Below are 57671 nucleotides of genomic sequence, written 5' to 3'. Positions count from 1 at the left end.
TCTGCATGTCGAAGCGTTGACGAATAGCATCCAGAACTTTAATGGCCTGCGCCATTACTTCCGGGCCAATACCGTCCCCTGGCAATACCGCGATATGAGAAGTCTTAGACATAGTTACACCGTTTCCTTCTGATCTTTAAATTTGCGCTGCAATTCTTTTTCAACTTGTTTGGCACGCCAGATGTTATTTAACGCGTTCACCATTGCTTTAGCAGAGGATTCAACGATATCCGTGGCCAGACCGACGCCATGGAATTTACGATCGTTGTAACTCACCACGATATCGACCTGGCCCAGCGCGTTTTCGCCGTGGCCTTTTGCCGTCAGTTTGTAATTCACCAGTTCAGCATCAAACTGGGTGATGCGGTTGATCGCCTGATAAACCGCGTCAACCGGGCCGTTACCGGTTGCTGCTTCAGATTTGGCTTCTTCGCCACAGCCCAGATTAACCGACGCGGTGGCGGTGATGCTGGAACCTGACTGCACGTTGAATTCTTTTAACTGGAAATATTCAGGCTCTTCGTTCTGCTTGTTGATAAAGGCCAGTGCTTCCAGATCGTAATCAAATACCTGACCTTTCTTATCAGCCAGTTTCAGGAAGGCGTCATACAGTGTATCCAGGTTGTAGTCGCTCTCTTTGTAGCCCATCTCTTCCATGCGATGTTTCACTGCCGCACGGCCAGAGCGTGAGGTCAAATTCAACTGGATTTTGTGCAGGCCAATCGATTCAGGCGTCAGGATTTCGTAGTTTTCGCGATTTTTCAGCACGCCATCCTGATGAATGCCGGATGAGTGAGCAAAGGCATTAGAACCCACCACCGCTTTGTTTGCGGAGATTGGCATGTTGCAAATCTGGCTAACCGTCTGGCTGGTGCGATAAATTTCCTGATGGTGGATATTGGTATGCACATTCATGATCTGCTGGCGTGTTTTAATCGCCATAATCACTTCTTCCAGCGCACAGTTACCGGCGCGTTCGCCCAGACCATTCAGCGTACCTTCAACCTGACGAGCACCGGCTTGTACCGCCGCGATTGCGTTGCCCGTTGCCATGCCTAAATCGTCGTGGGTATGTACCGACAAAATTGCTTTATCGATGTTTGGTACGCGATTAATCAGCTGGCTAATGATGTTGGCGTATTCGTTTGGCAAGGTGTAGCCAACGGTGTCAGGAATGTTGATGGTTGTGGCACCCGCGTTAATCGCGGCTTCAACCATGCGGCACAGATCGTCAATCGGTGTACGGCCACCATCTTCACATGAAAACTCAACATCATTAGTGTAATTGCGGGCGCGTTTAATCATATGCACGGCGCGCTCAATGACTTCTGGCAGGGTACTGCGCAATTTCGTTGCGATGTGCATCGGCGAGGTTGCAATGAAGGTGTGAATACGGAACGCTTCAGCTACGCGCAGAGATTCATAGGCCGCATCAATATCTTTCTCAACGCAGCGAGCCAGGCCACACACGCGGCTGTTTTTGATGGTGCGCGCAATGGTCTGCACTGACTCAAAATCACCTGGGGAGGAAACAGGGAAACCTACTTCCATTACGTCAACGCCCATGCGTTCCAACGCTAAAGCAATTTGCAGTTTTTCTTTCACACTCAGGCTGGCCTGTAATGCCTGCTCACCGTCGCGCAGAGTGGTATCGAAAATAATGACTTGCTGGCTCATCGTATTCATCCTTATGCATTTCTGGCCTTGCAACGAGCATAAAAAAACCCGCGCATCGGCGCGGGTTTTTAACTTTCAGCAGGTTTGAATCAGTGTTTGATTCCGCCCACAAGTCTACCGCGCAAATAAGCTGCGTTTAGTAGTAGACCTAATAGGAGAGAAGAACGAAACATGGATTCAAACCTCGTAATTTTTTTTGCTGCACATATTGGTACTGGAATCCCAGAGTGATGTCAACCATAAGAGAAAGGTTATTTCGTCAGGTCAATAAGGAAAATATTCTGCCATTTAGCAGAGCGACAGAGTTATGCGTAAAAGCTAAAAGTGAAAAAGAATGAGAACAGCGTCACACTCGTGTCAAAAGTGAGCTTTATTTGTTTATTCGATTGATTTTAAAGGTATTAATTTTGTTAAGGCAAAATGCCAAAGCGCACAAAAAAGCGTAGTAAGTAGCACAATCTCGGGTGAATTAGCCTTTTCCAGGATAATAACGCCAGAAATGAATTGCCTCAGCAAATTGTGGGCTAAGTTGATCGGCGATAACTTTTTTCTATTTCTTAGATCACGCTGAAAATAAATTCATGGCCAGCATTTTCGTCTGCTGATAGCCCACGTAATTAGTTTAATCCGCGTAGCGGAATCTTATCGCGCAGAGCCTTTAAAAGCCCAACCCTTTAACCAATGCATGTTTGACGTTTGCCTGCCACGTTTTCTGCGGTTATGGTAATCGACCTACTCTCAAAAGAATTAACTCAGCAGATTTCTCTGTACCTGGACAGCGGAAATGAATTCCGCTGTCTGTGCATAAACATAAGGTTTTGATCTTAATTGGCGAAGACGGGGCAGGATGCGAGTGGCGTGCGAGAAAAGCAGTCGCCAGTAGATTCAGTTCCTAAAGCCTGGAGGCAGAAAATGGAGATGTTGTCAGGAGCCGAAATGGTCGTCCGTTCGTTAATCGATCAGGGCGTAAAGCAGGTATTCGGTTATCCGGGCGGAGCGGTGCTGGATATTTACGACGCTCTGCAAACGGTAGGCGGTATTGACCACGTATTAGTGCGCCATGAGCAAGGCGCGGTACATATGGCTGATGGTCTGGCGCGTGCAACCGGTGAAGTTGGCGTGGTGTTAGTGACGTCAGGCCCTGGCGCAACCAATGCCATTACCGGTATTGCCACCGCGTATATGGATTCAATTCCGATGGTAATACTGTCGGGGCAAGTGCCTTCTTCACTGATTGGCTACGATGCTTTTCAGGAATGCGATATGGTGGGCATCTCCCGCCCGATTGTGAAACACAGCTTTTTGGTAAAAAACACCGAAGAGATCCCTGTGGTGTTGAAAAAAGCGTTCTGGCTGGCAGCGAGCGGCCGTCCTGGCCCCGTGGTGATTGATCTGCCGAAAGATATCCTGAATCCGGCGAATAAATTACCGTATATGTGGCCGGAATCGGTGAGCATGCGCTCCTATAATCCAACGGTTCAGGGACATAAAGGCCAGATTAAACGTGCTTTACAAACGCTGCTGGCGGCACATAAGCCGGTGATGTATGTCGGCGGCGGCGCGATTACCTCTGGCTGTGAAGCGGAGCTGCGTCAGTTAGCTGAAACCCTGAATATTCCCGTCACCTCCTCATTGATGGGCTTAGGGGCTTTCCCAGGATCGCATCGTCAATGTATCGGTATGTTAGGCATGCACGGAACGTATGAAGCAAACATGACGATGCACAATGCCGACCTGATTTTCGGTATTGGTGTGCGTTTCGACGATCGTACCACCAACAACCTGGCGAAATATTGCCCGAATGCCACGGTAATGCATATTGATATCGATCCAACCTCCATTTCCAAAACGGTGGCCGCAGATATCCCTATCGTGGGCGATGCGAAGCAGGTTTTGCAGCAGATGCTGGAACTGCTGGCGCAAAATGAGGCGAAACAGCAGCTCGACAGCCTGCGTGACTGGTGGCAATCAATTGAAGGCTGGCGCAGCCGCAAATGCCTGGAATTTGATCGCAGCAGCGACAAAATCAAACCGCAGGCTGTCATTGAAACGATTTGCCGCCTGACGAAAGGCGAGGCTTACGTGACCTCCGATGTCGGCCAACATCAAATGTTTGCTGCGCTCTATTACACGTTCGACAAGCCGCGCCGCTGGATTAATTCCGGCGGGCTGGGAACCATGGGCTTTGGTTTGCCTGCGGCGCTGGGTGTGAAAATGGCACTGCCGGAAGAGACGGTTATTTGCGTAACCGGTGACGGCAGTATCCAGATGAATATTCAGGAGCTGTCGACGGCACTGCAATACGACTTGCCGGTTCTGGTGCTTAACCTGAACAACCGTTTCCTCGGCATGGTGAAACAGTGGCAGGACATGATCTACTCGGGCCGCCATTCGCAATCCTACATGGAGTCGCTGCCTGATTTCGTCCGTCTGGCAGAAGCGTATGGACATGTAGGCATTGCGATTCAGCATCCGGCTGAGCTGGAAGAGAAACTCACGCTGGCGCTAGAAACCCTGGCAAAAGGTCGCCTGGTTTTTGTTGATGTCACGGTTGATGGCAGCGAGCACGTTTACCCGATGCAAATTCGTGGTGGCAGTATGGACGAGATGTGGTTAAGCAAAACGGAGAGGACTTAATTATGCGTCGTATTTTATCAGTTTTGCTGGAAAACGAATCCGGCGCATTGTCTCGCGTGGTCGGTTTATTCTCTCAACGTGGTTACAACATAGAAAGTCTGACCGTTGCGCCTACCGATGATCCCACCTTATCGCGTATGACCATCCAGACCGTGGGTGACGAAAAGGTGTTAGAACAAATTGAGAAGCAGCTGCACAAGCTTGTTGATGTGTTGCGTGTCACCGAGTTGGGGCAGGGCGCGTATGTTGAGCGTGAAATTATGCTGGTCAAGCTGCAGGCTACCGGCTATGGACGTGAAGAGGTAAAACGTAGCGCGGAGATTTTCCGTGGTCAGATTATTGACGTCACGCCAACGCTTTATACGGTTCAGCTTGCCGGCACCAGCGACAAACTTGATGCGTTTCTCAACAGCGTTCGCGATGTGGCGGAAATCGTTGAAGTTGCACGTTCAGGCATCGTTGGCGTTTCTCGCGGCGATCGCATCATGCGTTAATGACGCAGCGAAATCATTCCTCGACTCTCTAACCCGGCGAAATGCCGGGTTTTTTTCATTTTTATGCGCCATGCCGCCTACAGTTACAAAAGCGGTTGCTCCGCACACTTTTCTGCTGTTAGATGTTGCAAATGAGTTGTCCTTAGCGTAACTGCGGATATTGAGATGGCAGAAGCGCGCTTGATTGTGGGGTTATCGTGAAACTGGATGAAATTGCGCGCCTGGCGGGCGTGTCGCGCACCACGGCCAGTTACGTCATTAATGGTAAAGCGCGGCAGTATCGTGTCAGCGACAAAACTGTCGAGAAAGTGATGGCGGTGGTGCGTGAACATAATTATCACCCTAATGCAGTAGCCGCCGGGCTGCGCGCAGGGCGTACACGCTCGATTGGTTTGGTCATTCCTGATTTAGAAAATACCAGCTACACGCGCATCGCTAACTACCTTGAGCGACAGGCGCGCCAGCGTGGTTATCAGTTGCTAATCGCCTGTTCCGAAGATCAGCCTGACAACGAAATGCGCTGCATTGAGCATCTGCTGCAACGTCAGGTCGATGCCATTATTGTGTCAACCTCTTTGCCACCTGAGCATCCATTTTATCAACGCTGGATCCACGATTCGCTGCCTATCATTGCGCTGGACAGGGCGCTCGATCGCGAACATTTCACCAGCGTAGTCGGCGCCGATCAGGATGATGCCTTTACCCTGGCTTCTGAACTGCGCCAGCTTGAGGTTAAAAACGTATTGTTTCTTGGCGCTTTACCTGAGCTTTCTGTGAGTTTTCTGCGTGAAACGGGGTTTCGTGACGCCTGGAAAGAGGATGAGCGACCGATTGATTATATCTACTGCAACAGTTTTGAGCGCACCGCTGCTGCTGCGCTGTTTGAAAAATATCTCGACGATCATCCGATGCCAGAGGCGCTTTTCACGACCTCATTTGGCCTGTTGCAAGGCGTAATGGATGTGACGCTGAAACGTGACGGCCGGTTGCCCACCGAGCTGGCCATTGCCACCTTTGGCGACCACGAATTACTGGACTTTTTAGAGTGTCCGGTGCTGGCGGTGGGGCAACGTCATCGCGATGTCGCTGAGCGCGTGCTGGAGTTGGTTCTTGCCTCACTGGATGAGCCAAGAAAGCCTAAACCGGGATTAACCCGTATCCGTCGTAATTTATTCCGCCGCGGGAAATTAAGCCGCAAAGCAAAATAAAAAACGGGCAGCAATAATGCTGCCTCAAATTATTTCAAGCGAAATGAGTTGAACGGGCTGGCGAGGAGGGCGTAAAAAAGCGTAAATAATGCACACTTTAATTAACAAATTAAGAAGGCTAATTTTTTGTTAATTGTTTACATCTTCTCCAACTAGCGAACCCACAAGCTACCTGATGAGTTTTAGCCTGTTTTAAGAAATCCCCTAAAATGCCGCCGCTGTCTCAGAATCCACGATAAATATTGAATCATTTAAATTGTATTATTTTTAGCCATTATTTTTAGTGAAATTAATTTTATTCAGTTATTCATCAAGTTAATTTTTAAATTCTCTCTTAACTCAGAGTTGATTCCTGACAGTTGATTTTTTGTCAGCATGAAATAGTGATATTCAGCAACCGCTCCGGCTTGACAAGGATTTCATCGGGTCCTTAAACTCGTTTCGTGGTAAAAAGTGGGATAAAGTGGCGGAAATGGGTAACTGAGGGGAAAGACTGGCATGTTCCGTGGAGCAACGTTAGTCAGCCTCGACAGCAAAGGACGACTGGCCGTACCAACGCGCTATCGTGATTTGCTGAAAGGGGAGTCTCAAGGTCAAATGGTATGCACCATCGATCTTCATCAGCCCTGCCTGTTGCTTTATACCTTACCCGAATGGGAAATCATTGAAAAAAGCTGGCTCGCTTATCCAGTATGAACCCACTTGAGCGCCGCGTGCAGCGTTTGCTATTAGGTCATGCCAGTGAGTGCCAGATGGATAATGCAGGCCGCTTGCTGTTGGCGAATACCCTTCGTCAGCACGCCAAATTAACAAAAGAAGTGATGCTGGTTGGACAGTTCAACAAATTTGAGCTGTGGGATGAACAGACCTGGTATCAACAAGTTAAGGACGATATTGACGCAGAACAGTCGGCTCAGGAACCTTTATCTGATCGGTTGCAGGACTTGTCGCTATAGCTATGCAGGAAAATTTTAAACATACCACCGTGCTGTTGGATGAGGCGGTTAACGGCCTCAATATCAAGGAAGACGGGATCTACATCGACGGCACCTTTGGTCGCGGCGGGCATTCACGCTTGATTCTTTCGCAGCTTGGCGCGAAAGGACAGCTCATCGCCATCGATCGTGACCCGCAAGCTATTGCCGCGGCCGCTGAGATAAAAGATCCGCGTTTTACAATTATTCATGGCCCTTTTTCTGCGCTGGCCGAATACGCCTCAGCGCGAGAACTGACCGGCAAGATCGATGGCATTTTACTGGACCTCGGTGTTTCATCGCCCCAGTTGGATGATGCTGAACGCGGTTTCTCTTTTATGCGTGATGGACCGCTGGATATGCGTATGGATCCGACGCGTGGGCATTCAGCAGCAGAATGGCTGCTTCATGCTGAAGAGGCTGATATCGCGTTTGTGCTGAAAACCTATGGCGAAGAGCGTTTTGCTAAGCGTATTGCACGCGCCATCGTCGAACGCAATCGTGAACAGCCGATGACACGTACTAAAGAACTGGCAGAGGTTATCGCGGCGGCAACGCCGGTGAAAGATAAGTTCAAGCACCCGGCGACACGCAGTTTTCAGGCGATTCGTATCTGGATCAACAGTGAGCTTGAAGAGATCGATACCGCGTTAAAATGCGCTGTAGAGGTGCTGGCTACCGCAGGCAGATTATCGGTTATCAGCTTTCACTCGCTTGAAGACCGTCTGGTTAAGCGTTTTATGCGCGATCAGAGTCGCGGGCCGCAGGTTCCAGCCGGATTACCGATGACCGAGCAGCAACTACAGGCTTTAGGGGGCCGTCAGTTGAAATTACTCGGCAAACGGGTGCCGGGTGAGGCTGAAGTGGCAGAGAACCCGCGTGCACGCAGCTCAGTATTACGTATTGCGGAGAGAACGGACGCATGATCGGCAATGAACGCCACAGCCTGCCCGGCGTCATTGGCGGCGATCTGCTGCGTAAAAGCAAGATTCCATTGCTATTGCTGGCTGCGGTTTTGATTTCAGCGGTGCTGGTGGTGACAACCACCCATAAAACCCGTTTGTTAACCGCACAGCGTGAACAGTTAGTACTTGAACGGGATGCGCTGGACATTGAATGGCGCAACCTGATTTTAGAAGAGAACGCCTTGGGCGATCACAGCCGGGTAGAGCGGATCGCAACCGAGAAGCTGCAAATGCAGCATGTTGATCCTTCACAGGAAAACATTGTGGTGCAGAAATAAGGATCTTAAATAGCGAATGAGCGGCGCAGGCAGAACGCTGAAGTTAAAAAAACCGGAAGATAAGGCCAGCTTTGTAAGCTGGCGTTTTGCGTTGCTGTGCGGCTGTATTTTGCTGGCATTAGGCGGGCTACTGTCGCGTGTTGCCTGGCTACAAGTCATCAACCCCGACAAACTGGTTAAAGAGGGCGATTTGCGTTCTCTGCGCGTTCAGGCTGTGCCGACCGCGCGTGGCATGATCAGCGATCGCGCAGGGCGACCTCTGGCGGTCAGCGTGCCGGTTAATGCGATCTGGGCCGATCCTAAAGAGCTGCATGACGGTGGCGGTATCACGCTCGACAGTCGCTGGAAAGCCTTGTCTGATGCTCTTTCGATCCCACTCGACCAGCTGGCTACACGCGTTAACGCCAACCCAAAAGGACGCTTTGTCTACCTTGCCCGCCAGGTCAATCCGGCTATTGGCGACTACATCAAAAAACTCAAACTTCCCGGGATCCACTTACGCGAAGAGTCGCGTCGTTACTATCCGGCAGGGCAGGTGACGTCGCATCTGATCGGCTTTACCAACATTGACGGTCAGGGCATTGAAGGTATCGAAAAAAGCTTCGATAAATGGCTGACCGGCTCGCCAGGCGAGCGTACCGTGCGTAAAGATCGTTATGGTCGGGTAATTGAAGATATCTCCTCAGTAGACAGTCGCGCAGCCCACAACCTGACACTCAGTATTGATGAGCGTTTGCAGGCGTTAGTTTACCGCGAACTGAATAACGCAGTGGCGTTTAACAAAGCTGAATCAGGCACTGCGGTGCTGGTAGACGTTAATACCGGTGAAGTGCTGGCGATGGCTAACAGTCCCGCTTACAACCCGAATAATCTCAGCAACACGCCAAAAGAGATGATGCGTAACCGCGCCATCACCGACATTTTCGAACCTGGCTCAACAGTGAAGCCAATGGTGGTCATGACGGCGCTGCAACGTGGCGTGGTGAAAGAGAACAGCGTACTGAATACTGTGCCGTACCGCGTTAATGGTCATGAGATCAAAGACGTGGCGCGTTATAACGAATTGACCCTGACAGGGGTTCTGCAGAAGTCGAGTAACGTCGGTGTTTCACGTTTGGCGTTAGCGATGCCCTCCTCAGCGTTAGTAGAAACTTACGCGCGCTTTGGACTGGGAAAACCGACCAATTTGGGGCTGGTCGGGGAAAGTAGTGGCTTATACCCTCAAAAACAACGGTGGTCTGACATAGAGAGGGCCACCTTCTCTTTCGGCTATGGGCTAATGGTAACGCCGTTACAGTTAGCGCGAGTCTACGCAACCATCGGCAGCTATGGCATTAACCGCCCGCTGTCGATTACCAAGGTGGATCCGCCCGTTGCGGGCGAACGCGTTTTCGATGAATCACTGGTCAGAACTGTGATGCATATGATGGAGAGCGTCGCCTTACCGGGTGGCGGTGGCGTCAAGGCTGCAATTAAGGGCTATCGCATTGCGATTAAAACCGGTACGGCTAAAAAAGTCGGCCCGGACGGACGCTACGTCAACAAATACATCGCTTATACCGCAGGCGTTGCGCCTGCCAGCCATCCTCGATTTGCGCTGGTGGTCGTGATCAACGATCCCCAGGCGGGTAAATATTATGGCGGTGCGGTTTCTGCACCGGTCTTTGGTGCCATCATGGGCGGTGTTCTGCGCACGATGAACATTGAGCCGGATGCGTTACCGACAAATGACAAGAATGAGTTGGTGACTAACAGAAGTGGGGAATCAAGTGACAGATCGTAACCTGCGCGCCTTACTTGGCCCATGGGTGCCAGACGCGCCGGCGCGTCAGCTTCGCGACATGACACTGGACAGCCGCAATGCGGCTGCTGGCGATCTGTTTGTCGCCGTTGCAGGCCATCACGCCGATGGGCGACGTTTTATTCCACAAGCGATAGCGCAAGGCGTTACAGCTGTGATTGCTGAAGCGGAAGGTGAAGCAACGGATGGTGAAATCCGTGAAATGCACGGCGTGCCGGTCATTTACCTGGCGCAATTACATCAACGCCTGTCAGCCCTGGCGGGGCGTTTTTATCAGCAGCCGGGTGAAAAACAGAAGCTGATTGGTGTTACCGGCACCAATGGCAAAACCACTGTGACGCAACTGCTGGCGCAGTGGGCAAATCTGCTGGGCGAGACCAGTGCGGTAATGGGGACAGTGGGTAACGGATTAGTTGGGCAGCTTTCGCCCACGGAAAATACCACGGGTTCAGCGGTCGATGTGCAGCACATTTTGCACGATTTGACCGAAAAGGGGGCGACCCTGACCGCAATGGAGATCTCTTCGCACGGTCTGGTACAGCATCGTGTTGCGGCGCTGCCTTTTGCCGCTGCGGTTTTCACCAATCTCAGCCGTGATCACCTCGATTATCATGGCGATATGCAGAATTACGAATCGGCTAAATGGCTGTTGTTCTCTGAGCATCAGGTCGGACAGGCGATTCTCAATGTTGATGATGAAGTGGGACGCCGCTGGCTGGCAAACTCGCCTGATGCCGTTGCGGTAACCATGGAAAATAATTTGCAACCGGGCTGTCATGGCCGCTGGTTAAAAGCGACAAATGTCACCTATCACGACAACGGCGCGCGTATCTGCTTCAGTTCAGGCTGGGGTGAGGGCGAAATCAACAGCCGTTTGATGGGGGCGTTTAACGTCAGTAACGTTCTGCTGGCGCTGGCAACATTGCTGGCGCTTGGCTATTCACTGGATGCGTTGCTCCGCGTTGCTTCGCAGCTGCAACCGGTCAATGGCCGCATGGAAGTGTTTCACGCAGCCAGCAAGCCAACAGTGGTTGTCGATTATGCTCACACGCCAGATGCGCTGGAAAAAGCGTTAGAAGCGGCTCGCCTGCACTGCAAAGGCAAGCTTTGGTGCCTGTTTGGCTGTGGCGGCGATCGCGACAAAGGCAAACGTCCGCTGATGGGCGCCATTGCTGAGCAATTCGCTGATGTCGTGGTTATCACTGATGACAATCCACGCAGTGAGGATCCGCAAGCTATCGTGAATGACATTCTTACCGGTCTGTTGGATCCGAACCGTGCTCGCGTGGTAGCAGGACGGGCGCAAGCCGTGACCAATACCATTATGCAGGCCCAGCCGGATGACATCGTGTTGGTGGCAGGCAAAGGCCATGAAGATTATCAAATCATTGGCAATCGTCGTTTAGATTACTCAGATCGCGCCACTGTCGCGGCGCTGTTAGGCGGTGCGGCATGATTCCTGTTTCGTTAACTGCCTTAGCGGATATGACGGGTGGCACGCTGTACGGCAGTGATTTGACGCTGACCGATGTCACTACCGACACACGTAAAGTCACCGCAGGCAGCCTGTTTGTTGCCATCATTGGTGAGCGTTTCGATGCGCATAATTTTGTGGGTGATGCGATTGCTAATGGCGCACAGGCTCTGCTGGTAAGTAAGCATTTACCTGTTGCTGTGCCACAGGTGGTTGTAGAGGATACACGCCTGGCATTCGGTAAGCTCGCCGCGTGGGTGCGCCAGCAGGCCAGGGCGCGCGTCGTGGCGTTGACCGGCTCCTCGGGTAAAACGTCGGTAAAAGAGATGACGGCCGCGATTTTGCGCCAGTGCGGCGAAACCCTTTATACCGCCGGTAACCTGAATAACGATTTTGGCGTGCCGATGACGCTGCTCCGTCTGACAGCAGAACATCAATATGCCGTTATCGAACTGGGCGCTAACCATCAGGGCGAAATTGCTTACACTACCGCGTTAGTTCAGCCCGAAAGTGCGCTGGTCAATAATCTCGCGGCTGCGCATCTCGAAGGTTTCGGCTCGCTGGCCGGTGTGGCTAAAGCGAAGGGGGAGATTTTTTACGGCTTGCCTGAGCACGGCACCGCTATTCTCAACGCCGACAGCAACGACTGGCCACACTGGCAAACACATCTGCATGGCAAACGCGTCTGGCGCTTTTCACCACAGGACACGGGATGTGATTACTTTGCCAGCGACGTCAAGGTGACGCAGAACGGCACGCATTTCAATCTGCATACCCCGCAGGGCAGCGTCGCGATTTCGCTGCCACTGCCAGGCCGTCACAATGTCGCCAATGCGCTGGCTGCCGCTGCGCTGGCTTTGTCCGTCGATGCACCGCTCAGCGCAATCCAGTCAGGGCTGAAAAACTTACATTCTGTTCCGGGTCGTCTGTTCCCGATTCGCCTGTCTGAACATCAGTTATTACTTGATGACAGCTACAACGCCAATGTGGGCTCAATGACGGCTGCCGCACAGGTGCTGGCTGAAATGCCGGGTTACCGCGTGATGGTGGTAGGCGATATGGCAGAACTGGGTGATGAAGCAGAGCAGTGTCATCGTGAAGTCGGGCTGGCGGCTAAGGCGGCTGGCCTCGATCGTGTCTTAAGCACCGGCAAAATGAGCCATTTCATCAGTGAAAGCAGCGAAGTTGGTGAACATTTCAGCGATAAAACCACACTCACTGAACGTTTACGTTCGCTGTTGTCCGAACACCCAGAAATGACCGTGTTGATTAAAGGTTCGCGTAGTGCCGCCATGGAGCAGGTAGTACAGAGCTTACAGGAGAAAGGAACATGTTAGTTTGGCTGGCCGAACATTTGGTCGCATTTTATTCGGGCTTTAACGTCTTTTCGTATTTGACGTTTCGCGCCATTGTCAGCCTGCTGACCGCTCTGTTTATTTCACTGTACATGGGGCCGCGCCTGATTGCCTGGCTGCAAAAATTACAGATTGGTCAGGTTGTTCGTAACGATGGTCCGGAGTCGCATTTTAGCAAGCGCGGCACGCCAACCATGGGCGGCATTATGATCCTCACCTCAATCACCATTTCGGTGCTGATGTGGGCGTATCCCTCCAATCCCTACGTCTGGTGCGTGCTGGTGGTGCTGGTGGGCTTCGGCGTGATTGGCTTTGTTGATGACTATCGCAAAGTGGTACGTAAGGACACTAAAGGACTGATTGCACGGTGGAAATACTTTTGGATGTCAGTGATTTCACTCGGCGTTGCCTTTGCGCTCTACCTTGCCGGTAAAGATACGCCAGCTACACAGCTGGTCGTGCCGTTCTTTAAAGACATCATGCCACAGCTCGGACTGTTTTATGTGTTGCTGGCTTATTTTGTGATTGTTGGCACCGGTAATGCGGTTAATCTGACTGATGGCCTGGATGGCCTGGCGATCATGCCAACGGTATTTGTTGCGGCAGGTTTCGCGCTGGTTGCCTGGGCCACCGGCAACGTGAAGTTTGCTGAGTACCTGCATATTCCTTATTTGCGTCACGCAGGCGAGCTGGTGATTGTCTGTACCGCCATTGTGGGTGCGGGATTAGGCTTTCTGTGGTTCAACACTTATCCGGCGCAGGTGTTCATGGGCGATGTTGGTTCGCTGGCACTGGGTGGCGCGTTAGGCACTATCGCTGTGCTGCTGCGCCAGGAATTTTTGCTGGTCATCATGGGCGGTGTTTTCGTGGTGGAAACGCTGTCGGTCATTCTGCAGGTGGGATCGTTTAAGCTGCGCGGTCAGCGTATTTTCCGCATGGCACCGATCCATCACCACTATGAATTGAAAGGTTGGCCGGAGCCGCGCGTCATTGTGCGTTTCTGGATTATTTCGCTGATGCTGGTGCTGATTGGCCTGGCCACGCTGAAGGTACGTTAATCATGGCTGACTATCGGGGCAGGAAAGTTGTCATTATCGGGTTGGGCCTGACCGGTCTTTCCTGTGTTGATTTCTTTTTAGCGCAAGGCGTAACGCCACGCGTGATGGACACCCGTATGTCGCCGCCTGGCCTCGACCAGCTTCCTCAACAGGTTGAACGCTATGTAGGCGGCATTCAGACCGACTGGCTGTTAGCGGCTGATTTAATCGTTGCCAGCCCCGGTGTCGCGCTGGCCCATCCGACATTGAGCGAGGCCGCTGACGCCGGTATTGAAATCGTTGGTGATATCGAACTCTTCTGCCGGGAAGCGCAGGCTCCGATTGTAGCAATTACAGGATCGAACGGTAAAAGCACGGTGACTACGCTGGTCGGTGAGATGGCAAAAGCGGCAGGCTGGCAGGTTGGGGTAGGGGAAATATCGGTTTGCCTGCGCTGAGCCTGCTGAAATCGCCTGCGCAGCTCTATGTCCTTGAGCTGTCGAGTTTTCAGCTGGAAACCACCCACAGCCTGAAAGCGGCAGCGGCAACCATTCTCAACGTGACAGAAGATCATATGGATCGCTATCCGTTAGGGATGCAGCAGTATCGCGCGGCAAAATTACGCATTTATGAAAATGCCAAAGTTTGTGTCGTCAATGCTGATGACGCTCTGACCATGCCGGTGCGTGGCGCAGATGTGCGTTGCGTCAGCTTTGGTATCGACTTTGGCGATTATCACCTGAACAAACAGCAGGGCGCAGTCTGGCTAAAGGTAAAAGGCGAAAAAGTGCTGAATACCGATGAGATGAAGCTGGTGGGACAGCACAACTATACCAATGCGCTGGCTGCGCTGGCGCTGGCGGATGCTGTGGGTTTACCGCGCGCGACCAGCCTTGCCGCCCTGACCACCTATAGCGGGTTGGCCCATCGCTTCCAGCTGGTGCACGAGCACAACGGTGTGCGCTGGATTAATGATTCCAAAGCCACCAATGTTGGCAGCACCGAGGCTGCTTTGAACGGTTTGCAACTTAATGGCACGCTGTGGCTGCTGTTGGGCGGTGACGGTAAATCTGCCGATTTTTCACCGCTGACGCGCTATCTCCAGGGCGACAATTTGCGTTTGTTCTGCTTTGGTCGTGACGGTGATGCGCTCGCAGCATTACGTCCTGAAATTTCAGTGCGGACTGAGACGCTGCAGCAGGCGATGGCGCAGATTGCTGCCCTGGTTAAGCCTGGCGATATGGTGCTGTTATCACCCGCTTGTGCCAGCCTCGATCAGTTCCGTAGCTTTGAGCAGCGCGGTGACACCTTTGCACAACTGGCGAAGGAGTTGAGCTAATGCGGATACCTGGTGCTGGCATTGCGGCTTACCTGTCGGAGCGTTTGAAAGACTGGGTGATGGGCTCGCGTGAGAGTGATGACACCTCACTGGTGCTGTATGACCGAACCTTGCTGTGGCTGACGTTTGGCCTGGCAGTGATCGGTTTCGTCATGGTGACTTCCGCTTCAATGCCGGTTGGACAGCGTTTATCGGAGGATCCGTTCTACTTTGCCAAACGCGATGCATTTTATATCGCGTTAGCATTAGGCATTGCGCTGGTAACGTTGCGTATCCCCATGGATTTTTGGCAACGCTACAGCAATGTCATGCTGATGGCGTCTGTGGTGATGCTGTTGATCGTTCTGGTGGTAGGTAGCTCCGTAAACGGTGCATCGCGCTGGATTGCTTTGGGGCCGTTGCGTATTCAGCCTGCAGAGCTCTCCAAGCTGACGCTGTTCTGCTATCTCGCCAGCTATCTGGTGCGCAAAGTGGAAGAGGTCCGGAACAACTTCTGGGGCTTTTGCAAACCAATGGGCGTGATGGTGGTGCTGGCTGTTTTACTGTTGGCACAGCCAGACCTCGGTACGGTGGTTGTATTGTTCGTGACAACGCTGGCGATGCTGTTTTTGGCGGGCGCGAAATTATGGCAGTTCCTGGCCATCATCGGCTCCGGCATTTTTGCGGTGGTGCTGCTTATCATTGCGGAACCTTATCGTATGCGCCGCGTTACCTCATTCTGGGACCCATGGGAAGATCCCTTTGGCAGCGGCTACCAGTTAACCCAGTCGCTGATGGCCTTTGGACGCGGGGAGTTTTGGGGGCAAGGGCTCGGCAACTCGGTGCAAAAACTGGAGTATCTGCCTGAAGCGCATACCGACTTTATTTTCTCCATTATTGGAGAAGAACTCGGCTACATCGGTGTGGTTTTGGCGCTGTTAATGGTATTCTTCGTCGCTTTTCGCGCAATGTCGATTGGCCGACGCGCGCTGGAGCTCGATCAACGCTTTTCTGGCTTTTTAGCCTGTTCAATTGGCGTGTGGTTTAGCTTTCAGGCACTGGTTAACGTTGGGGCGGCAGCGGGGATGTTACCGACCAAAGGTCTGACATTGCCCTTAATCAGTTACGGTGGTTCCAGTTTGATCATTATGTCGACGGCCATCGTCTTCCTGTTGCGCATAGATTATGAAACGCGTCTGGCGAAAGCGCAGGCGTTTACCCGAGGTGGTCGATGAGTGGTAAGCGATTGATGGTGATGGCGGGTGGAACCGGTGGGCATGTATTCCCTGGTCTGGCTGTCGCCCATCATCTGATAGAGCAGGGCTGGCAGGTTCGCTGGCTGGGCACGGCCGATCGCATGGAAGCCGATTTAGTGCCGAAGCACGGCATCGAAATTGATTTTATTCGCATCAGCGGGTTACGGGGTAAAGGCATTAAAGCGCAGCTTCTGGCTCCGGTGCGTATTTTCAAGGCCTGGCGCCAGGCGCGCGCAATCATGAAAGCCTGGCAACCCAACGTCGTACTCGGCATGGGCGGTTACGTATCAGGGCCGGGCGGTTTAGCAGCCTGGAGCTGTGGTATTCCGGTGGTGTTACATGAGCAGAACGGTATCGCCGGGTTAACCAATAAATGGTTAGCAAAAATTGCCACAAAAGTGATGCAGGCTTTTCCAGGCGCCTTTCCGCAGGCTGATGTGGTCGGGAATCCGGTACGTAATGATGTGCTGGATCTGCCTTTACCGGATGCACGCTTAACCGGTCGCAGCGGCCCGATTCGCGTGTTGGTGATTGGCGGCAGTCAGGGGGCCCGCGTGCTGAATCAGACGGTGCCAGAAGTCGCGGCTGAACTGGGTGAGCAGATTACTCTCTGGCACCAGACAGGGAAGGGCGGGTTGCCGGCCGTTGAGCGAGCCTATCAAAAAGCAGGTCAGACGCAGCATAAAGTGACCGAATTTATTGATGATATGGCTGCCGCGTATGGCTGGGCTGATGTGGTGATATGTCGCTCTGGGGCGTTAACAGTGAGCGAAATCGCTGCGGCGGGATTACCGGCGATTTTTGTGCCGTTCCAGCACAAAGATCGTCAGCAATACTGGAATGCGCTGCCGCTGGAAAAAGCGGGCGCGGCAAAAATTTTTGAGCAACCGCAATTTACTGCGGATGCTGTAGCGGACACGCTGCGCCACTGGGATCGCCTAACCCTGTTATCCATGGCTGAAAAAGCCCGTCAGGTGGCGATCCCCGATGCGACTGACCGGGTCGCGCTGGAAGTGGCTCGCGCCGCAAAGTAATGAATAGGGTCAGTACGTCTGGCCTGTGCTCACGCTGAGCACAAACTGAAACAGCAGGTAACTGAGAGCGATGAATACACAACAATTGGCAAAACTGCGTTCCATAGTGCCCGAGATGCGTCGCGTCCGGCACATCCATTTTGTCGGCATCGGTGGTGCTGGCATGGGCGGTATTGCCGAAGTGTTAGCAAATGAAGGCTACCATATCAGCGGTTCTGATTTGGCTCCTAATCCGGTCACGCAGAATCTGGCTGCGCTGGGCGCAACAATCTATTTTAACCATCGCCCTGAAAACGTAACCGATGCCAGCGTTGTGGTGGTTTCCAGCGCCGTATCGCAGGACAACCCGGAGCTGGTGGCGGCACGTGAACAGCGTATCCCGGTTATCCGTCGCGCCGAAATGCTGGCTGAACTGATGCGTTTCCGTCACGGTATTGCTGTAGCGGGTACGCATGGCAAGACAACTACCACAGCCATGGTGTCAAGCATCTATGCCGAAGGCGGCCTCGATCCGACTTTCGTCAACGGAGGACTGGTAAAGGCAGCGGGTACACATGCCCGTCTCGGCAGTAGCCGCTATCTGATTGCAGAAGCTGATGAAAGCGACGCATCATTTCTGCATTTGCAACCGATGGTTGCCATCGTGACTAACATCGAAGCCGACCATATGGATACCTATCAGGGCGACTTCGAAAATCTGAAACAGACTTTTATCAACTTCCTGCACAACCTGCCTTTTTACGGTCGCGCAGTGATGTGTGTTGATGATGTCGTGATCCGTGACCTGATCCCTCGGGTAGGACGCCAGATTACGACTTACGGCTTCAGTGAAGATGCTGACTTACGCATTGAAAATTATGAGCAGCGAGGCGCGCAAGGCCACTTTACTCTGGTACGCCAGGATAAGCCGCGCTTGCAGATCACGCTGAATGCGCCAGGCCGCCACAATGCGCTTAACGCTGCTGCTGCGGTTGCCGTTGCCAGCGAAGAGGGCATTGGCGATAACGCGATTCTGGCAGCATTAGAAAGTTTCCAGGGCACAGGCCGCCGTTTTGATCTGTTGGGTGAATATTCCACAGAGCCGGTAAACGGTCATGCAGGCAGCGCCATGCTGGTAGACGATTACGGTCACCATCCAACTGAAGTTGACGCGACAATTAAAGCGGCGCGTGCAGGCTGGCCGGATAAAAAACTGGTAATGGTTTTCCAGCCGCACCGCTATACACGCACGCGCGATCTGTTTGATGATTTTGCCAATGTGCTGTCACAGGTTGATGTGCTGCTGATGCTCGACGTTTATGCCGCAGGTGAAACACCGATTCCGGGCGCCGATAGCCGTTCGCTGTGTCGCTCTATTCGCGGTCGCGGCAAAGTCGATCCTGTGCTGGTGCCAGAGCACGACGCCTTACCTGAAATGCTGGCTCCGCTGTTAACGGGCAACGATCTTATTCTTGTTCAGGGGCGGGCAATGTCGGTAAAGTGGCGCGTAAATTAGCGGATTGCAAACTGCAACCGGCACGTAAAGTGGAGGAGCGTCATGGCTGAGAAAGTGGCCGTTTTGATGGGCGGAACCTCTGCAGAGCGGGACGTGTCGTTGATGTCGGGTAATGCCGTCCTGGCGGGCTTACGTGAGGCGGGTATTGATGCGCATGCAGTCGATATCCGTGATGTATCCGTGCTGAGCCTGAAAGAGCAGGGCTTTACGAAAACCTTTATCGCCCTGCACGGACGTGGCGGTGAAGATGGCACCTTACAGGCGATGCTTGAATTCCTCGAATTGCCCTATACCGGCAGCGGCGTGATGGCATCGGCTATCACGATGGATAAGCTGCGCACCAAGCTGTTATGGCAGGGACGTGGTTTGCCAGCTGGCCGCTTTGTCTGGTTAACACGCCAGCAACTGGACGCCGGGTTGAACGCTGAAACCGATGCTGAGATTGCCGCGCTAGGCTTACCGCTGTTTGTTAAGCCAAGCTGCGAAGGCTCCAGCGTGGGCATTAGTCGGGTGAACAGTCTGGATGCGCTGCCTGCTGCCCTGGAAGAAGCGTTTCGTCATGATGATGATGTGCTGATTGAAGCTTTCCTGAGCGGTGAAGAGTACACGGTGGGTATTGTGGGCGATCACATTTTGCCTGCAATACGCATTAAGACCGCCAGTGAGTTCTATGACTATGAAGCAAAATATATTTCTGACGATACCCAGTACTTCTGTCCAGCTGGCTTAAATGCTGAGCGCGAAGCGGAATTGCAGCAGTTAGTCTGGGCTTCATGGCGGGCGTTAGGCTGCAGCGGGTGGGGCCGGGTGGATGTAATGACCGATGGAAACGGTGACTTTCAGCTCCTGGAAGTGAATACCTCACCGGGCATGACCAGCCACAGTTTAGTGCCTATGGCGGCCAGGCAAGCGGGCATGACTTTCTCGCAGCTGGTCGCCCGTATTCTGGAGCTGGCCGACTGATATGTCACAGGCGGCGATGAACGTACGTAACCGTGAAGCGCAGGAGCAGCGTGTACGCTCCGGGCGTAGTAACGGTGCCCGACTCTTCGGCATCGTATTTTTGCTGATGGTCGTTGGCATTATGGTTTTTGGTGGCTTAGTGGTGCTGAAGTGGATGAATGATGCGTCGCGGCTACCGCTGTCAAAACTGGTGGTAACGGGACAAACGCACTATACCACCCACGATGACATTCGGCAGGCAATTTTGTCGCTTGGCGCACCGGGCACGTTCATGTCGCAGGATGTGGATATCATTCAGCAGCAAATTGAACGCCTGCCGTGGATAAAGCAGGTTAGCGTGCGTAAGCAGTGGCCGGATGAACTGAAAATTAACCTGGTTGAGTATACGCCAGTGGCGCGCTGGAACGATTTGCACATGGTGGATGCAGAAGGTGTCTCTTTCAGCGTGCCGGCTAATCATATTGGCAAAGAGACGATGCCAATGTTGTATGGGCCAGAAGGCAGCGAGAAAGAGGTATTGGCGGGCTATCACCGCATGGATGATGTGCTGAAAGCCAGCAAGTTTACCCTGAAGGTAGCGTCGATGACGGCGCGGCGTTCATGGCAGTTAGTGACCAGCGATGATGTGCGTATTGAGCTGGGACGCAGCGATACCATGAAGCGCCTGAATCGCTTTATTGAGCTCTACCCGGTGCTTCTGCAGCAAGGTCAAAACGAGAGCAAGCGTATCAGCTATGTGGATTTGCGATATGACTCGGGCGCTTCTGTTGGTTGGACACCGGTTGTGATGGAGCCACAGGACAGTAATCAGCAACAGAACCAGGCACAGGCTAAACAACAATGATCAAGGCGACGGACAGAAAACTGGTAGTTGGACTCGAAATTGGCACCGCGAAGGTTGCCGCCCTGGTTGGGGAAATTCTGCCCGATGGTATGGTTAACATTATTGGGGTCGGCAGTTGTCCGTCCCGCGGTATGGACAAAGGTGGCGTAAACGATCTTGAGTCGGTGGTGAAATGCGTACAGCGCGCCATCGATCAGGCCGAGTTAATGGCAGATTGCCAGATCTCCTCCGTCTACCTTGCTTTATCGGGCAAACATATTAGCTGCCAGAACGAAATCGGGATGGTTCCGATTTCAGAAGAGGAAGTGACTCAGGATGATGTGGAAAACGTAGTGCATACCGCTAAATCGGTTCGCGTACGTGACGAGCACCGCATCCTGCACGTTATTCCTCAGGAATATGCCATCGATTATCAGGAAGGCATCAAAAACCCGGTGGGTCTTTCGGGTGTGCGCATGCAGGCGAAAGTACATTTAATTACCTGCCACAACGATATGGCAAAAAATATTGTCAAAGCCGTTGAACGTTGTGGTTTGAAAGTTGACCAATTGATTTTTGCCGGGCTTGCGTCGAGTTTTGCTGTATTAACCGAAGACGAACGTGAGTTAGGGGTCTGTGTTGTCGACATTGGTGGCGGTACAATGGATATCGCGGTGTATACCGGCGGTGCGTTACGTCATACCAAAGTGATCCCTTATGCAGGGAACGTGGTCACCAGCGATATCGCTTACGCCTTTGGTACACCGCCAACCGACGCCGAAGCGATCAAAGTTCGTCACGGCTGCGCGTTAGGTTCGATTGTTGGCAAAGATGAAAATGTGGAAGTGCCCAGTGTGGGCGGCCGTCCACCTCGTAGCTTACAGCGCCAGACGCTGGCTGAGGTGATTGAACCGCGCTACACCGAGCTTTTAAATCTGGTCAATGACGAGATTTTACAGTTACAGGAACAACTGCGTCAGCAGGGCGTAAAACACCATCTGGCAGCCGGTATCGTGTTGACCGGTGGTGCAGCGCAAATAGAAGGACTGGCAGCCTGTGCGCAACGCGTATTCCATACGCAGGTGCGCATCGGTCAGCCATTAAATATTACTGGATTAACTGACTACGCGCAGGAATCATACTACTCAACCGCGGTGGGACTGCTGCATTATGGCAAAGAGTCACACATGAACGGCGATGCAGAGACAGAAAAACGTGCATCAGTAGGGAACTGGTTCAAGCGCATCAACAGTTGGTTGAAAAAAGAGTTTTAATTTTCGATAAAGGAGATCATGCTGTTTTTTTAGTGATCTCCAGGCGACAGGCACATAACGGAGAGAAATCATGTTTGAACCTATGGAATTAACCAATGACGCGGTGATTAAAGTCATCGGCGTCGGCGGTGGCGGTGGCAACGCCGTAGAGCACATGGTACGCGAGCGTATCGAAGGTGTGGAATTCTTTGCTGTGAACACTGACGCGCAAGCGTTGCGTAAAACAGCGGTTGGCCAGACAATCCAGATTGGTAACAACATTACCAAAGGTCTGGGTGCGGGTGCGAACCCGGAAGTCGGCCGTAACTCAGCAGAGGAAGATCGCGAAGCACTGCGTTCTGCGCTGGAAGGGGCAGACATGGTGTTTATCGCCGCAGGTATGGGTGGCGGTACCGGAACTGGCGCAGCGCCAGTCGTGGCTGAAGTGGCAAAAGATTTAGGTATTCTGACTGTTGCGGTAGTTACCAAGCCGTTCAACTTTGAAGGCAAAAAGCGCATGGCGTTTGCCGAGCAGGGTATCGCTGAACTCTCTAAGCATGTCGACTCATTAATTACTATTCCGAACGACAAGCTCCTGAAAGTATTAGGCCGTGGTATTTCGCTGCTGGACGCATTCGGTGCAGCTAACGACGTGCTGAAAGGTGCGGTACAGGGTATCGCAGAATTGATCACGCGTCCGGGTCTGATGAACGTCGACTTCGCTGACGTGCGCACAGTGATGTCAGAAATGGGTTACGCCATGATGGGTTCAGGCGTAGCTTGCGGTGAAGACCGCGCTGAAGAAGCCGCAGAGATGGCGATTTCAAGCCCACTGCTGGAAGATATCGATCTTTCTGGTGCTCGTGGCGTGCTGGTTAACATCACGGCAGGCTTCGATCTGCGTCTGGATGAGTTTGAAACTGTGGGTAACACCATCCGCGCTTTCGCCTCTGACAACGCAACCGTGGTGATTGGTACCTCACTGGATCCGGAAATGAATGATGAGCTGCGCGTCACTGTGGTGGCAACCGGTATTGGCATGGATAAGCGTCCAGAAATCACGCTGGTAACCAACAAGCCAGCCAGCCAACCGGTTATGGACCATCGCTATCAGCAGCACGGTATGTCACCGCTGCCGCAGGAGCAAAAACCGGCTGCGAAAGTGGTTAACGATCAGACCGCCCAGTCAAATAAAGAGCCAGATTACCTTGATATTCCGGCATTTTTGCGTAAGCAAGCCGACTAAGAATATCCCGATAATTGGGATTCTCCGCTCTTTGTGCTAAAGTGTCCGCCCGCTGGTAAAGTATACTGGCGGTTGGAAAGGTAATATTGCGAGATAATACGATGATCAAACAAAGGACATTAAAACGTATTGTTCAGGCGACTGGTGTCGGTTTGCATACCGGCAAGAAAGTCACGCTGACTTTACGCCCTGCGTCGGCTAATACCGGGGTCATCTATCGTCGCACTGACTTGAATCCACCGGTTGATTTCCCGGCTGATGCAAAATACGTGCGCGACACCATGTTAAGTACTTGCCTGGTGAATGATGAAGGCGTGCGTATTTCTACGGTCGAACACCTGAATGCCGCGCTGGCGGGATTAGGCATCGATAACATTATTGTTGAAGTTGATGCACCTGAAATCCCGATCATGGACGGAAGCGCAGCACCTTTCATCTATTTGCTGATGGATGCCGGTATCGAACAGTTAAACAGCGCGAAGAAATTCGTGCGTGTTAAAGAGACGGTACGGGTTGAAGATGGTGATAAATGGGCTGAGATTAAGCCATACAACGGTTTCTCGCTCGATTTCACTATCGATTTCAATCACCCGGCTATCGATTCCAGCTCGCAGCGTTATCAGATGAAATTTTCTGCGGAAGCGTTTGTTCGCCAAATCAGTCGTGCGCGTACTTTCGGCTTTATGCGTGAAATTGAATATCTTCAGTCTAAAGGCCTGTGCCTGGGCGGTAGCTTAGATTGTGCGATAGGTCTGGATGATTTCCGCGTACTGAATGAAGAAGGCCTGCGTTTTGAAGACGAATTTGTTCGTCACAAAATGCTGGACGCAATTGGCGATCTGTTTATGTGTGGCCACAACATTATTGGCGCGTTTACCGCGTTCAAATCGGGTCATGCGTTGAACAACAAGCTACTGCAAGCAGTTTTGGCTAAGCAAGAAGCCTGGGAATGGGCGACTTTCGAAGACGAAGCTGAACTGCCGCTGGCATTCAAAGCACCGAATCTGGTTCTGGCTTAATTACCCCAGAACGTGAAGCGGCTGGTTATGCTGACACTCTCTCCGGTCAGCGGCGCCAGCCGTTTTTCTTTTCCCTTCGTTACTTCTGCTAATGCGATGCCGCTCGCAAACCGATGTAGGTTTTGCTGAATTGCTGAACAAACACGCGCAATTTGTTCCAGAGCTACTTTAATCCCAGGTGTCGATGCCCCACATTAGTGGTACTATCTCAGGCGTTTTTACAGGCTTAACGTAACTGCATCATGCGGTGAGTCACCCACAACGGATGCGCAAATCTATTTAAGCGCGATGGAAAGATTGTGATCGGGATTTTTTTACGCTGGCGACAATTAGGCAGACGCTATTTCTGGCCTCATCTCCTGTTGGGGATGGTGGCGGCCAGTCTTGGCTTGCCGGCCTGTGCACAAAGTTCTGAACCGAATGCCTCTTCCGAATCGCCTGTCAGCAGCCTTTTTATCGGTAATGCTGTTCGCTTTGATCATCTTATCCGTTTGCAGGAAACGGCAAGGCGACCCAGTTTCACGGTAGATTACTGGCACCAACATGCTATCCGCACCGTTATTCGTCATCTCTCTTTTACCTTAACGCCGCAGGCGCAGGCGACAGATAATGACGAACATCCGCTGGCGGCGCACAAGCTGGCGTTAATAGATTCTCTGCATGCGTTACTGACGTCTCATACTGCGCTCGCTGCACCGCTGGCGACCACCTTAAACACGCCTGTTGTTTTCCTGGTACGTACTTCTGTTGCGTGGCATGCCAGACTGCATGGTATCCGCGCCGGGCCAAACGTATTGTTCTGCTAACCTTTTTGATTCTTTCACTTTTTTAGATTTTGCAGCCCGTGGTATCACGGCTGAATTGAGAATAAATTTATTATGTTAATCAAAATGTTGACCAAAGTTTTTGGTAGCAGCAATGATCGTACTTTACGTCGTATGCGCAAAGCCGTTGATGTCATCAACAAAATGGAGCCTGATTTTGAGAAGCTCTCTGATGAAGAACTGAAGGGAAAAACAGGCGTTTTTCGCGAACGTCTGAAGAAAGGCGAAACGCTGGAAAGCTTGATCCCGGAAGCCTTCGCAACGGTACGTGAAGCCAGTAAGCGCGTATTTGGTATGCGTCACTTTGACGTACAGTTAATTGGCGGCATGGTTCTGAACGATCGCTGTATTGCCGAGATGCGTACCGGTGAAGGTAAAACCTTAACGGCTACCTTACCAGCTTACCTGAATGCGTTAACCGGTAAAGGCGTACACGTTGTTACCGTCAATGACTATCTGGCGCAGCGTGATGCGGAAAATAACCGTCCGCTGTTTGAATTCCTTGGCTTGTCAGTGGGTATCAACTTACCGGGTATGCCTGCACCCGCCAAACGCGCCGCCTATGCTGCTGACATTACTTACGGCACCAACAACGAATACGGCTTCGACTATCTGCGCGACAACATGGCCTTCAGCCCGGAAGAGCGTGTACAGCGTAAACTGAACTACGCTCTGGTGGACGAAGTTGACTCCATCCTGATCGATGAAGCACGTACGCCGTTAATTATTTCTGGCCCCGCTGAAGACAGTTCTGACCTGTATATCAAGGTTAATAAAATCATTCCGCATCTGGTTCGTCAGGATAAAGAAGATTCTGAAACCTATCAGGGCGAGGGTGATTTCTGGGTGGATGAAAAGGCACGCCAGGCACACATGTCTGAACGCGGTCTGGTCAAAGTAGAAGAACTGCTGGTCAGCCAGGGCATTATGGAAGCGGGGGAGTCTCTTTACTCGCCGACCAATATCATGCTGATGCACCATGTGACCGCTGCCTTGCGCGCGCACGCCCTTTTACTCGCGATGTTGATTACATTGTAAAAGATGGCGAAGTGGTTATCGTTGATGAACACACCGGTCGTACCATGCAGGGCCGTCGCTGGTCCGATGGTTTGCATCAGGCGATCGAAGCGAAAGAAGGTGTGGATATTCAGAACGAGAACCAGACGCTGGCCTCGATCACCTTCCAGAACTATTTCCGCATTTACGAAAAACTGGCGGGTATGACCGGTACTGCTGATACCGAAGCGTTCGAATTCAGCTCAATCTATAAGCTGGATACCATCGTTGTTCCTACCAACCGTCCAATGGTGCGTAAGGATCTGCCTGACCTGGTCTATATGACCGAGAAAGAGAAAATTGACGCCATCATCGAAGATATTCGTGAGCGTACTGCTAACGGACAGCCGGTGCTGGTGGGAACCATTTCGATTGAAAAATCAGAAGTCGTATCTAACGAACTGACGCGCGCAGGCATTAAGCATAACGTGCTGAATGCCAAGTTCCATGCCCGTGAAGCAGACATTGTTGCTCAGGCCGGACAGCCAGGCGCGGTAACCATCGCAACGAACATGGCCGGACGTGGTACGGATATTATGCTGGGCGGCAGCTGGCACGCAGAAGTGGCTGAGTTACAGGAACCAACAGAAGCACAGATTGAAGAGATTAAAGCGGCATGGCAGATTCGTCACGATGCCGTTCTGGCTTCTGGTGGTTTGCACATCGTTGGTACAGAGCGCCATGAGTCACGCCGTATCGACAATCAGTTACGGGGTCGTGCAGGTCGTCAGGGCGATGCCGGTTCATCTCGTTTCTACCTGTCGATGGAAGATGCGCTGATGCGTATTTTCGCCTCGGATCGCGTATCGAATATGATGCGTAAATTGGGTATGAAACCAGGCGAAGCGATTGAGCATCCATGGGTAACCAAAGCGATTGCCAACGCCCAGCGTAAAGTTGAAAGCCGCAACTTTGATATTCGTAAGCAGCTGCTTGAATATGATGATGTGGCAAACGATCAGCGCCGTGCGATTTACAGCCAGCGTAACGAATTGCTCGATGTTTCTGATGTAAGTGAAACCATTAACAGCATTCGCCAGGATGTTTATAAAGCGACAATCGACAGCTACATTCCACCGCAGTCACTGGAAGAGATGTGGGACGTGCCAGGACTGGAAGAGCGTTTGCGTAACGATTTTGATCTGGATCTGCCTGTCGCTGAATGGCTGGATAAAGAGCCGGATCTGCATGAAGAAACGCTGCGCGAGCGCATCATGACGCACGCGATGGAAAGCTACGCCCGGAAAGAAGAAGTGGTCGGCGCTGAAACGATGCGCAGCTTCGAAAAAGGTGTGATGTTGCAAACGCTGGATTCCTTGTGGAAAGAGCACCTTGCGGCAATGGACTATCTGCGTCAGGGCATCCATCTGCGTGGCTACGCTCAGAAAGATCCAAAGCAGGAATACAAGCGTGAATCTTTCGCTATGTTTGCCGCCATGCTGGAATCATTGAAGTATGAAGTGATCAGCACCTTGAGTAAGGTGCAGGTGCGCATGCCAGAAGAGATTGAAGCAATGGAACAGCAGCGTCGTGAAGAAGCGGAGCGTCTGGCACAGCAACAGCAACTCAGCCATGTAGATGACGAAACCTTAGCGGCAGCTTCACTGGCGCAGCAGGGCGGCGAACGCAAAGTAGGACGCAACGATCCTTGTCCTTGCGGCTCCGGTAAGAAATACAAACAGTGTCATGGCCGCCTCGCCTGATACTGTTTAAAGCCAGAAAGCGAGCGCCACTAAGCGCCTGAAAAAAGGTTTTGGCAGTTGCGCCCGTTAGCTGCGGAATAAGCCCGGTTTATCGCCGGGCTTATTTTTTGGCCAAAAAAGTCTCTTTTAGGTTACGGGCACCGTCAGATATAAAGCCGCTGTTTTAAAATATTTTTCTCTGACACCAAAGCGATTAACTTCCATTAACAGCTGTTTTAGAATCAGTACACATTCAGCAAAACATTCCGGGAAATCATTCATGAAGCACCTGCAGGTCGCGGTAGGCATTATCCGCAACGCCGAAAAACAAATTTTTCTTGCCCAGCGTGCGGCGTCCTCTTATATGGCGAATAAGTGGGAATTTCCTGGCGGAAAAATTGAGGCGGGTGAGAGTGCTGAACAAGGTTTACTGCGTGAATTACTGGAAGAGACCGGGATTGAAGTCACGCAAGCGCGCCCGATTGGCGAAGCCGATCATTCCTATGAAGATTTGCGCGTGACGCTGCATTTTTTCCTGGTCGAAGGCTGGAAAGGTGAACCCTGGGGGCGTGAAGGACAGCCACAACGCTGGGTTGCGCAGCAGGATTTAGTTGCAGACGAATTTCCGCCAGCAAATCATCAGCTGATTGCGCGTCTCATTGCCGGTGAATGGTAACAGTGGGGCAATCGCCCCACTTAAACCTTAACGTTCCTCTTCACTCCAGTCATCACTGTCGTTCAGATCGCCGCTGCTGGGAATACGCTTTTCTTCAGCAGCCCATTCACCCAAATCGATAAGCTGACAGCGTTTGCTGCAAAAAGGTCGCCACGGGCTGAGCTCATCCCAGATAACGTCTTTGCCACACTGAGGGCATGTAACAGTAAGAATTTCGTCCTGCATTTTCACCTCTAACAACAGGCTAATTGAAAATTAAGTCGTGCCGGTACTTCGCCTCGTTCGCTATCGAATGGCATAAAGCGAATGGCGTAGCGGCTTTTATGACCAGAGACCTGAGGATAAAGCGAATCTTCCAGTTGAAGCTGCAAACGCAGCAGATCGGCTCCTTCAGCATTATCCTGATAAAATCCATTCAGGCTGGTTTGATGACGAAATGCGCCAGACTGGCGAATTAAATCAAGAACCGTTGCCAGACTGCTATGCAGAGGCACCAGCGTTTCAAGCCATGCGTTTACCTGTACATCACGCGATTCCTGCGGCAAATGTAGCCAAATATGTAAACCCGGCAAGTCAAAGCTACAGCAGCCGCCCGGAATGCTCAGACGCTGCCGCACCAGGCCAATCAGGCGATCCTCGCGCAGTTGCTGTCCCATACGTGGCGCGCTCATCAACTGAGCTGACTGGCGTTTTAACTTTTCACGCAGCGCCTCAACCACAGTCATATCAACGCCAGGCACATCAGCCCAGGCGCGTAATTTTTGCTGTTGCCGCTCAAGTTCTTTCAATAATTCGGTACGCATATCACCGCGTTCAAAAATATCGAGCAACTCGCCAATCAGGCGAAAAAAGGTTAGTGCACTTACGGTGTTGGTTAGCGGAACGCTGGCATGAAGCTGATCAATCAAAAATTCAACACGCAGCCAGGTGCGCATTTTCTCATTCAGTGGATGTTCAAACAGAACGACTGTACTCATGATATTAATCCTGTTTAGTTGCCGCCAACGCAAGGTAGCGTTGATGCAGTTCGGCAACCTGCGGTAGCGCATCTTCTGGCGCACCGCTGTTATTGATAATGTCGTCGGCACTTTCAAGCCGTTGCTGACGTGTTGCCTGGGCCGCAAGAATACGCTGTGCCTGCTCTGGCGAAATATTGTCGCGAAGCTGGGTGCGTTTTATCTGGGTGGCTTCGTCGACGTCGACCACTAAAACGCGGTCGGCCTGATGCTGTAGCTGATTTTCGATCAGCAGCGGCACGACCCATAGCACGTAAGGTGAGCAGGCTTGCGCTTTGAGTTGTTGCGTCCTGGCATTAATCAATGGATGCAGCAGGGCGTTCAGCCAGCCCTTCTCTTCAGGTGACTGAAAAATGATCTCGCGTAAATGGGCACGAAAAAGCGTGCCTTGTTCAGTGAGCAACGACTGCCCATAACGGGCAACAATCTCCGCTAAAGCGGGTGTGCCCGGCTCAACCACTTCGCGGGCGATAACGTCGGCATCAATAATGTCTACACCCAATGCCGCAAAGCCATTCGCGATTGTGCTTTTTCCGCTGCCGATGCCACCGGTCAACGCTACGGTATAGGGCATAACTCTCTCTCAATGGCGTTCTGAAACGCAAAAACAGGGTTGAGTTCTGTGATGAGCGCGCAAAAATTTGCGCCAGATCACTTTACTCGTTTTTAGCTAAATTTATGGGATTGTAGCTTAAATAAAGTGAATTTCGCAGTCTTGTCGCGGGATGATTAGCGCGTATCATAACGTCACTGGAGCTGTGATTGCTTCGCGAACTGCGGTTCGTTGCCACTAACCAGGATATTTCTATGCGTATCGAAGAAGATGTGAAACTGGGCTTCAAAGATGTATTGATTCGCCCTAAACGATCCACCTTAAAAAGTCGTTCTCAGGTTGAGTTAGAACGCAGCTTCACTTTCAAACATTCCGGGCTGAGCTGGAATGGCGTGCCGGTTATCGCCGCCAATATGGATACGGTCGGCACCTTCAAAATGGCTGAAGTACTGGCTGGGTTTAACATTCTGACCGCAGTTCATAAACATTACAGTGTGGATGAATGGCAAGCGTTTATTCAGCGCGTCCCGGCTTCTCTGCTGAGCCACATAATGGTTTCAACCGGCACTTCTGACAGCGATCTCAGCAAACTGATCGCTGTCATGGCACTCTCTGACAACTTGCAGTTTATCTGCATTGATGTTGCTAACGGTTACTCTGAGCATTTTGTTGAATTCCTGCAACGCGCGCGTGAAGCCTTTCCGGGTAAAACGATTTGCGCAGGCAATGTCGTGACAGGTGAAATGGTTGAAGAGCTGATCCTGTCAGGCGCTGATATTGTCAAAGTCGGCATTGGTCCGGGTTCAGTCTGTACTACCCGCGTCAAAACCGGTGTAGGCTATCCACAGCTGTCAGCCGTGATCGAATGTGCAGATGCAGCGCATGGACTGGGTGGGCAAATCGTCAGTGATGGTGGCTGTGCAGTGCCGGGAGACATAGCGAAAGCTTTTGGCGGTGGTGCAGATTTCGTCATGCTTGGCGGTATGCTTGCTGCTCACGACGAGTGTGAAGGGCGCGTCGTTGAAGAAAACGGCGAAAAATTCATGCTGTTTTATGGCATGAGTTCTGAATCAGCGATGAAGCGTCATGTGGGTGGTGTGGCAGAATATCGTGCCGCCGAAGGTAAAACGGTCAAGCTGCCGTTGCGTGGACCGGTTGAAGAGACGGTACGCGATATTCTTGGCGGCTTGCGTTCGGCTTGTACCTATGTCGGTGCTGAACGTTTAAAAGAGCTGACCAAGCGCACAACGTTTATCCGCGTGGCGGAGCAGGAAAATCGCGTCTTCAATCGCTAATACAACCGGGCGCGATATAACAAGCGCGCCCTTAATGCATCGCTTCTCCTAAGCCAAATACTGGCAAATACATGGCAATAACCAGCGTGCCGACAATGCCGCCAATCACCACCATCATCATGGGTTCCAGTGAGGCGGCAAGGCTGTCGGCACGTGTTAATGTTTGTTCTTCGTGCCATTCAGCAAGGCGTGCCAGCATCGTGTCTAAGGTTCCTGCCTCCTCTCCGACCCGAATCAGTTGATAGCAAAGCGGACTAAAAAGCGGATGGTCCGTTAAAGCCTGATGTAACGGCTTCCCTTCAGCAATATGCTGTTGTAGCGCCACAATGGCGTCGCGCCAGACTAATGAGGAAAGCGTAACCTGAACTGCCTGTAATCCCTGCAGCAATGTCAGGCCTGCCTGCTGGGTTAGCTGGAGAAGGGTATAGATTTGGGCAAGCTGGCTACCGCGCCATAACCCGGCAACAACGGGAAGATGAAGTAACAGGCGTTGCTCATGGCGCTGCCAGTGTGTGGAATGACGTCGTAACTGCTGCCAGCCATAAAGCATAAGTATCATGATAAGAGCAAGTGTTACTCCCCAGGCTTGCAATCCCTGCGAGAGTTGAATGACGGCGGCGGTAAATGCAGGCAGCGGCGCATCAAATGCAGCATATACCGAAACGAATTCTGGCAATACAAATAGCAACATGCCACACGACACGATAATCGCGATCAACAGAATAAACAGAGGGTAACGCAGCGCCTTGATCACTTTGTTCCAAAGGAATTGCTGTCGCGCTTGCTGTTGCGCCAGTTGTCCACAGCAAACGTCCAGCTGGCCAGTCAATTCACCTACCTCCATCAATGCGGAATAGAGCGGAGGAAATATGTCGGGCCAGTGGCGCATCGCCTGTGAAAAGGGTTCACCGGCTAATACGCGCTGCTGTAAGGTCAAAAGTAACGTTCGCCAGCCTGAATGAGGATGGCCTTCAGCCAACAGCGTCAGCCCTTCTGAGAGCGGTAAGCCCGCTTTTAATAAAGTTGCCAGCTGACGAATCAGATCAATTTTCTGCTGCCATTTCCAGTCCCGGGGGCGATAAACTTTCTCCCGTTTCCAGCTTACTGGCAGCAGGTCGCGCTCAGTTAACTGTGACAACAAGCAATCCGCGTCTGGCGCGAGGCCGTTGCCATTTTGCAGTTCACCTTTGTTGTCCACAGCTTGCCAGTTATACAGATTCAAATTAGCCATCATTTAAACCAACCACCCGCTGCATCTCTTCCAGTGAAGTATCGCCACGGTTGACGGCCTCAAGTCCGGCAGCCAGTAAGGTCCGCATTCCTTGCTGCTTTGCTAAGGTAAGCAAATTAGTGAGCGGCATTTCTGCGGCTATTGCGTTCTGCAATTTGGCCGTAACCGGCAGCAGCTCGAAAAGCGCCAGCCTGCCAAAATAGCCAGAAAAACAGTGATCGCAGCCGGGAGCTCGCCAGGTTTGTAAGGTTCCCGGCCAGAGTTCTGCCGGAAAGTGCGCAACTGCCTGCGCGGGCTGACGGCAGTGCGGACACAAACGTCGCACTAAACGCTGGGCGACAATCAGACGTAAAGCGGGTCCTAACAGATAGCCAGGAATACCCATCTGACGAAGCCGGGTTAGTGTTTCTGAGGTCGAATTCGTATGCAGCGTTGAGAGTACTAAATGACCGGTCTGCGCTGCTTTTACAGCAATCTCTGCTGTTTCCGCATCACGAATTTCACCCACCATAATCACATCAGGATCCTGACGTAACATTGCACGCAGAACACGATTGAAATCGAGACCATATTTAACATTAACTTGCGTCTGGTTGATGCCCGGCAGTGGAATTTCAATTGGATCTTCAACGCTGCACAAATTTTTTTCGGGTTTGTTAAGGGCGCTCAGCCCGCTGTACAACGTAAAAGTTTTGCCGCTTCCGGTTGGGCCGGTCACTAAAATTAAGCCCTGTGGCTGCGCCAGTGCTTTGACAAGCATGCGCAACTGAGAAGCGGGTAAGCCTAACTTCTCCAGTGACAGCGCAGCACTTTCACTTTGCAACAGGCGAATCACTGCTTTTTCACCCTGGCTGACCGGTAAGGTCGAGAGGCGAAACGACACTGGCTTGCCTTCTGTCTCCAGATTAAACTGACCATCCTGCGGCAAGCGACGCTCAGCGATATCCATTCCAGCCAGAATTTTCAGTCTTGCCAGCAGAGCGGCAGGAGAGGTGTCGGGTAGCGACGAGAGCGGCTGCAACACACCATCAATGCGTAACCTGACACGCAACCTTTGCTGGATTAATTCAATGTGTATATCCGATGCACGGCGTTGTAGCGCCTGTCGTAAAATGTGCTGCACCGCTTCTATAGCGGACTCTGTCGGTGCAGATTCTCTTGCCACTAATGACGGCTCGCCGTGTTGTAACTGATCGATGCGTGCTTGTGGCCAGCACTCAATTTCAATCTGACACTGGCTGGCAAAATGCAACGCTTCAGCCAGTCCCGAAGGAACCGATTCAGCTACTGCCACGCGTAACTGCGTGGCATCGCGATGCAAAACGACGGCCTGATAACGCTGGCACAGCGAGGTGACAGCATCCTCATGCTTCTTCATTATCCGCTCCTTTATCAGCAAAGCGGAACTGTTCCAGACAGCTATCGCGCAGGCTGGAATTGCTGCTGGTACAGTCGCGCTGCCAGCTGATTACGCCTTCGCTACTGTCCCAGACCGGCAGCATTTCCACGCTCAGACCATTCAGACTCTCTTGCCCCGCCAGGGTAATGACGCCATTGGTGACGCTTAAAGAGGAAACATAGCGGGACCCTTTTGCTGTGGGGATGCCACGCTCTCCGGCCTGACATTGCGTTGGACCACCGCGCTCAATGGCACAGAGTTCTACAGCCGTTTTATAAGGCAGCATGGTTTGCAACATGTCGGTAAGTGCCGCACGTTGCAGATAATTTTGATAAGCAGGTAAACCAATGGCGCTCAGAATGGCGACGATACCTACCACGATCATCAATTCGACCAGCGTAAAACCACGTTGAGAATTCATTACACATCTCCTGATTAAGAAGAGGGCAGCCTAAAAATTTTACGCTTTTAGCGACAGGGCCTGATTGGTGAAATGAAGCATGCTACGCAGCAAATTCAGGTGATTACACTGGAGAGAGCAGAGTGATGGAAGCGGGTGCACAAAACGTGTCGGGCAGTAAGCCCGACAAGAAGGGTTATTGCTGCTGGAAACGCATCGACAAATCGAGTGCGCGCACATGCTTGGTCAGCGCCCCGACCGAGACATAATCAACGCCGGTTTGCGCAATTTGCGGCAATGTGGTTTCGGTGACATTACCTGACACTTCAAGCAGTGCGCGGCCTTGGGTGAGCCTGACAGCTTCACGCATCTCGTCGAGGCTGAAATTATCCAGCATGACAATATCCGCAGCAGCCTCCAGCGCCTGGCTCAGTTCATCCAGCGACTCAACTTCGACTTCAACAGGCACATCAGGATGAAGCCAAAACGCTTTTTCAACCGCCTGACGAATTGAACCGCTGGCAATGATATGATTTTCTTTAATTAAAAGGCGTCTGACAAGCCGAGCCGATGATTATTACCCCCACCGCACAGCACAGCATATTTCAGCGCAGTACGCAGTCCCGGTAATGTTTTACGGGTATCCAGCAGTTGGGTTTGGCTTCCTTCCAGCAACGTCACGTAGCGGCTGACTTCAGTCGCAACCCCCGAAAGCGTCTGGACAAAATTTAAGGCGGTGCGTTCGGCGGTAAGCAGCAGGCGCGCGGGTCCCTCTATTTCAAACAGAAGCTGGTCAGCGACAACGGCTTGTCCATCTTCAATATGCCACGTCAGGTTAGCGTGAGAGCCTAACTGGATAAACACCTCTTCCACCCAGCGTTTACCACAGAAAACACCCGCTTCACGGGTAATCACTTGCGCGTGAGCCTGGCTGCCCGCAGGAAGCAATTGAGCAGTAATATCACGGTCGCTATCGACTTCACCGCCCAGGTCTTCTTGCAAAGCACGGGCGACGGCTTCGGGAATATCACTTTCGATGCGTTGAATCAACGCCTGACGGCGGCTGTCTGGATCATAACGACGCGTGGGCATAAGCATTTAGCTCCAAAAAGAACAGATAAATGTGGCGTCCACAATAGCCTGAAAGGCAGTAACGCGCCAGTCACGGCCCTCTTTTTGTTTAGTATCCTTAACAAGCTCCTTTCACACTTTGCGGTGATGACGCATTAAGACGCAAGAACCCCTTAAATTTCATGCTATTCTCAGCCTGACCGGGATAAGGGGATCACATGAAAATTGAACAAGGCTGGCTGAGTGAGGTGCGCCATGTGCCCTCATCGCACTGTAATGAACGACCTGATGAAGAAGCACCCTCATTACTGGTCATTCATAACATTAGCTTACCGCCGGGCGAATTTGGTGGCCCCTGGATTGATCGGTTGTTTACCGGAACATTGCCGGCAGATGCACATCCTTATTTCGCTGATATTGCGCACTTGCGCGTGGCGGCGCACTGCCTGATCCGCCGTGACGGCGAAATTGTTCAGTATGTGCCCTTCAATAAGCGTGCCTGGCATGCCGGCGTATCGCAATTTGAAGGGCGTGATAACTGCAATGACTATTCAATTGGTATTGAGCTTGAAGGGACGGACATTGCCCCTTACACCGAAGCGCAATATCAGGCGCTGCAACAGATTACTCAACTGCTACTACAGCACTATCCATTGACGCCTTCACGTATTACGGGTCATAGCGATATTGCGCCAGAACGTAAAACCGATCCTGGTCCGGCTTTTGACTGGCACTACTATAAGCAGTTATTAACGAAGTAAAATTCTGATCATTTCGGAGTATGTATGACGTTGTTTACCTTGTTATTAGTTCTGGGCTGGGAGCGTCTGTTTAAACTGGGCGAGCACTGGCAGATCGATCACCGACTTGAGCCTGTTTTTCATCGTCGCCACTCTTTCTCAATGATGCGTACCTTGTTCATGATGGGGCTGGCGATGGCCGTTACGGCGCTGGTGATCTGGAGCCTGAAAGGCATTCTGTTTGGTGTGCCGCAACTGCTGTTCTGGATCGTGGTCGGTTTGCTGTGTATCGGCGCTGGCTCAGTGCGGCTCCACTATCACAACTATTTGAAAGCAGCCAGCCACAATGATGTTGCTGCGCATCAGGCAATGGCGGCGGAACTCACGATTATTCATGGCGTGCCGGTTGATTGCAGTGAACGTGAATTTTTACGCGAGCTGCAAAACGCCCTTATCTGGATTAACTTCCGTTTTTACCTGGCTCCCCTTTTTTGGTTAGTGGTGGGCGGTTCCTGGGGGCCGGTTCTGCTGGTGGGTTATGCCTTTTTGCGCGCCTGGCAAAGCTGGCTGGCGAAACATCAAACGCCGATGGCGCGTGCGCAGTCAGGGGTTGATGGGCTTTTGCATATTCTGGACTGGATCCCGGTGAGACTGGCAGGCGTTGCTTATGCCTTGCTGGGTCATGGTGAAAAAGCCCTGCCAGCCTGGTTCGCTTCACTCACCGACCGCCACCGTACGCAATATCAGGTGCTGACCAGCCTGGCGCAGTTCTCCCTTGAACGCGATCCGCATACTGACAAGGTCGAAACGCCACGTGTTGCTGTGGCGTTAGCGAAGCGCACGTCACTGGTGTTGGTGGTCGTGGTGGCGCTTTTAACCATTTACGGCGCACTGGTATAATCGGCAGGCGGTACGCCAAAATCGGGTGTACCGTCTTTGCGCCATTCAAAGTATTTCAGTCGGGTATGGCGATTAGGATCCCATAACGGGTCGCCCTCAATTTCAGTGTAATTGCGCGCATGGTAAACCAGAATATCTCGTCCTTCTTCATCCTGGATGAAACTATTATGGCCCGGGCCATACTGGTGGTTATCCCAGTTTGATCCAAACACCGGACGTGCCGATTTTTGCCACGCTTCAGCCTGTAACGGATTGGCATCCAGCGCAATTGAGAGTAAACCCATACAGTAATTTTCATCAGTGGCGCTGGCGGAATACGTGATAAACAGGCGATTGCCATGAAAAATTACAGCGGGACCTTCATTGACGCTAAACCCCGCACACTCCCATTCATATTCCGGACGGCTTAACATCACCGGCGTGCCCTTGATCGTCCAGGGATTAAGTAACTCAGCCAGGTAAAGATTAGAGTTACCGGGAATAGCGGGATCTTTTTGCGCCCACACATACCACTCTTTTCCCTGATGGGTAAAACAGGTGGCGTCCAGTGAAAAACTGTCGATATGGCTGAAGACACGGCGACACGCTTGCCAGTTGCCGCTGAGAGGATCGGCATCATCGCATACCAACGCATACATGCGGTGCTGGAATAAACCATCTTTGATATCGCGTGTGGGGGCTGCCGCGAAGTAAATTACCCATTGTCCATGGATATAGTGCAACTCTGGTGCCCAAATTAATTCGCTACACGGCCCGCTTTCCGCTTTCCGCCACACCACAACCGCTTCAGCGGTGCGCAGGCCATTTAAGGTTGTGGCCCGACGGATCTCCAGCCGGTCATATTCGGGCACAGAGGCGATAAAATAGTAATGTTGTTGATGACGCAGAATAAAAGGATCGGCACGCTGCTCGATAAACGGATTCGGCCAGAGAGGGCTCATTTTACTTCTCCTGTTTGAGGGGCGACGCCGTCGCGTTGAATAACATGTAAATCGCGGAAATTTTCGCGGCGCAGCGCAAGATCATCCTGAATTGTGCGCATCAGCTGACGATCCACTTTCATCAGTCGCACCACGCCCGCAGTAATCAGATAACCCACAGCAGGAATAAGGGTAAACAGTAACATGATGCCGTTTATAGCCTGGGCAGACTGCTGTTTGGCCCCCGCATCGTAACCATAAAAAGAGAGTAAAAATCCGACCATTGCACCGGCCACCGCCAGCCCGACTTTCAGGAAAAACAGGTTGCCGGAGAAGCTGATACCCGTGATGCGTTTGCCGGTTTTCCATTCACCATAATCATCCACATCGGCCATAAGCGACCAGTGCAGGGGAGAAGGGATTTGATGCAAAATGTTGAGCAGAAAGTAGGCAATGACCACCGCTACAGTGGCGTGCGGATCGATCCAGTAAAAGCCGCAGGAAAACAGCGCCAGCGCGATATTGGTCCAGAAAAAGACTTTGAGTTTGCACCAGCGATCGGTCAGCACTTTGGCTAACGTGCTGCCCAGCATCATGCCAGCGACACCCAGACTAATGAACAGCGTGGCAAAATGGGTCGTTTGCCCCATGACCCAGGTAACGTAATACAGGGTAGCGGCCATACGAATAAAGCCAGGGCAAACGTTACAGAAGGTGAGCAGCAAAATGCGCACCCATTGATCGTTTTTCCACACATCGCGCAGGTCATTTTTCAGATCATCATGGCTGGGCACCGCGGGACGTATACGTTCGCGCACATTGGCAAAGCAAAACAAAAACATCGCCAGCCCAGTCAATGCCAGCACGCTCATTGCCAACTGATAACCGCGCGCTTTATCTTCGCCGCCAAACCACTCTGCCATTGGTAACAGAGTAAGCGACAAAATTAAGGTCGCAATGCCGACCATAACGAAGCGGTACGACTGACAGGAGACACGTTCGCCGGGATCGTTAGTGATAACACCGCCCAGCGAGCAGTAGGGAATATTTATTGCGGTATAGGTCAGCGACATCAAAAAGTAAGTGACGAAAGCCCAGATAACTTTGTTGTCGTAACTCCAGTCTGGAGTAGTGAACATCAAGACGCTGAACAACACGTAAGGCAGGGAAACCCAGAGCAACCAGGGACGAAAACGGCCCCAGCGACTTTGGGTACGATCGGCAATCGCGCCCATAATGGGGTCGGTCACTGCATCCAGCACGCGCACCGAAAGTAGCAGCATACCGACCATCGCCGGTGCCAGACCAAACACATCGGTGTAGAAATAGTTAAGGAAGAGCATGATGGCACCGCCAATCATGTTGCATCCGGCATCACCCATGCCGTAACCCAGTTTTTCCCGAAAGGAGAGGGCTGAGGTTTTCATGGTTTTCTCCTGTACGTCCAGTGTGAGGAGAAATTATTGACGCTAAATCAGCAAGATGGCTGACAACAATTCGTCAGGAAGATGGACAAAACAGGTGGGGCAGGAAAAATGTGACTGAGATCAGATCTCTGAAAGAGAACCCGCCGTGATATTAAGTCCCCGGCGGGTAAAGGATTAGGCTTGCTGCGTTTTCTTTTTAACCATGTAACCGATGCCCAGAATCACCAGCCAGACCGGGATCAACCAGACCGAAATGGCCATGCCAGGCGTCATCGCCATGAGCAGCAGAATCGCTGCCATGAACGCCAGGCAGATCCAGTTACCTGCCGGATAGAGCAGCGCCTTGAAGCGCGTAGTCACGCCTTGCTGATCTTTCTTCTTACGGAATTTCAGGTGCGCCAGACTGATCATTGCCCAGTTGATCACCAGCGCAGAAACCACCAGCGACATCAGCAGGCCAAAGGCTTCACCTGGCATCAGGTAGTTGATCAATACGCACAGCGCAGTGGCGACAGCAGAAACCAGAATGGTCATCACCGGCACGCCGCGGCGGTCAACTTTGAGCAGGGCTTTAGGCGCATTACCTTGCTGTGCCAGGCCAAACAGCATACGGCTGTTACAGTAAACGCAGCTGTTATAGACCGACAGCGCCGCCGTCAGGATCACCACGTTCAGGGCATTGGCCACCATCGCATCACCTAACTCATGGAAGATGAAGACGAACGGGCTGGTTTCAGGCGTTACGCGTGTCCACGGCATCAGTGACAGCAGCACCGCCAGTGAACCGATATAGAAAATCAGGATGCGCCACAGCACCTGGTTAGTGGCTTTTGGAATACTGGTTTCCGGATTGTCCGCTTCTGCCGCCGTGATGCCAACCAGTTCCAGACCGCCAAAGGAGAACATAATGATCGCCATGACCATCACCAGTCCGCCAAGACCGTTTGGCAAGAACCCGCCTTGTTCCCACAGGTTTCGTACCGTGGCTTGTGGGCCGCCTTGACCGCTAAACAGCAGCCAGCCGCCAAACAGGATCATGCCGATCACTGCGACAACTTTAATAATGGCGAACCAGAACTCCATTTCACCAAACACTTTTACGTTGGTGAGGTTAATGGCGTTGATTAGCACGAAAAAAATAGCTGCTGAAGCCCAGGTGGGGAAATCGGGCCACCAAAACTGTATATATTTCCCTACAGCGGTAAGCTCGGCCATCGCCACCAGTACATACAGCACCCAATAGTTCCAGCCTGAAGCAAAGCCCGCAAAGTTACCCCAGTATTTATAAGCAAAGTGGCTGAAGCTACCTGCTACTGGCTCTTCCACCACCATCTCACCCAGCTGACGCATGATGAGAAATGCGATAAATCCGGCAATAGCATAACCCAGAATGACGGCAGGACCTGCAGATTGAATGACCGATGCGCTGCCCAGAAACAGGCCGGTTCCTACCGCACCGCCCAGCGCGATCAGCTGAATATGACGGTTCTTCAGGCCGCGCTTCAGCGTTTCGCCATGCTGTTGTTCCATACAAACCTCGTGATGTTTTTTATTCTTCGTTCGCAGCGGCATACGCTGTAAGGAAGTGGTTACATTAACGTATTGATTCTTTTACGGTATCAGGCGTGCTGTGTACGGCCAGTTGCTACCATGGCGTCAAGAATAGTGATAAGCGCATCGCTTTGCACCTGCTTTTGCTTTTTGTGCTGGGAGTTGCCTGAAAAAGCGCCATGTCGCTTATTTCTGCTGCCGCAAAATTTCCGCCCTGAAAAACCCCTCTGACAAATAGGTTTTCCTTATGGAAAACCCGGTTTAAACCGCTAACCGCGTGTAAGGTTTGGTAAAAGTAAGAATATTTAACATTTATTCTGACAATGATTTTCATTTTTTTAACGGGGAGTTAGCGACAGGTCACGCTTTCCTCAGGCGGGATAGTGACGGGCACCATATAGACACCAGATAAATACTTTGTTAGTTTACTGGCACCATTTTGCAATTGGTATTACCAATTTACTCCGGACGATTGGCATAATAAGAAGGGAAGATGGCTTACAGTAAGATTCGCCAACCCAAACTCTCTGACGCAATTGAGCAACAGCTCGAATCCCTGATCATGGAAGGGACGTTGCGGCCGGGAGAAAAGCTGCTCCCCGAACGCGAACTCGCCAAACAGTTCGATGTCTCACGTCCGTCACTTCGCGAAGCAATCCAGCGTTTAGAAGCCAAAGGATTGCTGCTACGCCGTCAAGGCGGTGGAACGTTCGTGCAGGAACATCTCTGGCAAAGCATGAGCGATCCGCTCGTTGAGCTTCTCGCCGACCATCCGGAATCACAGTTCGACCTGCTGGAAACACGTCACGCCCTTGAAGGCATCGCTGCTTACTATGCAGCCTTACGTGGCACAGAAGAGGATGTGGCGCGTATTCGCGACTGCCATCTTCAGATTCAGCAGGCGCAGGAAAGCGGCGATCTTGACGCCGAAGCGGACGCGGTAATGCAGTATCAGATCGCTGTCACAGAAGCGGCCCATAATGTGGTGCTTTTGCATTTGCTACGCTCCATGGGCCCTATGCTGGAAAAAAACGTCCGACAGAATTTCGAATTGCTCTACTCGCGCCGGGAAATGCTGGCGAAAGTGAGCGGTCACCGCGCCAGTATTTTTGAGGCGATTGTGGCTCGTGAGCCGGAACAGGCGCGCGAAGCCTCACACCGTCACCTGGCGTTCATTGAGGAAATCTTGCTGGACAGAAGTCGGGAGCAGAGCCGTCGAGAACGCTCCCTACGTCGTTTACAGCAACGTAAGGAATAACGTGCGACAAAGATCGTACGGACATGTGCGACGAGCCTGTCTCCCGTTTTCAGGCTCCCGATTATTCAACGTATTAGACACAGATAAGGAACACACCCATGTCAGAACGTTTACACAATGACGTGGATCCGATCGAAACTCGTGACTGGCTACAGGCGATCGAATCGGTCATCCGTGAAGAAGGTGTAGAACGTGCGCAGTACCTGATTGATCAGGTACTGGGTGCAGCCCGCAAAGGCGGCGTTAAAGTTGCTGCTGGTTCTTCTGCCATCAGCAACTACATCAACTCTATTGCCGTTGAAGATGAACCCGAATATCCGGGCAATACCTCTCTTGAACGTCGCATCCGTTCCGCCATTCGCTGGAACGCCATCATGTCGGTGCTGCGCGCATCGAAGAAAGATCTGGAATTGGGTGGTCACCTCTCTTCTTTCCAGTCTTCAGCCACGATTTATGAGGTGTGTTTCAACCACTTCTTCCGCGCACGCAGTGAAAAAGATGGCGGCGATCTGGTTTATTTCCAGGGTCACATCTCTCCAGGTATCTATGCGCGTGCGTTCCTTGAAGGTCGTTTGACCGAAGAGCAGATGAACAACTTCCGTCAGGAAGTGCATGGCAATGGCCTGTCATCTTATCCGCACCCGAAACTGATGCCAGATTTCTGGCAGTTCCCGACTGTTTCTATGGGACTGGGTCCGCTGTCGGCAATCTATCAGGCGAAGTTCCTGAAATATCTGGAACACCGTGGGCTGAAAGATACCTCTGCGCAAACCGTTTACGCCTTCCTGGGTGATGGCGAGATGGATGAGCCAGAATCTAAAGGTGCGATCACCATCGCTACCCGTGAAAAACTGGATAACCTGGTTTTCATCATTAACTGTAACCTGCAACGTCTGGATGGTCCGGTCACCGGTAACGGTAAGATCATCAACGAGCTGGAAGGCATCTTTGCCGGTGCTGGTTGGGAAGTGATCAAAGTGATCTGGGGCGCGCGTTGGGATGAACTGCTGCGTAAAGATACCAGCGGTAAGCTGATCCAGCTGATGAACGAAACCGTTGACGGCGATTACCAGACCTTCAAATCACGTAATGGTGCTTACGTGCGTGAGCACTTCTTTGGTAAGTATCCAGAAACCGCTGAACTGGTTAAAGATATGTCCGATGACGAAATCTGGGCATTGAACCGTGGCGGCCACGATCCGAAGAAAATCTATGCTGCACTGAAAAAAGCGCAGGAAACGAAAGGCAAACCGATTCTGATTCTGGCACATACCATCAAAGGTTACGGTATGGGCGACACCGCGGAAGGCAAAAACATTGCTCACCAGGTGAAAAAGATGAATATGGACGGCGTGCGCTATATTCGCGATCGCTTCAACGTGCCGGTTGCCGATGAGAAGATTGAAGAGCTGCCGTATGTGACCTTTGAAAAAGGGTCAGAAGAGTACAACTATCTGCACGGTCAGCGTGAAAAGTTAGGCGGTTATCTGCCGTCGCGTCAGGCGCAGTTTACTGAAAAACTGGAAATGCCGAAGCTGGAAGAGTTCCGTGCGCTGCTGGAAGAGCAAAGCAAAGAGATCTCAACCACTATTGCCTTCGTGCGTGCGCTGAACGTCATGCTGAAGAACAAGTCGATCAAAGATCGTCTGGTGCCTATCCTTGCGGATGAAGCGCGTACCTTTGGTATGGAAGGTCTGTTCCGTCAGATTGGTATCTACAGCCCGAACGGCCAGCAGTACACGCCGCAGGACCGTGAGCAGGTTGCTTACTACAAAGAAGACGAAAAAGGCCAGATTCTGCAGGAAGGGATTAACGAGCTGGGCGCAGGTTCATCCTGGCTGGCGGCGGCAACCTCTTACAGCACCAACAATCTGCCAATGATTCCGTTCTACATCTACTACTCTATGTTTGGTTTCCAGCGAATCGGTGACCTGATGTGGCTGGCAGGTGACCAGCAGGCGCGTGGCTTCCTGGTAGGCGGTACTTCCGGTCGTACCACCCTGAACGGTGAAGGTTTGCAGCACGAAGATGGTCACAGCCATATTCAGTCACTGACTATCCCGAACTGTATTTCTTACGATCCGTCTTACGCATACGAAGTGGCTGTCATCATGCATGATGGTCTGGTGCGCATGTATGGCGAAGCGCAGGAAAATATTTATTACTACATCACCACGCTGAACGAAAACTACCACATGCCAGCCATGCCGGAAGGCGCTGAAGAAGGTATCCGCAAGGGTATTTATAAGCTGGAAACTGTGGAAGGCAGCAAAGGTAAAGTACAGCTGTTGGGTTCAGGCTCTATCCTGCGTCACGTACGTGAAGCCGCTCAGATCCTGGCGAAAGATTACGGCATCGGCTCTGACGTTTACAGCGTCACCTCATTCACTGAACTGGCGCGTGATGGCCAGGATTGTGAACGCTGGAACATGCTGCATCCAACGGAAGAAGCACGTGTGCCTTACATCGCGCAGGTGATGAATGATGCGCCAGCCGTCGCCTCAACTGACTATATGAAACTGTTTGCTGAGCAGGTTCGCAGCTACATCCCAGCCAGCGATTACCGCGTGCTGGGTACAGACGGCTTTGGTCGTTCTGATAGCCGTGAAAACCTGCGTCACCACTTCGAAGTTGATTCATCTTACGTTGTGGTTGCAGCACTGGGCGAACTGGCTAAACGTGGCGAAATCGACAAGAAAGTGGTGGCAGAAGCGATCGCTAAATTCAACATCGATGCCGATAAAGTTAACCCGCGTCTGGCTTAAGAGGTAAATGAGTAATGGCTACTGAAATTAAGGTACCGGATATCGGGTCTGATGAAGTTGAAGTCACCGAAATTCTGGTCAAGGTCGGCGACAAGGTAGAAGCCGAGCAGTCGCTGATCACCGTTGAAGGTGATAAAGCGTCGATGGAAGTTCCTTCGCCGCAAGCGGGCGTGGTGAAAGAGATCAAAATCACGACCGGCGATAAAGTCGAAACCGGCTCCCTGATCATGGTGTTTGACGCAGAAGGTGCAGCAGAAGCTGCACCCGCACCCGCTGAAGCGCCAAAAGAGCAGGCTGCACCGGCTCCGGCAGCGGCCGCAACGGCCAGCAAAGATGTCAACGTCCCAGACATCGGCGGTGATGAAGTTGAAGTCACTGAGATTCTGGTGAAAGTGGGCGACAAAGTTGACGCTGAGCAATCACTGATTGTGGTTGAAGGCGACAAAGCGTCAATGGAAGTTCCGGCACCGTTCGCGGGCGTGGTTAAAGAGATCAAAATCGCGACCGGTGACAAAGTCAATACCGGCTCTCACATCATGGTATTTGAAGCTGAAGGCGCAGCACCTGCGGCTGAAGCGAAACCTCAAGTGCATGAAGCCGCAGCAACGGCACCGGCCGCCGCTGCAGGCGCGAAAGAGGTCAAGGTACCGGATATCGGTGGCGATGAAGTCGAAGTGACTGAAGTGCTGGTGAAAGTGGGTGACAAAGTTGACGCTGAGCAATCGCTGATTGTGGTTGAAGGCGACAAAGCGTCAATGGAAGTTCCGGCACCGTTTGCGGGCACCGTGAAAGAGCTGAAAGTGTCAGCCGGCGATAAAGTCAGCACCGGTTCACTGATCATGGTATTTGAAGTCGAAGGCGCGGCACCGGCTGCAGCGCCAGCGGCGAAGCAGGAAGCGGCTGCACCCGCGAAAGCTGAAGCTGCCCCGGCTGCGGCTCCCGCTCCGGCAAAAGCAGACGCGAAAGGCGAGTTTGCTGAGAACGATGCCTACGTACACGCCACGCCAGTTATCCGTCGTCTGGCGCGTGAGTTCGGTGTTAACCTGGCGAAAGTCAAAGGCACCGGCCGCAAAGGTCGCATCCTGAAAGAAGACATTCAGGCCTATGTGAAAGATGCCGTGAAGCGCGCTGAAGCAGCACCTGCCGCTGCCGCCAGCGGGGGTGGTTTGCCGGGTATGCTGCCATGGCCAAAAGTAGACTTCAGCAAGTTCGGTGAAATCGAAGAAGTCGAACTGGGCCGTATCCAGAAAATTTCCGGTGCGAACCTGAGCCGTAACTGGGTGATGATCCCCACGTTACGCATTTCGACAAAACGGATATCACCGATCTGGAAGCCTTCCGCAAGCAGCAGAACGCCGAAGCTGAAAAGCGCAAGCTGGATGTGAAGTACACCCCGGTAGTGTTCATCATGAAAGCGGTTGCGGCTGCACTTGAGCAGATGCCACGCTTCAACAGCTCACTGTCTGAAGATGCGCAGAAGCTGACGCTGAAGAAATACATCAACATCGGTGTGGCGGTTGATACGCCAAACGGCCTGGTTGTTCCTGTGTTTAAAGACGTGAACAAGAAAGGCATCACTGAGCTGTCTCGTGAGCTAATGGCAACATCGAAGAAAGCACGCGATGGCAAGCTGACCGCAGGCGATATGCAGGGTGGATGCTTTACCATTTCCAGCCTGGGTGGCCTGGGACAACGCACTTCGCGCCGATCGTGAATGCGCCAGAAGTGGCTATTCTTGGTGTCTCTAAGTCTGCGATGGAGCCGGTGTGGAATGGTAAAGAGTTTGCTCCGCGTCTGATGATGCCGATCTCTCTCTCTTTCGACCACCGAGTGATCGATGGTGCTGATGGTGCGCGTTTCATTACTATCATTGGCAATATGCTGTCAGACATTCGTCGTCTGGTGATGTAAGAGTATACAGAAGGCCGGCATCTGCCGGCCTTCTTGTAACATTCGTCGCACCGCGGTTGGCAGTTTGTTAACAATTCTGTAAACTCTTGCGGTGAAAGTCCCGGTGGAAAGAGGGCATCCTGAGCCTATTCCATTAGGCGTAATTGGCGCAGTCAGTTTGTAGTCGATCAGCGCGTAGAACGCAGCCGTACCGGATGTACGCGAGGTGTTCGGGCACTGTCCAAACGCAAAATGGCCAGTGAAATAGCCTAATGGGATAGGCTCAACGTCTGACCCGCCGGAAATCAAAATAAGAGGTCATGATGAGTACAGAGATTAAAACTCAAGTCGTGGTACTTGGGGCTGGTCCTGCAGGTTACTCTGCAGCCTTCCGTTGCGCTGATTTAGGTCTGGAAACCGTACTGGTAGAACGTTACAGCACCCTGGGTGGTGTTTGTCTGAACGTTGGCTGTATCCCGTCTAAGGCGCTGCTGCACGTTGCTAAAGTGATCGAAGAGGCTAAAGCACTCGAAGATCACGGCGTGGTGTTTGGTCAGCCCTCTACTGACATCAACAAAATTCGTAGCTGGAAAGAGAAAGTTATTAACCAACTGACTGGCGGCCTGTCTGGCATGGCGAAGGCGCGTAAAGTCAAAGTGGTTAATGGCCTGGTAAATTTACCGGTGCTAACACGCTGGTAGTGGAAGGCGAAGGTGGTGCAACCACCATCAACTTCGATAACGCTATTATTGCTGCGGGTTCACGTCCAATCGAACTGCCATTCATTCCTCATGAAGATCCACGCGTGTGGGACTCAACTGCTGCGCTGGAACTGAAAGAAGTGCCGAAGCGTCTGCTGGTCATGGGCGGCGGTATCATTGGTCTGGAAATGGCAACTGTTTATCACGCTCTGGGTTCAGAGATCGATGTCGTCGAGATGTTTGACCAGGTGATCCCGGCTGCTGATAAAGACGTGGTAAAAGTCTTCACCAAGCGCATCAGCAAGAAATTTAACCTGATGCTGGAAACCAAAGTAACCGCTGTTGAAGCGAAAGACGATGGTATCTACGTTTCTATGGAAGGCAAAAAGCCCCTGGCGAAGCACAGCGTTACGACGCAGTGCTGGTAGCGATTGGTCGTGTGCCAAACGGTAAGGGTCTTGATGCCGGCAAGGCGGGTGTGGAAGTGGATGACCGTGGCTTCATCCGCGTTGACAAGCAAATGCGCACTAACGTGCCGCACATCTTTGCTATCGGCGATATCGTCGGTCAGCCGATGCTGGCGCACAAAGGCGTACACGAAGGTCACGTAGCGGCAGAAGTTATTTCCGGCTTGAAGCACTATTTCGATCCGAAAGTCATTCCATCAATCGCTTACACTGAGCCAGAAGTTGCATGGGTGGGTCTGACCGAGAAAGAAGCGAAAGAGAAGGGCATCAGCTATGAAACTGCTACCTTCCCGTGGGCAGCTTCAGGCCGTGCTATCGCTTCTGACTGTGCAGACGGTATGACCAAGCTGATTTTCGACAAAGAGACGCACCGTGTTATCGGTGGCGCTGTAGTCGGCACCAACGGTGGCGAGCTGCTGGGTGAAATTGGTCTGGCAATTGAGATGGGTTGTGATGCGGAAGATATCGCGCTGACCATCCACGCTCACCCAACGCTGCATGAATCTGTTGGTCTGGCGGCAGAAGTGTTTGAAGGCAGCATTACTGACCTGCCAAATGCGAAAGCGAAAAAGAAATAAGTCTGTTTAGCATCTGAATTAACGGCTCCGAAAGGGGCCGTTTTTTTATCCATCAATGGCGTAATCCGATGCGGTTAATATAACGCCCGGCTTTTTTAACCATTATTTCATCTGGCAGGTGTGAAGAAGATTTTTGTCGCGGCCTGCTGCGTTTTCAGCCGCAAGCGCAGGGGCATAACCAAAAGTGAGTGAATCAACCCACTGAAAGGGCACAAGGTTATGACGTGGCGGCAGCTTAGCTGGCGCTGGCGTGAGTATCAACCAAAGGCGACGACACCTGCTGTTCCGGACGCCAGCAAAACCTTTTCTCTGAGGGAGAACAGTGCGGCGATAAATATTATGCTGCACGCGGCGGATTTGACGCAGCCCGGTAACCGGTTTAGCCCGCTCTGTAGCCACAATGAACATTACCCCGGCGGTCCATTCCAGTGCATTGATTGTTAATCTTTTTAACTTCAGCAGGCGAAAAAGCAGGGGCATGCCACCCTGCTTTTTTTTGTCTGCGCCCCGTTTAACAGGGCATTCTGCTACAGAAGTTGGCAATGTTGCTTTTTTGTAAACAGATTAACAATCGAGCGAAATCCTGCTATGCTGCCCCTCGCGGAACCGGGCACCTTACCCTACTCACGGAATGCTTTGCCATCGGGGTGCACCGGAAACCCATACAATGAGAGCGAGGAGAACGTCGTGCTAGAAGAATACCGTAAGCACGTTGCTGAGCGTGCAGCCCAGGGATCGTACCTAAGCCTTTAGATGCTTCCCAAATGGCCGCGCTGGTTGAACTGCTGAAAAGCCCGCCTGCGGGTGAAGAAGAATTTTTGACCGATCTGTTGGTCAACCGTGTCCCACCCGGCGTCGATGAAGCGGCGTATGTAAAAGCTGGATTCCTGGCGGCTATCGCCAAAGGCGAAACAACCTCTCCTCTGGTATCCCCTGAAAAAGCGGTCGAGCTGCTTGGTACCATGCAAGGCGGTTACAACATCCATCCGCTGATTGACGCTCTGGACAACGCTAAGCTGGCCCCTGGCGCAGCAAAAGCCCTTTCTCATACGCTGCTGATGTTTGACAGCTTCTACGATGTAGAAGAGAAAGCAAAAGCGGGTAATGAATACGCTCAACAGGTGATGCAATCGTGGGCGGAAGCGGAATGGTATCTGTCACGTCCAGAACTGGCAGAAAAAATCACCGTTACGGTTTTCAAAGTCACTGGCGAAACGAATACCGATGATCTCTCTCCGGCGCCTGATGCCTGGTCACGCCCTGACATTCCTCTGCACGCGCTGGCGATGCTGAAGAATGCCCGCGAAGGTATTGAACCTGATGAGCCAGGTAATATCGGCCCCATCAAACAGATTGAGGCGCTGCAGGCCAAAGGCTTCCCGCTGGCGTATGTCGGTGACGTTGTTGGTACCGGTTCATCGCGTAAATCAGCCACCAACTCGGTGCTGTGGTTTATGGGTGACGACATCCCGAACGTGCCGAATAAAAAAGGCGGCGGCGTGGTGCTGGGCGGTAAAATCGCACCGATCTTCTTCAACACGATGGAAGATGCAGGCGCACTGCCAATCGAAGTGGATGTCAACGAACTGAACATGGGCGATGTCATCGACATCTATCCATTCAAAGGTGAGGTTCGCCACCACGAAACCGGCGATCTGCTGGCCAGTTTTGAACTGAAAACCGACGTGCTGATTGATGAAGTGCGTGCTGGTGGTCGTATCCCGCTGATTATCGGTCGCGGTCTGACCAGCAAAGCGCGCGAGTCACTTGGCCTGCCGCACAGCGATGTGTTCCGTCAGGCAAAAGATGTCGCAGAAAGCACGCGTGGCTATTCACTGGCACAGAAAATGGTTGGCCGTGCCTGTGGCGTAGAAGGCATTCGCCCGGGCGCTTATTGCGAACCCAAAATGACCTCGGTGGGTTCTCAGGACACTACCGGTCCAATGACCCGTGATGAGCTGAAAGATTTGGCCTGCCTTGGCTTCTCGGCTGATTTGGTCATGCAGTCCTTCTGCCATACCGCAGCTTATCCAAAGCCGGTTGACGTGAATACACACCATACGCTGCCAGACTTCATTATGAACCGTGGCGGTGTATCATTGCGTCCGGGTGACGGCGTGATTCACTCATGGCTGAACCGTATGCTGTTGCCTGACACCGTTGGTACCGGTGGTGATTCACACACCCGTTTCCCAATCGGTATTTCGTTCCCGGCAGGTTCTGGTCTGGTGGCATTTGCCGCAGCGACCGGCGTCATGCCTCTGGATATGCCAGAGTCAGTGCTGGTGCGCTTCAAAGGCAAAATGCAGCCGGGCATCACCCTGCGCGATCTGGTACACGCGATTCCGCTGTACGCGATCAAGCAAGGTTTGCTGACTGTTGAGAAGAAAGGCAAGAAGAACATCTTCTCTGGCCGTATTCTCGAAATCGAAGGTTTGCCGGATCTGAAAGTTGAGCAAGCGTTTGAACTGACCGATGCGTCAGCGGAGCGTTCGGCTGCAGGTTGCACCATCAAGCTGGATCAGGCACCGATTAAGGAATACCTGACCTCCAATATCGTACTGCTGAAGTGGATGATTGCAGAAGGCTATGGCGATCGTCGTACGCTGGAGCGTCGTATTGAAGGCATGGAAAAATGGCTGGCGAATCCGCAATTGCTTGAAGCCGATGCTGATGCGGAATACGCAGCAGTGATCGACATCGATCTGGCGGAGATCAAAGAGCCAATTTTGTGTGCGCCAAACGATCCCGATGATGCGCGCTGGTTGTCAGACGTGCAGGGCGAGAAGATTGACGAAGTGTTTATCGGCTCGTGCATGACTAACATCGGTCACTTCCGTGCGGCCGGTAAGCTGCTTGATAGCCATAAAGGCCAACTGCCAACACGTCTTTGGGTGGCACCGCCAACCAAGATGGATGCGGCGCAGTTGACTGAAGAGGGCTATTACAGCGTGTTCGGTAAAAGCGGTGCGCGTATTGAGATCCCAGGCTGCTCATTGTGCATGGGTAACCAGGCGCGTGTAGCAGATGGTGCCACGGTGGTATCGACTTCAACCCGTAACTTCCCGAACCGTCTGGGAACCGGCGCTAACGTCTTCCTGGCGTCAGCGGAACTGGCTGCGGTCTCGTCTCTGTTAGGTAAATTGCCTACGCCAGATGAGTATCAACAGTTCATGTTGCAGGTGGATAAAACCGCCAGCGATACCTATCGCTACCTGAACTTCGATCAGCTGAATCAGTACACTGAGAAAGCCGACGGCGTCATTTTCCAGACCGCGGTATAACCACCAGTGCGATGCAATCAGGGGCGACGATTCGCCCCTTTTTTATGGCTGCGATTTAGGCAGTTAGCCAGCTTACAGGCTTTAAAGAAAAGGCTGGAAATCGCCGGACAGCCTGCAATAATGCGCGCCTTGTCACACATTGCTGCAGAGCCTGCGCTGAAACTCATTAAAAGGCGCAGCGAATGCAGAGGAAAACGCGATGGAATATGAATTTTTACGCGACGTAACCGGCCAGGTTAGGGTGCGTATGTCAATGGACCATGAAGCCGTGGGCCATTGGTTCAACGAAGAAGTTAAAAACAACCTCTCTTTGCTGGATGAGGTGGAAGCTGCGGTACGTGATGTCAAAGGTAGCGAGCGCCAGTGGCAGCGGGTTGGCCATGAATACACTCTCTGGCTGGATGAAGAAGAGGTCATGATCCGCGCTAACCTGCTGGCGCTGGAAGATGAGGGCATGGAAGAGGGCATGAATTATTACAACGAAGAGAGCCTCTCATTTTGTGGTGTGGAAGATTTTCTCGCGGTGATCGCAGCGTATCGCCAGTTTTTACAGCAGTACGGCAGTAAAGGCTGAAGGGCATCGGCTGTTCAGCCCTGATCGTTCATTCTCCCCCGCAAACCTTTTTGCTGGCCTGCTTTTTTCCTGCTTCAGGACCCCGGCACCGCGTTTGATATCGCCTGGACAGGTAAAGCGAAGTCTGAGAGCATGGCGATCTCCATCAAACTCGCGATGCAGCTCGTACAGGGAAATATGAAGGGACAAAGTCGTCTTGATCAGATTATGGATTATCTGAAGAGTCATAATCTGGTGACGGTAGAGCAGCTGGTGAGCGCCATTTGCGCCTCACCGGCTACCATCCGGCGTGATTTGATTAAGCTGGATAAAGAGGGCGTAATCAGCCGCAGCCACGGCGGCGTCACCCTGAACCGCTTTATTCCAAGCCAGCCCACCACGCTGGAGAAGATGCAGCGCAACCTGGCTGAGAAGCAGGCGATTGCAGAGCAGGCCGCCCGTTTTGTGCAGTCCGGCGACGCGGTAGTGCTGGATGCGGGCACCACCATGCTTGAACTGGCGCGACAGCTGACGCATCTGCCGCTGCGGGTCATCACGGCTGATTTACATATCGCGCTGTTTCTGTCTGAATTCAAACAGATTGAAGTTACCATTATCGGCGGTCGCATTGATGACTCCAGCCAGTCCTGCATTGGCGAGCATGGCCGCCGCCTGTTGCGTAGCATCAATCCTGACATCGCTTTTGTCAGCTGTAACTCGTGGAGCCTGGAGCGCGGTATTACCACCCCCACAGAAGAAAAGGCGGGGCTGAAATACGATCTGCTGGCAAATGCCGGACGACGGGTGCTGCTGGCCGACAGCAGTAAATATGGTTCATGGTCGCTGTTTTGCGCTTCACCGCTTGAACGTTTAACCGACGTGGTTACGGATAATCGGCTGGATGAAAAGGTAGGGCGCGAGTTACGCGAACGCGGTATTGCCCTGCTGTTGACGGCGTAGCGTTGGGGTGAAGTCAGCAGGTCGCAGAGGACGTGATCAGACCGCACCCCTTCACATTAAAATGTCTTCAGCCCCACTGCCGGAATATTGCGGCCGTAGTAGATTTCACGCATTTCTTTCCACAGCAGGTCAGTAATACGCTTGTGCTCCTGCGGGCTGAGATCTTCTGGCCGGGTATTAAACAGGTAGTGTTTCAGGTCGAATTCTTTCAGTAGCATTTTGGTGTGAAAGATATTTTCCTGATAAACGTTCACGTCCACCATGTCATACATCGCTTTCATATCATCTGACATGAAATTTTGAATGGAGTTGATTTCGTGATCGATAAAATGCTTCACGCCATTTACATCACGAGTAAAACCGCGCACGCGGTAATCAACGGTAACGATGTCTGACTCTAACTGGTGAATCAGATAATTCAACGCCTTAAGCGGCGAAATGACGCCACAGGTAGAGACTTCAATATCTGCGCGGAAAGTACAAAGCCCGCCTTCCGGATGGCTTTCCGGATAGGTATGTACGCAAATATGGCTTTTATCAAGATGCGCAACCACCGAGTTAGGCAGGGGTCCTGGATGCTCTGAGTTATCAATATCTTTCGGATCGATCGGCTCTTCGCTCACCAGAATGGTTACGCTTGCGCCCTGCGGTTCATAATCCTGGCGCGCAATGTTCAATACGTTGGCACCAATGATCGAACAGGTTTCCGTCAGAATTTCAGTCAGGCGGTTAGCGTTATATTGCTCATCAATATAAGCGATATAACCATCGCGTTCAGCTTCCGTATTTGCATAGCAAATATCGTAGATACAAAAACTCAGGCTTTTAGTCAGGTTGTTGAAGCCATGTAGTTTTAGCTTTTGCAATTTCGTTCACCCCCTTATAAATGCTCAGTCTCAGACAAAGCATTCAACAGATATTGTGGCAGGGCAAAGCTGCCAGTGTGGATTGCTGCATTGTAGTAGCGGCAGTTCAGGCCGGCGGCCTCAAAGCGCGCCTGCAGGGTAGCCGTGTCGAGCTGGCGTAATGCCGGATTATCACTCGCCCAGGCAAACGTCATAATGCCGCCGTAATAGGTCGGAATCGCGGCCTGGTAAAAACTGACATCGGCAAAATAGTGACCCAGCTTGCGATGGCTGTTGATCGCTTCATCTTGTTGTAAAAAGCAGACGCCATTTTGTGCGACAAAAATACCCTTTTCATTAAGCGCATTTTTACAGCCTGCGTAAAATTCAGAGGTGAATAAGCTCTCGCCTGGCCCGATAGGATCGGTGCAGTCAGAGATGATCACATCAAACTTTTCCTGCGTCTGATTAACGAAGTTTACGCCGTCATCGATCACTAACGTGAAGCGCGGATCGTCATAGGCTCCGGCGCTATGGTCAGGCAGATACTGGCGGCAAAAGGTCACCACGCCAGCATCAATTTCGACCATAGTGATTTTCTCAATGTGAGAATGACGCGCGACTTCTCGCAGCATGGCTCCATCGCCACCGCCGATAATCAGGACGCTTTTCGCCGCACCATGCGCCAGAATCGGCACGTGGGTCATCATTTCATGATAGATAAACTCATCACGCTCGGTGGTTTGTACCACACCATCCAGCGCCATGACGCGACCCATCGCCGCATTTTCAAAGATGATTAAATCCTGATGCGCCGTTTTTTCCCGATAGAGCTGTTTATCGATCGTGAAATATTGTCCAAAACCGGCATGAAGGGTTTCATACCACATTTCATTTTGGGCCATGATGGGGCTCTCCTCTAATGACATCGCCATGAAAATGGGCGGCACATCATAGCTAACTCTGACCGTGGTTGCACGGTCAAATGTTCAGCAGGCGAGCGGGGCGACGGGTTATTTCACGTAGGCGAGCAGGCTCAAAGAATCACGAGCCAGAGACTTACATTTTTTATCATTGGTAATCGCGATGCCGCTTAAATCACGGTAGCTCTCTTCACCGAGCGCCTTCATGTTGTAGTGGCTGTAATTGCTCAAATCCCAGCGATTTTGCTGGGCAAAAAACACCAGGGCTTTGCGAATTTGTGCATCGGGCAAATCCTGATAGCCGCAGTCATTTTTCAGATAGACGAACACGGCCGTCAAATCGGCCAGATCTTCGGCTTCGGATTCGCTCAGGGCAAAGCTGGTGGAGGAGAAGCCAAGGAGTCCCGATAACAGCAGGACCTTGATGCTTTTCTTCATAGTCATTCTCTTGTGGGGATAGTCTTATTGACGTTAGCACAGTTGTTAACAGCTTTTCGATAAATTTGACGGTCGCTGTGGTTGTAGCACTTTTTTCGGGGGATTCTGGTGCGAAAGCTTGACCTTCCCATTAGGTGAGGGTTTAGGCTAGCACTTCTCAATCACAAGGATGATAACCATGCAACGTCGCCATTTCCTGAAACTTACCGCTGCGCTCAGTGCGGCGGGTGCGCTGCCGCTCTGGAGCCGTTCGCTGATGGCGGCTGAACGTCCGCTATTGCCGATCCCTTCACTGCTGGAACCGGACGCGCGGGGCCATTACAACCTCACCGCGCAGCAGGGCAGCACACAATGGAAAGGCAACGCGGTGCCCACCTGGGGGTATAACGGTAATTTACTCGGCCCGACTGTCCGGTTGCAAAGTGGCAAGGCGGTGACGGTTAATATTCATAACCAGCTGAAAGAGGCGACGACGCTGCACTGGCACGGGCTGGAAATTCCAGGTGCCGTGGATGGCGGTCCGCAGGCAAGCATTGCGCCAGGCACCACACGCCAGGTGACATTTACACCCGACCAACCCGCGGCAACCTGCTGGTATCATCCGCATTTACACGGCAAAACCGGGCATCAGGTGGCGCAAGGCTTAGCCGGTCTGGTGCTGCTGGAGGATAACGAATCGGGCAAATTACGGCTACCGACGCAGTGGGGCGCTGACGATGTGCCGCTGATTTTTCAGGATAAACGGCTGACAAAGCAAGGCGACCGCATCGATTATCAACTCGACGTGATGAGTGCGGCGGTGGGCTGGTTTGGGGACATGATGCTGACCAACGGCGTCCAGTATCCGCAACACGCTGTGCCGCGTGGCTGGTTGCGCTTGCGCCTGCTGAACGGGTGTAACGCACGTTCGCTGCACCTCGCCACCAGTGACAAGCGCCCGCTGTATGTGATTGGCAGCGATGGGGGATTACTGGCAGAGCCGGTTAAAGTGGATTCACTGCCGCTGCTGCCAGGCGAGCGTTTTGAGGTGATGCTGGATACCTCTGATGGTCATAGCTTTGACATCGTCACATTACCGGTTGAACAGATGGGCATGATGCTGGCACCGTTCGATCAAGCGTTACCTCTGGTACAGATTTTACCGCTGCGTGTGATGGCCAGCGCCACGCTACCGGATACGCTGACCACGCTGCCTGCGCTGCCCAAAACGGACAACCTGAACAGCCGCTGGTTACAACTGATGATGGATCCACAACTCGACCAGCAAGGCATGCAGGCGTTGATGCAGCAGTATGGTGACAAAGCGATGGGCAACGCGGGGCACCATCAAACCCGCATGGCGGGTGGTGAACACGCAATGAATCACCAGGCGATGGACCACAGCGCACACGATATGGCACAGCCCGCGCCGGGCTATGACTTTCACAATGGCAACAAAATCAATGGCCAGGCCTTTAACATGACTAAGCCGATGTTTAACGTTGCGCTGGGTGCAGTAGAAAAGTGGACGATATCGGGTGAAGGCGACAGCATGCTGCACCCTTTCCACATTCACGGCACCCAGTTCCGTATCCTGTCAGAAAATGGCAAACCGCCAGCACCCCATCGCCAGGGCTGGAAAGATATGGTGAATGTCGACGGCTGGCGCAGCGAAGTGCTGGTGCGCTTTAACTATGTCGCTGCTGCCGAACATGCTTATATGGCGCATTGTCACCTGTTAGAGCATGAAGATACCGGCATGATGCTCGGATTTACCGTTACCTGATCTCAGGCGTTATCCAGCGCGATTTTAATATCTTCAATCAGATCGTCTGCATTTTCGATGCCAATTGACAGGCGCACCGTGGCATCGGTAATGCCGATGCGCTGGCGCACCGCTTCCGGCACACCAGAGTGGGTGGTGCTGCCGGGATGGCTGGCAAGCGATTCAGTGCCACCTAAGCTGACCGCCTGTTTAAACA

General features: G+C 52.2%; 43 protein-coding genes and 8 pseudogenes (2 of these 51 only partly in view). 34 read left to right on the top strand and 17 right to left on the bottom strand.

The annotated features are described in order from the left end of the window. From leuB to leuL, 3 genes are all read right to left on the bottom strand, one after another. Positions 1-112, bottom strand: the beginning of a protein-coding gene (gene leuB / locus O3W44_RS09755; protein WP_269292908.1) for a 3-isopropylmalate dehydrogenase. 980 nt of this gene lie to the left of the window's left edge; the window shows 112 of its 1092 coding nt (coding positions 1-112); the start codon lies at positions 110-112; the stop codon falls past the left edge of the window. Positions 113-114: 2 nt separating this feature from the next. Next, positions 115-1677 carry a 2-isopropylmalate synthase gene (gene leuA, locus O3W44_RS09750; RefSeq protein ID WP_269292907.1) on the bottom strand — a complete coding sequence of 521 codons (1563 nt, stop codon included), beginning with the start codon at positions 1675-1677 and terminating at the stop codon, positions 115-117. Positions 1678-1766: 89 nt separating this feature from the next. Further along, positions 1767-1850 (bottom strand): leu operon leader peptide, encoded by an 84-nt coding sequence (gene leuL, locus O3W44_RS24960; protein ID WP_442954664.1) that lies wholly within the window; start codon positions 1848-1850, stop codon positions 1767-1769. Positions 1851-2589: 739 nt separating this feature from the next. Here leuL and ilvI point away from each other — a divergent pair. From ilvI to mutT, 22 genes and pseudogenes are all read left to right on the top strand, one after another. After that, positions 2590-4314: an acetolactate synthase 3 large subunit gene (ilvI, locus tag O3W44_RS09745; protein WP_269292906.1), complete on the top strand. Its 1725-nt coding sequence runs from the start codon at positions 2590-2592 to the stop codon at positions 4312-4314. A gap of 2 nt (positions 4315-4316) precedes the next feature. Beyond that, positions 4317-4808: an acetolactate synthase small subunit gene (ilvN, locus tag O3W44_RS09740; RefSeq protein ID WP_269292905.1), complete on the top strand. Its 492-nt coding sequence runs from the start codon at positions 4317-4319 to the stop codon at positions 4806-4808. A 197-nt stretch (positions 4809-5005) separates the two neighbouring features. After that, positions 5006-6016, top strand: a complete 1011-nt coding sequence (gene cra / locus O3W44_RS09735) for a catabolite repressor/activator (protein WP_269292904.1) — start codon at positions 5006-5008, stop codon at positions 6014-6016. A 498-nt stretch (positions 6017-6514) separates the two neighbouring features. Continuing rightward, positions 6515-6972: pseudogene (gene mraZ, locus O3W44_RS09730) on the top strand (division/cell wall cluster transcriptional repressor MraZ). A gap of 2 nt (positions 6973-6974) precedes the next feature. Then, entirely contained in the window at positions 6975-7916 is a 942-nt protein-coding gene (gene rsmH / locus O3W44_RS09725) for a 16S rRNA (cytosine(1402)-N(4))-methyltransferase RsmH (protein WP_269292903.1), read from the top strand. Next, positions 7913-8233 carry a cell division protein FtsL gene (gene ftsL / locus O3W44_RS09720; RefSeq protein WP_269292902.1) on the top strand — a complete coding sequence of 107 codons (321 nt, stop codon included), beginning with the start codon at positions 7913-7915 and terminating at the stop codon, positions 8231-8233. Before rsmH ends, ftsL begins: the two co-directional genes overlap by 4 nt. 16 nt (positions 8234-8249) lie before the next feature. Next, positions 8250-10016, top strand: coding sequence for a peptidoglycan glycosyltransferase FtsI (locus O3W44_RS09715; RefSeq protein WP_269292901.1), 1767 nt, complete (start codon positions 8250-8252; stop codon positions 10014-10016). Beyond that, positions 10003-11490, top strand: coding sequence for a UDP-N-acetylmuramoyl-L-alanyl-D-glutamate--2,6-diaminopimelate ligase (gene murE, locus O3W44_RS09710; RefSeq protein WP_269292900.1), 1488 nt, complete (start codon positions 10003-10005; stop codon positions 11488-11490). Before O3W44_RS09715 ends, murE begins: the two co-directional genes overlap by 14 nt. Further along, positions 11487-12845, top strand: coding sequence for a UDP-N-acetylmuramoyl-tripeptide--D-alanyl-D-alanine ligase (gene murF / locus O3W44_RS09705; RefSeq protein ID WP_269292899.1), 1359 nt, complete (start codon positions 11487-11489; stop codon positions 12843-12845). The genes murE and murF overlap by 4 nt, the downstream gene beginning before the upstream one ends. Further along, positions 12839-13921 carry a phospho-N-acetylmuramoyl-pentapeptide-transferase gene (mraY, locus tag O3W44_RS09700; RefSeq protein ID WP_269292897.1) on the top strand — a complete coding sequence of 361 codons (1083 nt, stop codon included), beginning with the start codon at positions 12839-12841 and terminating at the stop codon, positions 13919-13921. The genes murF and mraY overlap by 7 nt, the downstream gene beginning before the upstream one ends. 2 nt (positions 13922-13923) lie before the next feature. After that, positions 13924-15239 (top strand): annotated as a pseudogene (murD, locus tag O3W44_RS09695) (UDP-N-acetylmuramoyl-L-alanine--D-glutamate ligase). Further along, complete coding sequence (gene ftsW / locus O3W44_RS09690) at positions 15239-16453, top strand: cell division protein FtsW (RefSeq protein WP_269292896.1); 1215 nt, start codon at positions 15239-15241, stop codon at positions 16451-16453. Before murD ends, ftsW begins: the two are co-directional and overlap by 1 nt. Further along, on the top strand, positions 16450-17508 hold the full coding sequence (gene murG, locus O3W44_RS09685) for an undecaprenyldiphospho-muramoylpentapeptide beta-N-acetylglucosaminyltransferase (RefSeq protein ID WP_269292895.1): 1059 nt from the start codon (positions 16450-16452) through the stop codon (positions 17506-17508). Before ftsW ends, murG begins: the two co-directional genes overlap by 4 nt. A 70-nt stretch (positions 17509-17578) precedes the next feature. Continuing rightward, positions 17579-19053: pseudogene (gene murC / locus O3W44_RS09680) on the top strand (UDP-N-acetylmuramate--L-alanine ligase). Continuing rightward, positions 19046-19966 (top strand): D-alanine--D-alanine ligase, encoded by a 921-nt coding sequence (locus O3W44_RS09675; RefSeq protein WP_269292894.1) that lies wholly within the window; start codon positions 19046-19048, stop codon positions 19964-19966. Before murC ends, O3W44_RS09675 begins: the two are co-directional and overlap by 8 nt. Position 19967: 1 nt before the next feature. Continuing rightward, entirely contained in the window at positions 19968-20810 is an 843-nt protein-coding gene (gene ftsQ / locus O3W44_RS09670; protein ID WP_269292893.1) for a cell division protein FtsQ, read from the top strand. Beyond that, positions 20807-22063: a cell division protein FtsA gene (gene ftsA / locus O3W44_RS09665; RefSeq protein ID WP_215847634.1), complete on the top strand. Its 1257-nt coding sequence runs from the start codon at positions 20807-20809 to the stop codon at positions 22061-22063. Before ftsQ ends, ftsA begins: the two co-directional genes overlap by 4 nt. 70 nt (positions 22064-22133) lie before the next feature. Then, positions 22134-23288, top strand: coding sequence for a cell division protein FtsZ (ftsZ, locus tag O3W44_RS09660; RefSeq protein WP_269292892.1), 1155 nt, complete (start codon positions 22134-22136; stop codon positions 23286-23288). Positions 23289-23389: 101 nt separating this feature from the next. Next, positions 23390-24307, top strand: coding sequence for a UDP-3-O-acyl-N-acetylglucosamine deacetylase (lpxC, locus tag O3W44_RS09655; RefSeq protein WP_269292891.1), 918 nt, complete (start codon positions 23390-23392; stop codon positions 24305-24307). A gap of 299 nt (positions 24308-24606) precedes the next feature. Beyond that, a complete protein-coding gene (gene secM, locus O3W44_RS09650) occupies positions 24607-25113 on the top strand; it encodes a secA translation cis-regulator SecM (RefSeq protein ID WP_269292890.1) in 507 nt (168 codons plus the stop codon). 72 nt (positions 25114-25185) lie between these two features. After that, a pseudogene (gene secA / locus O3W44_RS09645) lies at positions 25186-27890 on the top strand (preprotein translocase subunit SecA). 259 nt (positions 27891-28149) lie between these two features. Continuing rightward, positions 28150-28545, top strand: coding sequence for an 8-oxo-dGTP diphosphatase MutT (gene mutT / locus O3W44_RS09640; protein ID WP_269292889.1), 396 nt, complete (start codon positions 28150-28152; stop codon positions 28543-28545). A gap of 27 nt (positions 28546-28572) precedes the next feature. On the opposite strand, the gene yacG is transcribed toward mutT, so the two are convergent. Genes yacG through coaE form a run of 3 tightly spaced genes read right to left on the bottom strand, consistent with a single transcriptional unit; the run spans position 28573 to position 30135 of the window. Next, the gene (gene yacG, locus O3W44_RS09635; RefSeq protein WP_269292888.1) at positions 28573-28770 is read right to left on the bottom strand and encodes a DNA gyrase inhibitor YacG; all 198 of its coding nucleotides are present in this window, start codon (positions 28768-28770) and stop codon (positions 28573-28575) included. Between the two features lie 8 nt (positions 28771-28778). Beyond that, on the bottom strand, positions 28779-29522 hold the full coding sequence (zapD, locus tag O3W44_RS09630) for a cell division protein ZapD (protein ID WP_269292887.1): 744 nt from the start codon (positions 29520-29522) through the stop codon (positions 28779-28781). Positions 29523-29526: 4 nt separating this feature from the next. Continuing rightward, positions 29527-30135, bottom strand: a complete 609-nt coding sequence (gene coaE / locus O3W44_RS09625) for a dephospho-CoA kinase (RefSeq protein WP_269292886.1) — start codon at positions 30133-30135, stop codon at positions 29527-29529. 233 nt (positions 30136-30368) lie between these two features. Between coaE and O3W44_RS09620 the strand changes: the two genes are divergently transcribed. After that, a complete protein-coding gene (locus O3W44_RS09620) occupies positions 30369-31409 on the top strand; it encodes a GMP reductase (RefSeq protein ID WP_269294412.1) in 1041 nt (346 codons plus the stop codon). 31 nt (positions 31410-31440) lie between these two features. Here O3W44_RS09620 and hofC read toward each other — a convergent pair whose 3' ends face one another. From hofC to nadC, 4 genes and pseudogenes are all read right to left on the bottom strand, one after another. Beyond that, the gene (hofC, locus tag O3W44_RS09615; RefSeq protein WP_269294411.1) at positions 31441-32640 is read right to left on the bottom strand and encodes a protein transport protein HofC; all 1200 of its coding nucleotides are present in this window, start codon (positions 32638-32640) and stop codon (positions 31441-31443) included. Further along, a complete protein-coding gene (gene gspE, locus O3W44_RS09610; RefSeq protein ID WP_269292885.1) occupies positions 32633-34018 on the bottom strand; it encodes a type II secretion system protein GspE in 1386 nt (461 codons plus the stop codon). Before gspE ends, hofC begins: the two co-directional genes overlap by 8 nt. Next, the gene (ppdD, locus tag O3W44_RS09605; protein ID WP_269292884.1) at positions 34005-34460 is read right to left on the bottom strand and encodes a prepilin peptidase-dependent pilin; all 456 of its coding nucleotides are present in this window, start codon (positions 34458-34460) and stop codon (positions 34005-34007) included. The genes gspE and ppdD overlap by 14 nt, the downstream gene beginning before the upstream one ends. Before the next feature lie 175 nt (positions 34461-34635). Continuing rightward, a pseudogene (gene nadC, locus O3W44_RS09600) lies at positions 34636-35531 on the bottom strand (carboxylating nicotinate-nucleotide diphosphorylase). 197 nt (positions 35532-35728) lie between these two features. Between nadC and ampD the strand changes: the two are divergent. Continuing rightward, complete coding sequence (gene ampD / locus O3W44_RS09595) at positions 35729-36271, top strand: 1,6-anhydro-N-acetylmuramyl-L-alanine amidase AmpD (protein ID WP_269292883.1); 543 nt, start codon at positions 35729-35731, stop codon at positions 36269-36271. 24 nt (positions 36272-36295) lie between these two features. Beyond that, complete coding sequence (gene ampE / locus O3W44_RS09590; RefSeq protein WP_269292882.1) at positions 36296-37150, top strand: beta-lactamase regulator AmpE; 855 nt, start codon at positions 36296-36298, stop codon at positions 37148-37150. Here ampE and O3W44_RS09585 read toward each other — a convergent pair. From O3W44_RS09585 to aroP, 3 genes are all read right to left on the bottom strand, one after another. Next, the gene (locus O3W44_RS09585; RefSeq protein WP_269292881.1) at positions 37132-38091 is read right to left on the bottom strand and encodes a glycoside hydrolase family 43 protein; all 960 of its coding nucleotides are present in this window, start codon (positions 38089-38091) and stop codon (positions 37132-37134) included. The genes ampE and O3W44_RS09585 overlap by 19 nt on opposite strands. Then, the gene (locus tag O3W44_RS09580) at positions 38088-39497 is read right to left on the bottom strand and encodes a glycoside-pentoside-hexuronide (GPH):cation symporter (RefSeq protein ID WP_269292880.1); all 1410 of its coding nucleotides are present in this window, start codon (positions 39495-39497) and stop codon (positions 38088-38090) included. The genes O3W44_RS09585 and O3W44_RS09580 overlap by 4 nt, the downstream gene beginning before the upstream one ends. 174 nt (positions 39498-39671) lie before the next feature. After that, positions 39672-41027, bottom strand: coding sequence for an aromatic amino acid transporter AroP (gene aroP, locus O3W44_RS09575; RefSeq protein WP_269292879.1), 1356 nt, complete (start codon positions 41025-41027; stop codon positions 39672-39674). A gap of 514 nt (positions 41028-41541) precedes the next feature. Between aroP and pdhR the strand changes: the two genes are divergently transcribed. From pdhR to O3W44_RS09535, 8 genes and pseudogenes are all read left to right on the top strand, one after another. Then, positions 41542-42306: a pyruvate dehydrogenase complex transcriptional repressor PdhR gene (gene pdhR, locus O3W44_RS09570; RefSeq protein WP_269292878.1), complete on the top strand. Its 765-nt coding sequence runs from the start codon at positions 41542-41544 to the stop codon at positions 42304-42306. 98 nt (positions 42307-42404) lie between these two features. Continuing rightward, complete coding sequence (gene aceE, locus O3W44_RS09565) at positions 42405-45071, top strand: pyruvate dehydrogenase (acetyl-transferring), homodimeric type (RefSeq protein ID WP_269292877.1); 2667 nt, start codon at positions 42405-42407, stop codon at positions 45069-45071. A gap of 14 nt (positions 45072-45085) precedes the next feature. Then, positions 45086-46982 (top strand): annotated as a pseudogene (gene aceF / locus O3W44_RS09560) (pyruvate dehydrogenase complex dihydrolipoyllysine-residue acetyltransferase). Positions 46983-47284: 302 nt separating this feature from the next. Further along, positions 47285-48707 (top strand): annotated as a pseudogene (lpdA, locus tag O3W44_RS09555) (dihydrolipoyl dehydrogenase). A gap of 219 nt (positions 48708-48926) precedes the next feature. Continuing rightward, a complete protein-coding gene (locus O3W44_RS09550) occupies positions 48927-49151 on the top strand; it encodes a hypothetical protein (RefSeq protein WP_269292876.1) in 225 nt (74 codons plus the stop codon). Positions 49152-49394: 243 nt separating this feature from the next. Further along, positions 49395-51991 (top strand): annotated as a pseudogene (gene acnB, locus O3W44_RS09545) (bifunctional aconitate hydratase 2/2-methylisocitrate dehydratase). Between the two features lie 199 nt (positions 51992-52190). Beyond that, positions 52191-52565 (top strand): protein YacL, encoded by a 375-nt coding sequence (gene yacL / locus O3W44_RS09540; protein ID WP_269292875.1) that lies wholly within the window; start codon positions 52191-52193, stop codon positions 52563-52565. Positions 52566-52742: 177 nt separating this feature from the next. After that, positions 52743-53504, top strand: a complete 762-nt coding sequence (locus O3W44_RS09535) for a DeoR/GlpR family DNA-binding transcription regulator (RefSeq protein ID WP_269294410.1) — start codon at positions 52743-52745, stop codon at positions 53502-53504. Positions 53505-53560: 56 nt separating this feature from the next. Here O3W44_RS09535 and speD read toward each other — a convergent pair whose 3' ends face one another. The 3 genes from speD to O3W44_RS09520 all read right to left on the bottom strand — a co-directional run bounded on the left by speD (position 53561) and on the right by O3W44_RS09520 (position 55710). After that, entirely contained in the window at positions 53561-54370 is an 810-nt protein-coding gene (speD, locus tag O3W44_RS09530) for an adenosylmethionine decarboxylase (RefSeq protein WP_269292874.1), read from the bottom strand. Between the two features lie 14 nt (positions 54371-54384). Then, positions 54385-55254 carry a polyamine aminopropyltransferase gene (gene speE, locus O3W44_RS09525; protein ID WP_269292873.1) on the bottom strand — a complete coding sequence of 290 codons (870 nt, stop codon included), beginning with the start codon at positions 55252-55254 and terminating at the stop codon, positions 54385-54387. A gap of 108 nt (positions 55255-55362) precedes the next feature. Continuing rightward, positions 55363-55710, bottom strand: a complete 348-nt coding sequence (locus tag O3W44_RS09520; protein ID WP_269292872.1) for a YacC family pilotin-like protein — start codon at positions 55708-55710, stop codon at positions 55363-55365. A gap of 178 nt (positions 55711-55888) precedes the next feature. On the opposite strand from O3W44_RS09520, the gene cueO reads away from it, so the two are divergent. Further along, complete coding sequence (gene cueO, locus O3W44_RS09515; protein WP_269292871.1) at positions 55889-57475, top strand: multicopper oxidase CueO; 1587 nt, start codon at positions 55889-55891, stop codon at positions 57473-57475. Between the two features lie 2 nt (positions 57476-57477). Here the strand turns inward: cueO and O3W44_RS09510 are convergent, their stop codons facing one another. Continuing rightward, positions 57478-57671, bottom strand: partial view of a cystathionine gamma-synthase family protein gene (locus O3W44_RS09510; protein ID WP_269292870.1) — the 3' end only. Its footprint extends 1090 nt past the window's final position; only the last 194 of its 1284 coding nucleotides appear in the window; the start codon falls outside the window, past its right edge; it ends in the stop codon at positions 57478-57480.

It is taken from the genome of Pantoea sp. LMR881 (genome assembly GCF_027157825.1).
Lineage (GTDB): Bacteria > Pseudomonadota > Gammaproteobacteria > Enterobacterales > Enterobacteriaceae > Pantoea > Pantoea haifensis.
This window is presented reverse-complemented; position numbering and strand designations above follow the sequence as displayed.

Excerpts from the sequence above, each read along its gene's own strand:
- leuA (WP_269292907.1), bottom strand. The coding sequence starts at position 1,677 with ATGAGCCAGCAAGTCATTATTTTCGATACCACTCTGCGCGACGGTGAG.
- leuL (WP_442954664.1), bottom strand. The coding sequence starts at position 1,850 with ATGTTTCGTTCTTCTCTCCTATTAGGTCTACTACTAAACGCAGCTTAT.
- ilvI (WP_269292906.1), top strand. The coding sequence starts at position 2,590 with ATGGAGATGTTGTCAGGAGCCGAAATGGTCGTCCGTTCGTTAATCGAT.
- ilvN (WP_269292905.1), top strand. The coding sequence starts at position 4,317 with ATGCGTCGTATTTTATCAGTTTTGCTGGAAAACGAATCCGGCGCATTG.
- rsmH (WP_269292903.1), top strand. The coding sequence starts at position 6,975 with ATGCAGGAAAATTTTAAACATACCACCGTGCTGTTGGATGAGGCGGTT.
- ftsL (WP_269292902.1), top strand. The coding sequence starts at position 7,913 with ATGATCGGCAATGAACGCCACAGCCTGCCCGGCGTCATTGGCGGCGAT.
- O3W44_RS09715 (WP_269292901.1), top strand. The coding sequence starts at position 8,250 with ATGAGCGGCGCAGGCAGAACGCTGAAGTTAAAAAAACCGGAAGATAAG.
- murF (WP_269292899.1), top strand. The coding sequence starts at position 11,487 with ATGATTCCTGTTTCGTTAACTGCCTTAGCGGATATGACGGGTGGCACG.
- mraY (WP_269292897.1), top strand. The coding sequence starts at position 12,839 with ATGTTAGTTTGGCTGGCCGAACATTTGGTCGCATTTTATTCGGGCTTT.
- ftsW (WP_269292896.1), top strand. The coding sequence starts at position 15,239 with ATGCGGATACCTGGTGCTGGCATTGCGGCTTACCTGTCGGAGCGTTTG.
- murG (WP_269292895.1), top strand. The coding sequence starts at position 16,450 with ATGAGTGGTAAGCGATTGATGGTGATGGCGGGTGGAACCGGTGGGCAT.
- O3W44_RS09675 (WP_269292894.1), top strand. The coding sequence starts at position 19,046 with ATGGCTGAGAAAGTGGCCGTTTTGATGGGCGGAACCTCTGCAGAGCGG.
- ftsQ (WP_269292893.1), top strand. The coding sequence starts at position 19,968 with ATGTCACAGGCGGCGATGAACGTACGTAACCGTGAAGCGCAGGAGCAG.
- ftsA (WP_215847634.1), top strand. The coding sequence starts at position 20,807 with ATGATCAAGGCGACGGACAGAAAACTGGTAGTTGGACTCGAAATTGGC.
- ftsZ (WP_269292892.1), top strand. The coding sequence starts at position 22,134 with ATGTTTGAACCTATGGAATTAACCAATGACGCGGTGATTAAAGTCATC.
- lpxC (WP_269292891.1), top strand. The coding sequence starts at position 23,390 with ATGATCAAACAAAGGACATTAAAACGTATTGTTCAGGCGACTGGTGTC.
- mutT (WP_269292889.1), top strand. The coding sequence starts at position 28,150 with ATGAAGCACCTGCAGGTCGCGGTAGGCATTATCCGCAACGCCGAAAAA.
- yacG (WP_269292888.1), bottom strand. The coding sequence starts at position 28,770 with ATGCAGGACGAAATTCTTACTGTTACATGCCCTCAGTGTGGCAAAGAC.
- zapD (WP_269292887.1), bottom strand. The coding sequence starts at position 29,522 with ATGAGTACAGTCGTTCTGTTTGAACATCCACTGAATGAGAAAATGCGC.
- coaE (WP_269292886.1), bottom strand. The coding sequence starts at position 30,135 with ATGCCCTATACCGTAGCGTTGACCGGTGGCATCGGCAGCGGAAAAAGC.
- O3W44_RS09620 (WP_269294412.1), top strand. The coding sequence starts at position 30,369 with ATGCGTATCGAAGAAGATGTGAAACTGGGCTTCAAAGATGTATTGATT.
- hofC (WP_269294411.1), bottom strand. The coding sequence starts at position 32,640 with ATGGCTAATTTGAATCTGTATAACTGGCAAGCTGTGGACAACAAAGGT.
- gspE (WP_269292885.1), bottom strand. The coding sequence starts at position 34,018 with ATGAAGAAGCATGAGGATGCTGTCACCTCGCTGTGCCAGCGTTATCAG.
- ppdD (WP_269292884.1), bottom strand. The coding sequence starts at position 34,460 with ATGAATTCTCAACGTGGTTTTACGCTGGTCGAATTGATGATCGTGGTA.
- ampD (WP_269292883.1), top strand. The coding sequence starts at position 35,729 with ATGAAAATTGAACAAGGCTGGCTGAGTGAGGTGCGCCATGTGCCCTCA.
- ampE (WP_269292882.1), top strand. The coding sequence starts at position 36,296 with ATGACGTTGTTTACCTTGTTATTAGTTCTGGGCTGGGAGCGTCTGTTT.
- O3W44_RS09585 (WP_269292881.1), bottom strand. The coding sequence starts at position 38,091 with ATGAGCCCTCTCTGGCCGAATCCGTTTATCGAGCAGCGTGCCGATCCT.
- O3W44_RS09580 (WP_269292880.1), bottom strand. The coding sequence starts at position 39,497 with ATGAAAACCTCAGCCCTCTCCTTTCGGGAAAAACTGGGTTACGGCATG.
- aroP (WP_269292879.1), bottom strand. The coding sequence starts at position 41,027 with ATGGAACAACAGCATGGCGAAACGCTGAAGCGCGGCCTGAAGAACCGT.
- pdhR (WP_269292878.1), top strand. The coding sequence starts at position 41,542 with ATGGCTTACAGTAAGATTCGCCAACCCAAACTCTCTGACGCAATTGAG.
- aceE (WP_269292877.1), top strand. The coding sequence starts at position 42,405 with ATGTCAGAACGTTTACACAATGACGTGGATCCGATCGAAACTCGTGAC.
- O3W44_RS09550 (WP_269292876.1), top strand. The coding sequence starts at position 48,927 with ATGACGTGGCGGCAGCTTAGCTGGCGCTGGCGTGAGTATCAACCAAAG.
- yacL (WP_269292875.1), top strand. The coding sequence starts at position 52,191 with ATGGAATATGAATTTTTACGCGACGTAACCGGCCAGGTTAGGGTGCGT.
- O3W44_RS09535 (WP_269294410.1), top strand. The coding sequence starts at position 52,743 with ATGAAGGGACAAAGTCGTCTTGATCAGATTATGGATTATCTGAAGAGT.
- speE (WP_269292873.1), bottom strand. The coding sequence starts at position 55,254 with ATGGCCCAAAATGAAATGTGGTATGAAACCCTTCATGCCGGTTTTGGA.
- O3W44_RS09520 (WP_269292872.1), bottom strand. The coding sequence starts at position 55,710 with ATGAAGAAAAGCATCAAGGTCCTGCTGTTATCGGGACTCCTTGGCTTC.
- cueO (WP_269292871.1), top strand. The coding sequence starts at position 55,889 with ATGCAACGTCGCCATTTCCTGAAACTTACCGCTGCGCTCAGTGCGGCG.